Annotated in this window: 41 protein-coding genes, 1 tRNA gene and 1 pseudogene (1 of these 43 running past the window's edge); 34 read left to right on the forward strand and 9 right to left on the reverse strand. The window is 72.5% G+C overall.

Translation table 11 applies throughout. The features are described 5' to 3' along the window. Positions 1-197: 197 nt before the first annotated feature. Positions 198-926, forward strand: a complete 729-nt coding sequence (locus ACGFMP_RS17765; RefSeq protein ID WP_393673351.1) for a DegT/DnrJ/EryC1/StrS family aminotransferase — start codon at positions 198-200, stop codon at positions 924-926. Positions 927-1,018: 92 nt separating this feature from the next. Beyond that, positions 1,019-1,091, forward strand: a tRNA-Thr gene (locus ACGFMP_RS17770). A gap of 80 nt (positions 1,092-1,171) precedes the next feature. On the opposite strand, the gene ACGFMP_RS17775 is transcribed toward ACGFMP_RS17770, so the two are convergent. Next, on the reverse strand, positions 1,172-3,811 hold the full coding sequence (locus ACGFMP_RS17775; RefSeq protein ID WP_393673762.1) for a SpoIIE family protein phosphatase: 2,640 nt from the start codon (positions 3,809-3,811) through the stop codon (positions 1,172-1,174). 321 nt (positions 3,812-4,132) lie between these two features. On the opposite strand from ACGFMP_RS17775, the gene ACGFMP_RS17780 reads away from it, so the two are divergent. The 10 genes from ACGFMP_RS17780 to ACGFMP_RS17825 all read left to right on the forward strand — a co-directional run bounded on the left by ACGFMP_RS17780 (position 4,133) and on the right by ACGFMP_RS17825 (position 19,049). Then, entirely contained in the window at positions 4,133-9,517 is a 5,385-nt protein-coding gene (locus tag ACGFMP_RS17780; RefSeq protein WP_393673352.1) for a HAMP domain-containing protein, read from the forward strand. Positions 9,518-9,753: 236 nt separating this feature from the next. After that, positions 9,754-10,440: a two-component system response regulator gene (locus tag ACGFMP_RS17785; RefSeq protein ID WP_393673763.1), complete on the forward strand. Its 687-nt coding sequence runs from the start codon at positions 9,754-9,756 to the stop codon at positions 10,438-10,440. A 154-nt stretch (positions 10,441-10,594) separates the two neighbouring features. Then, positions 10,595-13,303, forward strand: a complete 2,709-nt coding sequence (locus tag ACGFMP_RS17790; protein WP_393673353.1) for a DNA translocase FtsK — start codon at positions 10,595-10,597, stop codon at positions 13,301-13,303. 193 nt (positions 13,304-13,496) lie between these two features. After that, the gene (locus tag ACGFMP_RS17795) at positions 13,497-14,297 is read left to right on the forward strand and encodes a helix-turn-helix domain-containing protein (protein ID WP_393673355.1); all 801 of its coding nucleotides are present in this window, start codon (positions 13,497-13,499) and stop codon (positions 14,295-14,297) included. 129 nt (positions 14,298-14,426) lie between these two features. After that, on the forward strand, positions 14,427-16,052 hold the full coding sequence (gene rimO / locus ACGFMP_RS17800; RefSeq protein ID WP_393673356.1) for a 30S ribosomal protein S12 methylthiotransferase RimO: 1,626 nt from the start codon (positions 14,427-14,429) through the stop codon (positions 16,050-16,052). A 116-nt stretch (positions 16,053-16,168) separates the two neighbouring features. Further along, positions 16,169-16,987 carry a CDP-diacylglycerol--glycerol-3-phosphate 3-phosphatidyltransferase gene (gene pgsA, locus ACGFMP_RS17805; protein ID WP_393673357.1) on the forward strand — a complete coding sequence of 273 codons (819 nt, stop codon included), beginning with the start codon at positions 16,169-16,171 and terminating at the stop codon, positions 16,985-16,987. Then, entirely contained in the window at positions 16,984-17,466 is a 483-nt protein-coding gene (locus ACGFMP_RS17810) for a CinA family protein (RefSeq protein ID WP_393673358.1), read from the forward strand. Before pgsA ends, ACGFMP_RS17810 begins: the two co-directional genes overlap by 4 nt. A gap of 164 nt (positions 17,467-17,630) precedes the next feature. After that, positions 17,631-18,023, forward strand: a complete 393-nt coding sequence (locus tag ACGFMP_RS17815) for a helix-turn-helix domain-containing protein (protein ID WP_393673359.1) — start codon at positions 17,631-17,633, stop codon at positions 18,021-18,023. 138 nt (positions 18,024-18,161) lie between these two features. Then, complete coding sequence (locus ACGFMP_RS17820) at positions 18,162-18,632, forward strand: Dps family protein (protein WP_393673360.1); 471 nt, start codon at positions 18,162-18,164, stop codon at positions 18,630-18,632. A 96-nt stretch (positions 18,633-18,728) separates the two neighbouring features. Beyond that, entirely contained in the window at positions 18,729-19,049 is a 321-nt protein-coding gene (locus ACGFMP_RS17825; protein ID WP_393673361.1) for a hypothetical protein, read from the forward strand. A gap of 16 nt (positions 19,050-19,065) precedes the next feature. Here the strand turns inward: ACGFMP_RS17825 and ACGFMP_RS17830 are convergent, their stop codons facing one another. Continuing rightward, a complete protein-coding gene (locus ACGFMP_RS17830; RefSeq protein ID WP_393673362.1) occupies positions 19,066-19,866 on the reverse strand; it encodes a DNA-formamidopyrimidine glycosylase family protein in 801 nt (266 codons plus the stop codon). Positions 19,867-19,995: 129 nt separating this feature from the next. Next, a complete protein-coding gene (locus tag ACGFMP_RS17835; RefSeq protein ID WP_393673363.1) occupies positions 19,996-24,651 on the reverse strand; it encodes an ATP-dependent helicase in 4,656 nt (1,551 codons plus the stop codon). A 91-nt stretch (positions 24,652-24,742) separates the two neighbouring features. Here ACGFMP_RS17835 and ACGFMP_RS17840 point away from each other — a divergent pair, with 91 nt between their 5' ends. The 7 genes and pseudogenes from ACGFMP_RS17840 to ACGFMP_RS17870 form a co-directional block, all read left to right on the forward strand. Next, a complete protein-coding gene (locus ACGFMP_RS17840) occupies positions 24,743-25,591 on the forward strand; it encodes an AraC family ligand binding domain-containing protein (protein ID WP_393673364.1) in 849 nt (282 codons plus the stop codon). Positions 25,592-25,600: 9 nt separating this feature from the next. Then, the gene (locus tag ACGFMP_RS17845; protein WP_393673365.1) at positions 25,601-26,371 is read left to right on the forward strand and encodes an AzlC family ABC transporter permease; all 771 of its coding nucleotides are present in this window, start codon (positions 25,601-25,603) and stop codon (positions 26,369-26,371) included. 8 nt (positions 26,372-26,379) lie between these two features. Then, a complete protein-coding gene (locus ACGFMP_RS17850) occupies positions 26,380-26,694 on the forward strand; it encodes an AzlD domain-containing protein (protein WP_393673764.1) in 315 nt (104 codons plus the stop codon). A gap of 42 nt (positions 26,695-26,736) precedes the next feature. Beyond that, positions 26,737-26,931 (forward strand): DUF3046 domain-containing protein, encoded by a 195-nt coding sequence (locus ACGFMP_RS17855; protein ID WP_393673366.1) that lies wholly within the window; start codon positions 26,737-26,739, stop codon positions 26,929-26,931. Positions 26,932-27,051: 120 nt separating this feature from the next. Then, positions 27,052-28,191: an AI-2E family transporter gene (locus tag ACGFMP_RS17860; protein ID WP_393673367.1), complete on the forward strand. Its 1,140-nt coding sequence runs from the start codon at positions 27,052-27,054 to the stop codon at positions 28,189-28,191. Positions 28,192-28,409: 218 nt separating this feature from the next. After that, positions 28,410-29,525, forward strand: a complete 1,116-nt coding sequence (gene recA, locus ACGFMP_RS17865; protein ID WP_393673369.1) for a recombinase RecA — start codon at positions 28,410-28,412, stop codon at positions 29,523-29,525. Beyond that, a pseudogene (locus tag ACGFMP_RS17870) lies at positions 29,416-30,003 on the forward strand (regulatory protein RecX); the annotation flags it as partial. The gene recA and the pseudogene ACGFMP_RS17870, both read left to right, overlap by 110 nt. A gap of 157 nt (positions 30,004-30,160) precedes the next feature. Here the strand turns inward: ACGFMP_RS17870 and ACGFMP_RS17875 are convergent. Then, positions 30,161-31,891, reverse strand: a complete 1,731-nt coding sequence (locus ACGFMP_RS17875) for an FAD-dependent monooxygenase (RefSeq protein WP_393673371.1) — start codon at positions 31,889-31,891, stop codon at positions 30,161-30,163. Positions 31,892-32,294: 403 nt separating this feature from the next. Between ACGFMP_RS17875 and ACGFMP_RS17880 the strand changes: the two genes are divergently transcribed. Both ACGFMP_RS17880 and ACGFMP_RS17885 read left to right on the forward strand, forming a co-directional pair. Then, positions 32,295-33,053, forward strand: coding sequence for a response regulator transcription factor (locus ACGFMP_RS17880; protein WP_393673372.1), 759 nt, complete (start codon positions 32,295-32,297; stop codon positions 33,051-33,053). A 25-nt stretch (positions 33,054-33,078) separates the two neighbouring features. Then, the gene (locus ACGFMP_RS17885; RefSeq protein ID WP_393673373.1) at positions 33,079-34,509 is read left to right on the forward strand and encodes an ATP-binding protein; all 1,431 of its coding nucleotides are present in this window, start codon (positions 33,079-33,081) and stop codon (positions 34,507-34,509) included. Between the two features lie 57 nt (positions 34,510-34,566). Here ACGFMP_RS17885 and ACGFMP_RS17890 read toward each other — a convergent pair whose 3' ends face one another. Beyond that, positions 34,567-35,583, reverse strand: a complete 1,017-nt coding sequence (locus ACGFMP_RS17890; protein ID WP_393673374.1) for a TAXI family TRAP transporter solute-binding subunit — start codon at positions 35,581-35,583, stop codon at positions 34,567-34,569. A gap of 202 nt (positions 35,584-35,785) precedes the next feature. On the opposite strand from ACGFMP_RS17890, the gene miaB reads away from it, so the two are divergent. After that, positions 35,786-37,282, forward strand: a complete 1,497-nt coding sequence (gene miaB / locus ACGFMP_RS17895; protein WP_393673375.1) for a tRNA (N6-isopentenyl adenosine(37)-C2)-methylthiotransferase MiaB — start codon at positions 35,786-35,788, stop codon at positions 37,280-37,282. A 167-nt stretch (positions 37,283-37,449) separates the two neighbouring features. After that, complete coding sequence (locus ACGFMP_RS17900; protein WP_393673376.1) at positions 37,450-38,178, forward strand: class III extradiol dioxygenase subunit B-like domain-containing protein; 729 nt, start codon at positions 37,450-37,452, stop codon at positions 38,176-38,178. Between the two features lie 172 nt (positions 38,179-38,350). Here the strand turns inward: ACGFMP_RS17900 and ACGFMP_RS17905 are convergent, their stop codons facing one another. Further along, positions 38,351-38,587, reverse strand: a complete 237-nt coding sequence (locus ACGFMP_RS17905) for an antitoxin (protein ID WP_393673377.1) — start codon at positions 38,585-38,587, stop codon at positions 38,351-38,353. 204 nt (positions 38,588-38,791) lie between these two features. Between ACGFMP_RS17905 and miaA the strand changes: the two genes are divergently transcribed. The 5 genes from miaA (at position 38,792) to hflX (ending at position 45,496) form a co-directional block, all read left to right on the forward strand. Then, the gene (gene miaA / locus ACGFMP_RS17910; protein WP_393673379.1) at positions 38,792-39,715 is read left to right on the forward strand and encodes a tRNA (adenosine(37)-N6)-dimethylallyltransferase MiaA; all 924 of its coding nucleotides are present in this window, start codon (positions 38,792-38,794) and stop codon (positions 39,713-39,715) included. A 105-nt stretch (positions 39,716-39,820) separates the two neighbouring features. After that, entirely contained in the window at positions 39,821-40,363 is a 543-nt protein-coding gene (locus tag ACGFMP_RS17915) for a hypothetical protein (protein ID WP_393673380.1), read from the forward strand. Between the two features lie 44 nt (positions 40,364-40,407). Beyond that, positions 40,408-41,316 (forward strand): diaminopimelate epimerase, encoded by a 909-nt coding sequence (gene dapF, locus ACGFMP_RS17920; RefSeq protein WP_393673381.1) that lies wholly within the window; start codon positions 40,408-40,410, stop codon positions 41,314-41,316. 195 nt (positions 41,317-41,511) lie between these two features. Next, positions 41,512-43,737: a RelA/SpoT family protein gene (locus tag ACGFMP_RS17925; RefSeq protein ID WP_393673382.1), complete on the forward strand. Its 2,226-nt coding sequence runs from the start codon at positions 41,512-41,514 to the stop codon at positions 43,735-43,737. 262 nt (positions 43,738-43,999) lie between these two features. After that, on the forward strand, positions 44,000-45,496 hold the full coding sequence (gene hflX, locus ACGFMP_RS17930; RefSeq protein ID WP_393673383.1) for a GTPase HflX: 1,497 nt from the start codon (positions 44,000-44,002) through the stop codon (positions 45,494-45,496). Between the two features lie 99 nt (positions 45,497-45,595). On the opposite strand, the gene ACGFMP_RS17935 is transcribed toward hflX, so the two are convergent. Next, positions 45,596-46,762 (reverse strand): trypsin-like serine peptidase, encoded by a 1,167-nt coding sequence (locus ACGFMP_RS17935; RefSeq protein WP_393673384.1) that lies wholly within the window; start codon positions 46,760-46,762, stop codon positions 45,596-45,598. Positions 46,763-46,986: 224 nt separating this feature from the next. Between ACGFMP_RS17935 and ACGFMP_RS17940 the strand changes: the two genes are divergently transcribed. The 5 genes from ACGFMP_RS17940 to ACGFMP_RS17960 all read left to right on the forward strand — a co-directional run bounded on the left by ACGFMP_RS17940 (position 46,987) and on the right by ACGFMP_RS17960 (position 53,574). Then, entirely contained in the window at positions 46,987-48,390 is a 1,404-nt protein-coding gene (locus ACGFMP_RS17940; protein ID WP_393673765.1) for a diaminobutyrate--2-oxoglutarate transaminase, read from the forward strand. 55 nt (positions 48,391-48,445) lie between these two features. Further along, a complete protein-coding gene (locus tag ACGFMP_RS17945; RefSeq protein WP_393673385.1) occupies positions 48,446-50,299 on the forward strand; it encodes an IucA/IucC family protein in 1,854 nt (617 codons plus the stop codon). Between the two features lie 32 nt (positions 50,300-50,331). Next, complete coding sequence (locus ACGFMP_RS17950; protein ID WP_393673386.1) at positions 50,332-51,036, forward strand: GNAT family N-acetyltransferase; 705 nt, start codon at positions 50,332-50,334, stop codon at positions 51,034-51,036. Positions 51,037-51,090: 54 nt separating this feature from the next. Next, positions 51,091-52,857 (forward strand): IucA/IucC family protein, encoded by a 1,767-nt coding sequence (locus tag ACGFMP_RS17955; RefSeq protein WP_393673387.1) that lies wholly within the window; start codon positions 51,091-51,093, stop codon positions 52,855-52,857. Positions 52,858-52,932: 75 nt separating this feature from the next. Continuing rightward, positions 52,933-53,574: an FHA domain-containing protein gene (locus ACGFMP_RS17960; protein WP_393673388.1), complete on the forward strand. Its 642-nt coding sequence runs from the start codon at positions 52,933-52,935 to the stop codon at positions 53,572-53,574. On the opposite strand, the gene ACGFMP_RS17965 is transcribed toward ACGFMP_RS17960, so the two are convergent. Then, positions 53,558-54,751, reverse strand: a complete 1,194-nt coding sequence (locus ACGFMP_RS17965; RefSeq protein ID WP_393673390.1) for a serine/threonine-protein kinase — start codon at positions 54,749-54,751, stop codon at positions 53,558-53,560. The two genes, ACGFMP_RS17960 and ACGFMP_RS17965, sit on opposite strands and share 17 nt — an antisense overlap. 265 nt (positions 54,752-55,016) lie before the next feature. On the opposite strand from ACGFMP_RS17965, the gene ACGFMP_RS17970 reads away from it, so the two are divergent. Then, entirely contained in the window at positions 55,017-56,987 is a 1,971-nt protein-coding gene (locus tag ACGFMP_RS17970; protein ID WP_393673391.1) for an ATP-dependent DNA helicase, read from the forward strand. Positions 56,988-57,090: 103 nt separating this feature from the next. Here ACGFMP_RS17970 and lexA read toward each other — a convergent pair whose 3' ends face one another. After that, positions 57,091-57,671, reverse strand: partial view of a transcriptional repressor LexA gene (gene lexA, locus ACGFMP_RS17975; RefSeq protein WP_393673392.1) — the 3' portion only. 199 nt of this gene lie beyond the right edge of the window; the window shows 581 of its 780 coding nt (coding positions 200-780); the start codon falls outside the window, past its right edge; its stop codon occupies positions 57,091-57,093.

Genomic DNA, 57,671 nt, shown 5'->3' on the forward strand with positions numbered 1-57,671 from the left:
AAGCCTTTCAGCGCCGATGGTACTGCAGGGGGGACCCTGTGGGAGAGTAGGACACCGCCGAACAATTATTGAAGAAGGCCCCGGCCCCCGAGCTTTGTCTCGGGGGCCGGGGCTTTTTTGCTGCCCGTTACCCGGTGTTCACGTCGTACAGAGACTCTGGGCGCCCCGACAGGCGGAGGTGTGGAGACGTGCAGCAGATGACGACTGCCGGACGGCGGCACAGGATCGCTTCGGACACGACGGCGTCCGCCCTGCGCGACGCGCTGGTGAAGCTGGGCATAGGGGTCGGCGACGAGGTCATCGTGCCGTCGTTCGGGCCGTGTGCGCCCGCCGACGCGGTACGACTGGCGGGGGCCGTACCGGTCTTCGCGGACATCGACCCGCGGACCTTCTGCCTCGACCCGGACGCCGTCGCGGCCGGCGTCACCTCACGCACGGCGGCCATAGTGCCGGTGCACGTGTTCGGGCACCCGGCGCCCATGGCGCGCTTCAACGAACTGGCCGAGCGCTGCGCGCTGGCCGTGGTGGAAGAAGGGGCCGAGGGCGGCCGGACGGAGGACGCGGGAGCCGTCGCCAGGCGCCGTGCCCACGCGCGCTTCCTCGACTCGGCGTTGAAGGGCGTCGTCGTGCCGTACACCGAGCCGGGGGCACACCACCTCTACCACCGCTACACCGTGCGGATACCGGGCAACGGACGGCCCGACAGGGACGCCTTCGCCGCGGCCCTCGCCGCCCGCGGTGTGCGGGCGGCGGTGAGCGTGCCCGTACCGGTGCACCGGATGCCGGCGCACCGCTCGGGGGCCGTGCTGCCGCAGACCGAGCTGGTGGCCGCGGACACCCTTTCGCTGCCGGTGCACCCGGGCATCACCCAGCGGGAGTTGACGCACATGGCGGACACCTGCAACGGGCTCGGCGGCCTGATCTGAGCCGCGGGACCGACGCCTCGCGGTCCCGCTGAGCGGCATCCGGCCGAGTTTCCCGCACGTCCGTTCATGGGCTACGATCTTCCTGTCGACGCGCCCCAATAGCTCAGTCGGTAGAGCGTCTCCATGGTAAGGAGAAGGTCTACGGTTCGATTCCGTATTGGGGCTCTGACAAGGAAAGGCCCCCCGCCTCGGCGGGGGGCCTTTCCGCGTGTGCGGGTCCGATGTGCACGGGGCTGGCGGCGGGGTCAGCTCTCGGGGAGTGCCGGGACCCGCATCGCGAGGATGGCCATGTCGTCGGACGGGGCGTCGGAGGCGAAGCGTTCGACCGCGCGCTGGATGCGGGCAGCGACCGCGCCGGCCGTCAGGCCCGTACAGGTGGCAAGGACGTCCGCGAGGCCGTCGTCGCCGAGCATCCTGCTGCCCTCCCGGCGCTCGGTGACGCCGTCGGTGACACACAGCAGGACGTCGCCGGGGTCGAGGGTGACGGACTGCTCGACGAGTTCCAGGTCGTCCATCACGCCCAGCAGCGGCTGCGGGTCCGCGGCGGGCTCCACGGTGCCGTCAGGGCGCAGCCGCAGCGGCAGCGGATGGCCTGCGCAGACCATCCGCAGCACCGCGCTGCCGTCGTGCTGCGGCCACAACTCGCCGTAGAGCAGGGTCAGGAAGCGGCTGCGGGCGCCCTCGTCGAGGATGGCTGCGTTGAGCCGCTCGAGGACCGCGGGGCCGCCGAAGCCCTCGCGGGCCAGCAGCCGCAGGGCGTGCCGGGCGAGGCCGGTCACGGCGGCGGCCTCGGGGCCCGTACCGCAGACGTCGCCGATGGCGAAGCCCCAGCAGCCGTCGCGGATCGGGAAGAGGTCGTAGAAGTCGCCGCCGACCTCGTTGCCTTCACCTGCGGCGCGGTAGACGACCTCGACCTCGACGCCGGGGACGCGTGGCAGCTCCGGCGGGAGCAGGCTGCGCTGGAGGGCCTGGCTGATCGCGGTGCGCTCGCTGTAGAGGCGGGCGTTGTCCAGGGCGAGGGCCGCGCGGCGGGACAGGTCCTCGGCCAGTTCCAGGATCTCCTGGCGGAAGCGCTCGTCGGACGGCTTGCCGAGGGTGAGCATGCCGATGACGCGGTTGCGCGCGACCAGCGGCAGGACGACCGTCTCGCCGCCCACGGCGGCCGCGGTGGCGAGGGCCACGCCGGGCGTGCTGGGCTGGCGCCCTGCGATCGTCCCCGAGCCGCTGGGGCCGACGCCGAGGCTGCGCAGGGAGGCCCGCAGGGCGCTGGAGTGGGCCGCGTCGGACGGCGCGGTCCAGGCGCGGGCTCCGGGAGTCGGGTCGGGCTCAGGGGCGCGGACCTGGGACAGCAGTGCCTTGATGCCGTCGATGCGGTCCTCGTCCTCGTGCAGGACGAAGGCGAGTTCGGGCTCCGACTGCTCGGCGATCGTGTAGACGGCGCACCAACTGGCCAGCGTGGGCACGGTCATCTGGGCCATCAGCGCCAGTGTCTGGTCGCGTTCGAGGGTGCCGGCCAGCAGGTCCGAGGCCTCGACGAGGAAGGACAGCGAGCCGCGGCGGAGCCTTTCCAGTTCGGTGAGCCGGGCGCTCTCCACGGCCAGCGCGATCCGGTCGGCGGCGAACTGGAGCCGTAGCGCCTCCTGGTTGGAGTAGCGGCCCGGTGCCTCGGCGGCGACCCCGAGGGAGCCGGTGAGGCGGCCCTCGACCTTGAGCGGCACGGTGACGACCGAGCGCATGCCGGTGCCCGACAGCAGCGGGACCGCGCCGGGGACGGCGGTCAGGTCCTCGTGCACGGCGGGCATGCGGGCGCTGCCGTACCGTCCGGTGCCGGCCTCGACGGGCACGCGGGCGAAGCGCTGGCGGGCCGACGGCAGGCCTGTGGAGGCGCGGACTTCGAGCTCGGTCTCGTCGTCGGTGGCCAGCAGCAGGTAGGCGGCGTCGCCGTCGAGCATGTCGCGGGCGCGTTCCACGGTGCGCTGGAGCAGGCTGTCGAGGTCGTCGGGCGCGGGCGAGCCGATGAAGACCTCGAAGGCGTCGACGTTCTTGCCGCGCTGGACGAGGCCGGTGTCGGAGGGCGCGTTGCCGCGGGCCGGGGTCTGCAGGACGGCGCGCTCCTCGACGCGCACCAGCAGGCAGACGGTGGAGGGCTCGCCCGAGCTGTCGCGGACCCGCAGGTGGGAGCCGTAGACGGGCAGGACCCGGCCGTCGCTGTTGCGCAGCCCGTAGGTGCCCTCCCAGCGGGACAGCCGGAGTGCCTCGGCCAGGCCGATGCCGGTGCCGGGGGTCTGCGGCCAGGCGGTGAGGTCGGCGAGGGATTTGCCGAGCACGTCGGCCGCGGGGTGGCCGAAGAGGTCGGCCGCGTCGTCGTTCCATCGGGTGATGGCGCCGCGGCTGTCGACCTGGACGACCGCGACCCTGACCCGCTCGTCGGCGACGGGCAGCTCGGCGGTGGCCAGCAGCGGTCCTGCCGAGCGGGTGCCGGCGGGGCGCTCGGGCAGGTCGAGCTGGAACCACACGTGCTTGCCCGCCGCGGTGTACTCGACGCCCCAGCGGCTGGCGAGCGCGGCGCACAGCAGCAGGCCGCGGCCGCCTTCGTGGTCGGGGTCGCGGTGCGGCCTGCCGCGGCCCTGCAGCGGCACCTCGCGCTCGGGGTAGTGGTCCGCGACCTCGACGCGTACGGCCGTCTCGTAGCGCAGGCAGCGCACGTCGGCCGCGGTGCCCGCGTGCACCACCGCGTTGGTCACCAGTTCGCTGGTCAGCACCACCGCGTCGTCCACGACGTCGGCGAAGCCCCAGCCGTGCAGGGTGTCCCGTACGAAGGCCCTGGCCACGGCGACCGACCGCCCCACCGGTTCGAAGCTGGCCGATGCCCGAGCCGTGATCACGGATCTCCTCTTGACGGATTCTGTGGTGTCCCGCAGCCGGTGCCGGGTCGCGCCACGGTCGGTCGCCCGCCCGTGCACCGTGCTTCGTACTGCCATCAGGCAAGGCTAGTGCGTTGCGACCCGGCCGTCCCGTGCGGCTGTCAAACCGGAACGTCCCGTGCCGGATGCGGTACGTGTACGCACCCGATCACGGGTCTAGCGCCAACGACCCCGCCGTGTACGGGTTACGCGGGATGTTGCCGGGCCGGTACGCGGAGGTGGAACACTGGAGTCGCCTAACTCGGGTACATGCAGGTCGATCGACCCTCCAGGAGGGACACGGTGGAGTCTGGCGCATCGGCGCGGGGCGCAGTCACGCGTACGAAGAACGGGCGTTCCCGGGCCGGCGGGACCGTAGAGGTCGATTCTGCCGCGCTCACCAAGCTGCTCGCCGCGCTCGCCGCGATGCGGGACGGCAACTTCCGCCGCCGCCTGACGGTGACCGGAGACGGGGTGATGGCGGAGGTCGCCGCCGTCTTCAACGAGGTCGCCGACCGCAATCAGCACCTCACGGGCGAGCTGGCGCGCGTGCGCCGGGTCGTCGGCCGGGAGGGCAAGCTCACCGAGCGGCTGGAGACCGGGGCCTGCGAGGGCGCCTGGGCGGCCGCGATCGAGGCGTCGAACGCGCTGGTGGACGACCTGGTGCGGCCGGTCTCCGAGGTCGGCAGGGTGCTGTCGGCGGTGGCCGAGGGCGACCTCGAGCAGCGGATGGACTTGCGCGCGCAGAATCCGGACGGCTCCGCGCACCCGTTGCGCGGCGAATTCCTCAAGGTCGGCCGTACGGTCAACGGCCTGGTCGACCAGCTGTCGGCGTTCACCGACGAGGTGACCCGGGTGGCGAGCGAGGTCGGCACCGAGGGCAAGCTCGGCGGCCAGGCGAAGGTCCGCGGCATGGCGGGGTCCTGGAAGGACCTCACGGACTCCGTCAACACCATGGCGTACCGGCTGACCGCGCAGGTCCGCGACATCGCCCTGGTGACGACCGCGGTGCTCAAGGGCGACCTGTCACGCAAGGTCACCGTGCATGTCGCGGGCGAGATGCTGGAGCTGAAGAACACCGTCAACACGATGGTGGACCAGCTCTCCTCCTTCTCCTCCGAGGTCACCCGGGTCGCCCGGGAGGTCGGTACCGAGGGCGAACTCGGCGGCCAGGCGCAGGTGCCGGGCGTCGCCGGGGTGTGGAAGGACCTCACCGACTCGGTGAACCTGATGGCCGGCAACCTGACGGCCCAGGTGCGGGACATCGCCCAGGTGACGACGGCGGTCGCGAACGGCGACCTGACGCAGAAGATCACCATCGGCGCGCGCGGCGAGGTCGCTCAGCTCGCCGAGACGATCAACGCGATGACCGAGACGCTGCGGACGTTCGCCGACGAGGTGACCCGGGTCGCGGGTGAGATCGGGGCCGAGGGCCAGCTGGGCGGTCAGGCGCAGGTGCCGGGCGCGGCCGGCACGTGGAAGGACCTCACCGACTCGGTGAACACCGCCTTCCGCAACCTCACGGCGCAGGTGCGCGACATCGCGCAGGTGACGACGGCGGTCGCGGGCGGCGACCTGTCGCAGAAGGTCACCGTGGACGTCTCCGGCGAGATGCTGGAGCTGAAGAACACCGTCAACACGATGGTCGACCAGCTGTCCGCCTTCGGCGCCGAGGTGACGCGGGTGGCCCGCGAGGTCGGCGTGGAGGGCATCCTCGGCGGCCAGTCCCAGGTGCCGGGCGCGGCGGGCACCTGGAAGGACCTCACCGACTCGGTGAACACCGCCTTCCGCAACCTGACCGGCCAGGTCCGCAACATCGCGCAGGTCACCACGGCGGTCGCCAACGGGGACCTGTCGCAGAAGGTCACGGTCGACGTCTCCGGCGAGATGCTGGAGCTGAAGAACACCGTGAACCGGATGGTCGACCAGCTCGGCTCCTTCGCCGCCCAGGTGACCCGGATGGCCACCGACGTTGGCACGGAGGGCAGGCTCGGCGGCCAGGCGCGGGTGGACGGCGTCAGCGGCACCTGGAAGGACCTCACCGACTCCGTCAACTTCATGGCGGGCAACCTGACCTCGCAGGTGCGGCAGATCGCCCAGGTGACCACCGCGGTGGCCCGCGGCGACCTGTCGCAGAAGATCGACGTGGACGCGCGCGGCGAGATCCTGGAGCTGAAGAACACCATCAACACGATGGTGGACCAGCTGTCCTCGTTCGCCGAGCAGGTGACCCGGGTGGCCCGCGAGGTGGGCACCGAGGGGCGGCTCGGCGGTCAGGCGCAGGTGCCGGGCGTCGCCGGTGTGTGGCGGGACCTCACCGACTCGGTGAACTTCATGGCCGGCAACCTGACCGGCCAGGTCCGCAACATCGCGCAGGTCGCCACCGCGGTGGCCCGCGGCGACCTGTCGCAGAAGATCGACGTGGACGCGCGCGGCGAGATCCTGGAGCTGAAGAACACCCTCAACACGATGGTGGACCAGCTCTCCTCGTTCGCCGAGCAGGTGACCAGGGTCGCGCGCGAGGTGGGCACCGAGGGCATCCTCGGCGGGCAGGCGGAGGTCAAGGGTGTCAGCGGCACCTGGAAGGACCTCACCCAGTCCGTCAACTTCATGGCCAACAACCTGACCAGCCAGGTCCGCAACATCGCCGACGTGACCAGCGCGGTCGCCCAGGGCGACCTGTCACGGAAGATCACCGTCGACGCCAAGGGCGAGATCCTGGCACTGGTCACCACGGTGAACACGATGGTGGACACGCTGTCCGCGTTCGGTGACGAGGTGACCCGGGTGGCCCGCGAGGTGGGTACCGAGGGCCAGCTCGGCGGCCAGGCGCGGGTCCGTGACGCGTCGGGCATCTGGAAGGACCTGACCGACAACGTCAACCTGATGGCGAGCAACCTGACCAGCCAGGTGCGGTCGATCTCCTCGGTGGCCACGGCCGTCGCCAACGGCGACCTGACCAAGAAGATCAACGTCGACGCGCGCGGCGAGGTCGCCCAGCTCGCCGAGACCATCAACACGATGGTGGACACGCTCTCCGCCTTCGGTGACGAGGTCACCCGGGTGGCCCGCGAGGTGGGCACCGAGGGCATCCTCGGCGGCCAGGCCAGGGTGCCGGGCGTCAGCGGCACCTGGAAGGACCTCACCGAGTCCGTCAACGGCATGGCGTCCAACCTGACGGGCCAGGTGCGGCAGATCGCCCAGGTGACCACCGCGGTGGCCCGCGGCGACCTGTCCAAGAAGATCGACGTGGACGCGCGCGGCGAGATCCTGGAGCTCAAGACCACCATCAACACCATGGTGGGGCAGCTGTCGGCCTTCGGTGACGAGGTCACCCGGGTGGCGCGCGAGGTGGGCACGGAGGGCAGGCTCGGCGGCCAGGCGCGGGTGCCGGACGTCTCCGGCATCTGGAAGGACCTGACCGAGTCCGTCAACCTGATGGCCAACAACCTGACCAGCCAGGTCCGCAACATCGCCCAGGTCGCCACCGCGGTGACCCGCGGCGACCTCAACCTGCGGATCGACGTGGACGCCGCCGGCGAGATCCTGGAGCTCCAGGACTACATCAACACCATGATCGTCCGGCTCCGGGAGACCACGCTCGCCAACAAGGAGCAGGACTGGCTCAAGGGCAACCTGGCGCGTATCTCCGGTCTCATGCAGGGCCGCAGGGACCTCGGAGACGTGGCCGCGCTGATCATGAGCGAACTGACCCCCGTGGTCTCCGCGCAGCACGGCGCCTTCTTCCTCGCCGAGGACACCACCGAGGTCGGCGAGGAGTACGAGCTGCGGCTGCGCGGCAGCTACGGCTTCTCCCGGCGCACCATGTCGACGCTCTTCCTGCCGGGCGAGGGGCTGATCGGGCAGGCGGCGGTGGAGAAGCGGTCGATCCTCATCGAGCATGTCCCGCCGGGCTATCTGAAGATCACATCGGGTCTGGGCGACTCCCCGCCGTCGCATGTGATCGTGCTGCCGGTGCTGTTCGAGGGCCGGGTGCTGGGCGTCATCGAGCTGGCGGCCTTCCAGCCGTTCACCCAGATCCAGAAGGACTTCCTCAACCAGATCACCGACATCATCGCGATCAGCGTCAACACCATCAGCGTCAACACCAAGACCGAGGGCCTGCTCAAGCAGTCGCAGGAGCTGACCGAGCAGCTGCAGGAACGGTCTGCCGAGCTGGAGAACCGGCAGCGCGCCCTCCAGCTGTCCAACGCGGAGCTGGAGGAGAAGGCCGAGCTGCTGGCCCGGCAGAACCGCGACATCGAGGTCAAGAACACCGAGATCGAGGAGGCCAGGCAGGTCCTGGAGGAGCGCGCGGAACAGCTCGCCGTCTCGATGCGCTACAAGTCGGAATTCCTCGCCAACATGTCGCACGAGCTGCGCACCCCGCTCAACTCGCTGCTGATCCTGGCCAAGCTGCTGGCCGACAACGCCGACGGCAACCTGTCGCCCAAGCAGGTCGAGTTCGCCGAGACCATCCACGGCGCCGGTTCGGACCTGCTCCAGCTGATCAACGACATCCTGGACCTGTCGAAGGTCGAGGCGGGCAAGATGGACGTCTCGCCGACGCGTATCGCGCTGGTGCAGCTGGTCGACTACGTCGAGGCCACCTTCCGGCCGCTGACCGCGGAGAAGGGCCTGGACTTCTCGGTGCGGGTCTCGCCCGAGTTGCCTGTCACCCTGCACACCGACGAGCAGCGGCTGCTGCAGGTGCTGCGCAACCTGCTGTCCAACGCGGTGAAGTTCACCGACAGCGGCTCGGTGGAGCTGGTGATCCGGCCGGCCGGCAGCGAGGTGCCGCAGTCGATCCGCGAGCAGTTGCTGGAGGCCGGCACGCTGCGCGAGCCCGACCAGCCGCTGATCGCGTTCTCGGTGACCGATACGGGCATCGGGATCGCGGCAGGCAAGATGCGGGTGATCTTCGAGGCGTTCAAGCAGGCCGACGGCACCACCAGCCGCAAGTACGGCGGCACGGGCCTGGGCCTGTCGATCAGCCGGGAGATCGCCCGCCTGCTCGGCGGTGAGATCCACGCCGACAGCCAGCCGGGCCGCGGTTCGACCTTCACCCTGTACCTGCCGCTGAGCCTCGGCGAGACCCCGCAGGCACCTGCGCAGCTGCCGGCCGGTGCGAACGACCAGGACGCCCCGGCGGCCGCGCGTACCCGCAGCCCCGGCAGCAGCCTGGCCAGGCTCCGCCGCCGCTCCGCCCAGCCGGCCCCGCTGCCGGCAGGGCACGGGCAGAACGGCTCGGCCCACCACTCGTGGCCCGAGCAGAGCCAGCAGGCCGCGGAATCCGGCTTCTCCGGTGGTTTCAGCGGCGAGAAGGTGCTGATCGTCGACGACGACATCCGCAACGTCTTCGCCCTCACCAGCGTCCTGGAGCAGCACGGCCTGACCGTGCTGTACGCCGAGAACGGCCGGGAGGGTATCGAGGTGCTCGAGCAGTACGACGACGTCGCGATCGTGCTGATGGACATCATGATGCCGGAGATGGACGGCTACGCGACGACGACGGCGATCCGCAAGATGCCGCAGTTCGCCGGGCTGCCGATCATCGCCCTGACCGCCAAGGCGATGAAGGGCGACCGGGAGAAGAGCATCGAGTCCGGAGCGTCTGACTATGTCGCCAAACCGGTGGACACCGACCACCTGCTGACGCTGATGGAAGAGTGGATGCACTCCCGCTGACGAAGAAAAAGTTGAATTTTTTCCAACTGGCATGTCTGACGGGGTGTGAGAGCGAGAAGATCAGGGAACCTTCTCGTCTCCGCCTGCGTTTTCGGTATGTGGTGAGTGACGTGGTGGTGACAGGGTGTGGCGAACGGCGGGGTGCGGCTACCATGACCGGCACAAGGACGGGCGGCGTGACGGAGTCGTCCCCGGGGGCGGCGACCGGCGTGATGCCGGGGCGAGGAGGGCGGGCCATGGTGCAGAAGGCCAAGATCCTCCTGGTCGATGACCGGCCGGAGAACCTGTTGGCGCTGGAGGCGATCCTCTCGGCGCTCGATCAGACTCTGGTCAGGGCATCGTCCGGGGAGGAAGCGCTCAAAGCGCTGCTCACCGACGATTTCGCGGTGATCCTGCTGGATGTCCAGATGCCGGGCATGGACGGGTTCGAGACCGCGGCGCACATCAAGCGGCGGGAGCGGACCCGGGACATCCCGATCATCTTCCTCACCGCGATCAACCACGGCCCGCACCACACCTTCAGGGGTTACGCGGCGGGTGCGGTCGACTACATCTCCAAGCCCTTCGACCCGTGGGTGCTGCGGGCCAAGGTGTCGGTCTTCGTCGACCTCTACATGAAGAACTGCCAGCTGCGGGAGCAGGCAGGACTGCTGCGGCTCCAGCTGGAGCAGGGCCTGCCGTCCGGCGCCGAGGCCAACGGCTCCAAGGAGCCCGCGGGCCTGCTGGCCGAGCTGTCCGCCCGGCTGGCGGCCGTCGAGGAGCAGGCCGAGGCGCTGAGCAAGCAGCTCGGCGAGTCCGCTGACGCGGCAGCCGTGGCGACCGCGGCACACCTGGAGCGCAAACTCACCGGACTGCGCAGGGCGCTGGACGCGCTGGAGCCCGGCAGCAGCGGGGGTATCGTGCGGCAGGCCACCGGGGAGTAGAGCCGCCGCGGGGGCGCGCAACGGCCCGGCTCGTGACCTGCGGGGCAACGCCGGTTGACGCCACGTCAATGCCGTGGTGGTGTCTGCCCGACACGAACGGGCGTATCCGCAAGCACGCGTGTTCCCCGATCACAAGGGCGGTAACCTCGGCACCATGGCCCCACGTACGTCCGGCACCGCCAAGAAAGCCCCGGCGAAGCCTGCGGCCAAGAAGCCCGCGGCAAAGAAGGCCGCCGCCCGACCGCCCGCCAAGAAGGCGGCAGCGGCGCCCAAACCCGCGCCGAAACCGGCTCCCTCACCGACCAGCGGCGTCTACCGGATGCTGCGGGCGATCTGGCTCGGGCTCGCGCACACCGTGGGGGCCGTCTTCCGCGGCATAGGACGCGGCGCCCGCGGCCTGGACCCCGCGCACCGCAAGGACGGCCTCGGCCTGCTGCTGCTCGGGCTGACCCTGGTGGTCGCGGCGGGCACCTGGTCCGACCTGCACGGCCCGGTCGGCGACCTGGTGGAGATGCTGGTCACCGGCGCCTTCGGACGGCTCGACCTGCTGGTGCCGCTGCTGCTCGGCGCGGTCGCCGTCCGCCTGATGCGGCACCCCGAGCAGCCGGAGGCCAACGGCCGGATCGTGATCGGCCTGTCCGCGCTGGTCATCGGCATACTGGGCCTGATCCACGTGGCCTGCGGCTCGCCGACCCGAAGCGACGGGGCGACCGCGCTGCGGGACGCCGGCGGTTTGATCGGCTGGGCCGCCGCCTCCCCGCTGCTCTACACCGTCGGCGCCGTCCTCGCCGCGGCGCTGCTGCTGCTCATCACCGTCTTCGGGCTGCTCGTGGTCACCGCCACGCCGGTCGCCGCCGTCCCGCAGCGGCTGCGGGCCGCCGGAGCCAGGCTCGGCCTGTACGCCGCGCCGCCGGACCTCGACGCGGTGTCGCTGGAGGAGTTCTTCGACGCCGACGAGCCGCAGGGCATGCCGGGCACCCTGGACGACGAGGACGACTCCCCGGTGCGCCGGCTGCCGCGGAGGTTCGGCAAGGCCCAGGACGAGCCGTACGACGTCGACAGCGACCTCGGTGCGGAGGGGGCGCAGGACGCGGACGAGCCCAAGCCGCGGCGCAGGCCCCGCCGGCGGCCCGAGGCGTTGCCCGGGACCGCGCAGGCCGCGGGCTCGGACGCGGTGGACGTGGCGGCCGCGGCCGCGGCGGCGCTGGACGGCGCCGTCCTGCACGGGCTGCATCCGTCGCCGCTGGTCGCCGACCTGACCACCGGTGTCAGGAAGCCGGTGCCCGCCGCCCGCGGGGAGGAGGACACCGGCGGTGTCCCCGACCTCACCAAGCACAGCGCGGACCCTGGCGACCCGCTGCCGCCGCGCGCGGAGCAGCTCCAGCTGTCCGGCGACATCACCTACGGGCTGCCCTCGCTCGACCTGCTGGAGCGCGGCGGCCCCGGCCGCACGCGCAGCGCCGCCAACGACGCGGTCGTCGCCTCGCTGAGCCAGGTCTTCAAGGAGTTCAAGGTCGACGCGGTCGTCACCGGCTTCACCCGCGGCCCGACCGTCACCCGCTACGAGGTGGAGCTCGGCGCGGCCGTCAAGGTGGAGCGGATCACCGCGCTCGCCAAGAACATCGCCTACTCCGTCGCCAGCCCGGACGTGCGGATCATCAGCCCGATCCCCGGCAAGTCCGCGGTCGGCATCGAGATCCCCAACAGCGACCGGGAGATGGTCAACCTCGGCGACGTGCTGCGCTCCGCGGAGGCCGCGGGCGAGGACCACCCGATGACGGTGGCACTCGGCAAGGACGTCGAGGGCGGCTACGTGATGGCCAACCTCGCCAAGATGCCGCACGTCCTGGTCGCGGGCGCCACCGGCTCCGGCAAGTCGTCCTGCATCAACTGTTTGATCACCTCGATCATGGCCCGCGCGACTCCCGACGAGGTGCGGATGGTCCTGGTCGACCCCAAGCGGGTCGAGCTGACCGCCTACGAGGGCATCCCGCACCTGATCACCCCGATCATCACCAACCCCAAGCGGGCCGCCGAGGCCCTCCAGTGGGTGGTGCGCGAGATGGACCTGCGCTACGACGACCTGGCCGCGTACGGCTTCCGGCACATCGACGACTTCAACGCGGCGGTGCGTTCCGGCAAGGCCAAGACGCCCGAGGGCAGCGAGCGCGAGCTGACGCCGTACCCGTACCTGCTGGTGATCGTCGACGAGCTGGCCGACCTGATGATGGTCGCGCCGCGCGACGTCGAGGACTCCATCGTCCGGATCACGCAGCTGGCCAGGGCCGCCGGAATCCACCTGGTGCTGGCCACGCAGCGGCCGAGCGTCGACGTGGTGACCGGCCTGATCAAGGCCAACGTGCCGTCCCGGCTGGCCTTCGCGACCTCCTCGCTCGCCGACAGCCGGGTGATCCTGGACCAGCCGGGCGCCGAGAAGCTGATCGGGAAAGGCGACGGTCTCTTCCTGCCGATGGGCGCGAACAAGCCGATCCGGATGCAGGGCGCCTATGTCACGGAGGACGAGGTCGCCAAGGTCGTCGACCACTGCAAGGCGCAGCTCACCCCGTCGTACCGCAGTGACGTCACCGTCGGCAGCGGTCCCAAGAAGGAGATCGACGAGGAGATCGGCGACGACCTCGACCTGCTGTGCCAGGCCGCCGAGCTGGTGGTCTCCACCCAGTTCGGCTCCACGTCGATGCTCCAGCGCAAGCTGCGTGTGGGATTCGCCAAGGCGGGCAGGCTGATGGACCTGATGGAGTCGCGCGGCATCGTCGGCCCCAGCGAGGGTTCGAAGGCGCGCGACGTGATGGTGAAGGCGGACGAGCTGGACGGCGTGCTGACCGAGATCCGCGGCGGTGCGTGACCCGACACGCGGTGATGGCCGAAAAAGCGGTCGGATTCTTCGGGCAACCGTTTGATCTGTTCGTACGTCAACTTCGGCAGGGAAGGCGACATCCTGATGGCGGACAAAAACCGGCCGTCCGCTTGCCCCCCTGTTTCCTACCCCCCCTAGACTGAACTCCCAGCAGGCGGCTGCACGCTCGAAAGGCGCCCTCGTGTCCCTCGGCAACACGCCCACCGAAGACCGGCCTTCGGTCGGTCATGCCCTCGCCCAGGCCCGCATCGCCGCCGGGCTCTCCATCGACGAGGTCAGTACCAGCACCCGGGTGCGCGTCCCCATCGTGCAGTCGATCGAGCAGGACGACTTCTCGCGCTGCGGCGGCGACGTCTACGCACGCGGCCACATCCGCACACTCGCCCGCGCGGTCGGCCTCGACCCCGAGCCGCTGGTCGCGCAGTACGCGTCCGAGCACGGCACGGAGGTCGTGCCCGCGCCGGTCGCGCCGGTCTACTCGGCCGAGAAGATCCGCTCCGAGCCGCGCCGGCCCAACTGGACCGCGGCCATGGTCGCGGCGATCGTCGCGGTCATCGGCTTCGTCGGCTACACCGCCTTCACCGGCGACGACGGGAACGGCGCGAAGGCCGACCCCGCGCCGCCCACCCCGAGCAGCACCAAGGCGTCCACCACCCAGACCCCCAGCCCGCACCCGCCGACCCCCGACCCGACGGGCAGCGCCATCGCGGCCGCTCCCCCCGGCAAGGTCACGGTCAAGATCAGCGCCGAGGGCGGCGTCAGCTGGGTCCAGGCCACCGACCACAACGGCAAGCGGCTCTTCCAGGGCTCGCTCAAGAAGGGCGACTCGCAGACCTTCACCGACGACAAGAAGATCAAGCTCGTCGTCGGCAATGCGGGCGCGGTGCAGATGTTCGTCAACGGCAAGGACCTCGGCCCGGCCGGCGACGACGGCCAGGTGGTCCGGCTCACCTACACGCCGGGGGACCCGACGCAGGGCTAGCACCGCAACAGCCGCGCCCCGCGCGGCCGAGGTCTTCTCAGAGGGCGCGCGCGGCGGGACCCGAGGGGGTTCCGGCCGCGCGTGGCCGAGCCGCGAGGGGCGCGACAGGGCAGCGGGTAGTCTGAGTGCATGCCCGAACCCCGTACCGTCGCCCTTGTCACGCTCGGATGCGCCCGTAACGAAGTGGACTCAGAAGAGCTCGCCGGCCGGCTGGCGGCGGACGGCTGGCAGCTGGTCGAGGACGCAGCGGACGCCGACGTGGCGGTCGTGAACACCTGCGGCTTCGTCGAGGCGGCCAAGAAGGACTCCGTGGACGCCCTCCTGGAGGCCAACGAGCTCAAGGACCACGGCCGCACCCAGGCCGTCGTCGCCGTCGGCTGCATGGCCGAGCGGTACGGCAAGGAACTGGCGGACGCGCTGCCGGAGGCCGACGGGGTGCTCGGCTTCGACGACTACACCGACATCTCCGAGCGGCTGCGGACGATCCTGGCCGGCGGCGTCCACGCCCCGCACACCCCGCGCGACCGGCGCAAGCTGCTGCCGATCAGCCCCGCGGAGCGGCAGGCGTCAACGGTGGCACTGCCGGGTCACTCGCAGGAGGGTCCCCCGAACGGGGGTATCCCCGCGGTGGACGGCGGCTCCGCGGCGGGCGGTCCTGCGGCGGAGGGCGCCTCCGCGGCGGACGACGGCAGGGCCGTGGACCTGGCCGACCTGCCGGCGGGCGTCGCACCCGCCTCAGGACCACGCGCCCCGCTGCGGCGCCGGCTGGACTCCGGCCCGGTCGCCTCGGTGAAGCTCGCCTCCGGCTGCGACCGGCGCTGCACCTTCTGCGCCATCCCCTCCTTCCGCGGCTCCTTCATCTCCCGCCGCCCCTCCGACGTCCTCGGCGAGACCCGCTGGCTCGCCACCCAGGGCGTCAAAGAGGTCATGCTGGTCAGCGAGAACAACACCTCCTACGGCAAGGACCTCGGCGACATCCGGCTGCTGGAGACGCTGCTGCCCGAGCTGGCCGCGGTGGACGGCATCGAACGGATCCGGGTCAGCTACCTGCAGCCCGCCGAGATGCGGCCCGGGCTCATCGACGTGCTGACCTCCACCCCCGGCGTGGTGCCCTACTTCGACCTGTCCTTCCAGCACTCCGCCCCCGGCGTGCTGCGGGCGATGCGCAGGTTCGGCGACACCGACCGCTTCCTCGAACTGCTCGGCGCGATCCGCGCCAAGGCTCCGGAGGCGGGCGTGCGGTCCAACTTCATCGTGGGCTTCCCCGGCGAGACCGAGGCCGACCTGGCCGAACTCGAGCGCTTCCTGAGCGCCGCCCGGCTGGACGCGATCGGGGTCTTCGGCTACTCCGACGAGGACGGCACCGAGGCTGCGGGCTACGACGGCAAGCTGGACGACGACGTGATCGCCGCCCGGCTGGCCAGGGTCTCCCGGCTCGCCGAGGAGCTGACCGCGCAGCGTGCGGAGGAGCGCCTCGGGGACACCGTGCGGGTGCTGGTCGAGGCCGTGGACGAGGAGACCGGTGAGGTGACCGGCCGGGCCGACCACCAGGCGCCGGAGACGGACGGCCAGGTCGTGCTGGTGCCGGCCGACCCGGCCTGGCAGCCGCAACCCGGGACTTTCGTCGCGGCCAAGGTGACCGGCGCGCAGGGCGTCGACCTGGTGGCCGAGCCGCTGGGCGGGGCGGCCACCGTCGGCGCCCCGGGCACCCCGGTCGCCGACTCCATGGCGGGACCGGCGGTGGTGGGCAGATGAGCGGAGCTCCCGCGCCGGCCGCATCCCCTTCGCCGTCCTCATCCTCTTCCTCTTCCTCTTCTTCCTCCTCCGCTGCCGCTGCTGCCTCGTCCGGCGCGGGATCGCCGGACGCTTCCGTGTCGGACGCACCCGCTTCAGGCGCGACGGTGGCGCCTGCCTCGCTCGTCGACCCGGTGGCCGGTGTCGATCACGCCAGCGACCCGGTGGCCGAGAAGGCGGGCCTGTGGAACATCGCCAACCTGCTGACGATGACCCGGCTGGTGCTGGTCCCCGGCTTCGTGCTGCTGCTGGTCCACGACGACGGGCACGACCCCAAATGGCGCTCCTTCGCCTGGGCCGCGTTCGCCATCGCGATGATCACCGACCTGTTCGACGGTGAGCTGGCCAGGCGCTACGGGCTGGTCACCGATTTCGGCAAGATCGCCGACCCGATCGCGGACAAGGCGATCATGGGGGCGGCCCTGGTCGGGCTGTCCGCACTGGGTGACCTGCCGTGGTGGGTCACCGCGGTGATCCTCTTCCGCGAGCTGGGCATCACGCTGCTGCGCTTCTGGGTGATCAGACACGGGGTGATCCCGGCAAGCCGGGGCGGCAAGCTCAAGACGCTCACCCAGGGCGTCGCCGTCGGCATGTACATCCTGGTGCTGACCGGGCCGCTGGCCAGCTCGCGCGCCTGGCTGATGGCACTCGCCGTGGTGCTCACCGTGGTGACCGGCCTCGACTACGTACGGCAGGCCGTCGTGCTGCGGCGGGCCGGCCTCGCCGCGGAGCGGATGGCGGCGTCGGCCGAGGCAGCCGCCGCCTCCGGTGCTTCCCGCGAGTCCGGTGCTTCCCGCGCCTCCGGTGCGGCCGCCGCCGGCGGGCCGCATGCCGGCGGCGCGGGCGGGACCGACCCGGACGGGCCGGGGCAGGGCGGGCCGGGGCAGGGCGGATGACGCCCGGCGCCGCCGAGGCGCTGCGGCTGCTGGAGCAGCAGGGCGGGACCCTCGCCGTCGCGGAATCGCTCACCGGCGGCCTGGTGGCCGCGGAGCTCACCGCGGTGCCCGGCGCGTCCCGGACCTTCCGCGGCTCGGTCACGGCCTATGCCACCGCGCTCAAGCAGGAGCTGCTGGGGGTGGACGGGGCGCTGCTTGCCGCGAGAGGCGCAGTGGACGCCGAAGTGGCGCTCGCGATGGCCGAGGGCGTCCGCGGCAGGCTCGGCGCGGACTGGGGGGCGGCCACCACCGGCGTTGCCGGCCCCGACCCGCAGGACGGCCGACCGGTGGGCACCGTCTTCGTGGCGGTGGCGGGTCCCGGCGGGCTCGCCGAGGTCAGCGCGCTGCGGCTGGCGGGGGACCGCGAGTCGATCCGCCGGGCGTCGGTGGCGGCCGTGCTCGATCTGCTGGTCGAACAGCTGCGGAAGGCCTGCGAATAACCGGCCCGGCGTGCGTTCAGTGCCCGGAGACAGGGAAGAACACGGGGGGACGGGATGTTTGCAGCCCTGAGTGAACACGTCTTTGCTCCCCGCACGGCCGGTGTCCGAGGCGGTACGGTGGGGCGAGAAGGATGCGGTACCGCGATCCGAGGAGGGAGCCACCGATGATTCTGCTCCGTCGCCTGCTGGGTGACGTGCTGCGTCGGCAGCGCCAGCGCCAGGGCCGCACCCTGCGCGAGGTCTCCTCGTCCGCCCGGGTCTCGCTCGGCTACCTGTCGGAGGTCGAGAGGGGGCAGAAGGAGGCGTCCTCCGAACTGCTCTCCGCGATCTGCGATGCCCTGGACGTACCGATGTCCGAGGTGATGCGTGAGGTCAGCGACGATCTGTCGCTCGCCGAGCTGGCACAGTCCGCGGCGTCCGAGGCCACCACAGCGCCGATGCGGCCACTGCTCGGCACTGTCACATCGGTCACATCCGTCACGTCCACCCCGGACGAACGGATCACCATCAAGGCACCGAAGAAGTCCGCAGAAGCCGTGGACGTCGTCGCCGCCTGATTGCGCCCCGTGTTCGCGCGCGGCGGTGGATCTGCCTTTGCCGTGTTCAGAGCGGCGGGGCAGGGTAGGCGGTGAAGGTCGGCAACGGTCCTCAAGGACCGTGTCGGATCCGAACGCGTCGATCCGCTGGGAGAACGCATGAGTGTCGTGAAAAGCCCTCTGTCAGAACAGGACGGCAAGACTGTCGGTGACGCCCTGCAAGGCGCGCTCGTCGACCTTCTCGACCTGTCGCTGCTTGCCAAGCAGGTGCACTGGAATGTGGTGGGACCGCGGTTCAGGTCCATCCACCTCCAGCTCGACGAGGTCGTCAGCAGTGCCAGGACGCACTCCGACACCGTGGCGGAGCGCGCCTCGGCGATCGGCGTGAGCCCCGACGGCCGCGCCGGGACGGTCGCCAAGACCAGCGGCATCGACACGGTGACCGACGGCTGGGTCAAGGACTCCGAAGTCGTCGAGATCATGGTCGCCGCGCTCAGCGCCGTCATCACCCGGATGCGGGAACGCATCGAAGCGACGGACAAGCCGGACCCCGTCACCCAGGACATCCTGATCGGCCTCACCGCAGATCTCGAGAAGTTCCACTGGATGTTCCAGGCCGAGAACTCCTGACCGTCCGCCCGTTCGCTCCGGTAAGGAAACACGGGCATCACGGGGGCCGCCGTCGCGCGGCCCCCGCCGCGAACTCGGGGTTTCAAGGAGGCGGCCATGCGTGCGCTCCAGGACATCCCGGCAGTTCCTTCCCTCACGACCGGCCTCCCGGCTCCCGGGCGCCGGCTGCACCCCGGAGCAGGGCCGCGCTCCCGGTCCGCGCGCCGGCTGCGCTGCGTGATCGGCGTGATAGGCGGTGTCCTCTGGTGGGGGGCAGTGCTGCGGCTTGCGATACGGCCCGAGGCGGCCGGCCCGTGGCGCAGCGCGGTGGCCGCGGGCGGTTGGAGCCTCGGCCTGATACCCCTGCACGCGGTGCCCGCACGGATCCGCCGACCCCGAACGGCCCTGGCCGACGAAGGCGACGCCCCGGCCGTCTGACGACCCCGGGCCCCACCTACCGGGTGGGGACAGGCCCGCGCTGGCAACGTGGACACCAGTACGCCACCCTCCGCTGATCCACCGGACCGTGCTCGCCGACCTTCACCTGGGTGCCGCAGCGCAGGCAGGGCCGGTGCGCCCTGTCGTACACCCAGTGCGTACGGCCGCGCCGCGTGTCCCCGGTCGTCACATGGCCAGGGCGCGCCTTGTTCGCCTCGAGCAGCCGCTTGGCCAGCAGCACCATCTTCTCCGGCGCCGTCACCTCGCCGTACGGCGTCCACGGGGTCACCCCGCGCAGGAAGCACAGCTCGGCGACGTAGACATTGCCGATACCCGCGAGATTGCGCTGGTCGAGCAGGGCCTCGCCCACCGGCCGCTCCGGTCCTGCCGCCAGCCGTCGCAGCGCGGCCGCGGGATCCCAGTCCGGCCCGAGCAGGTCAGGCCCGAGATGGCCGACCACCGTCGACTCCTCGCCGGTGGGCAGCAGCGCGAGCACCGGCAGGCGGTAGCCGACGGCGATCCTCGACTCGTTCTCCAGCACCGCCCGCACCTGGTGCTCGGGGCCGCCCCGCCACCGCTCGCCGGGCGCGTAGAGGTGCCAGGAACCGTCCATCCGCAGATGCGAGTGCAGCGTCCAGTCGCCCTCCAGCCGCGTCATCAGGTGCTTCCCGCGCGACACGACCTCCAGTACCTGCCGCCCCGCGAGCTCCACCGTGGCCAGTTGCGGCACCCGCAGATCCGCCCGCACCAGCGGCCGCCCCGCCAACGCCGAATCCAACCGCTGAGCGGTCAGCCAGATCGTGTCTCCTTCAGGCACCCCTCCATCATCCCCTGCCGCCGCCGTGCCGCCCTGCTGCCCGCTGCCGTGCCCCGTGCTGCCGTGCTGCCCGCTGCCGTGCCGCCCCGCCGCCGGGCTCCGCTGACCCGGGGGGCGGACGCCGGAGGGTCAGGCGCCGTCGCGGAGCCGCAGCCCGCGTGGCGTGGCGTGGAAGCCGGCCGCTTCCAGGGCCCGGCCCAGGGGCGACGTCAGGGCGGACTCGCCGTTGGCCCGCTCGACGGTGAGCTTGCCGAGGGCACCCTCCCGTACCGCCAGCGCCAGCGCGTCCGCCGCGGCCTGCGTGCGTATCTCGTCCATGGGCCAGCCCAGCAGCGTCTTGCCGCCGCGCTCCACGTAGAGAGCGAGCTCGCCGTCGGTGAGCACGACCAGGGCGCCCGCCTTGCGACCCGGCCGGTGCCCGACGCCCGCCGGCTGCTCGGGCCACGGCAGGGCGGCGCCGTACGGATTGGCCGGGTCCGCCGCGGCGAGCACCACCGTCCTGGCGCGGCCGGCCTGCTCCTCCTCCCGTTCCCTGGCCGTGCTCAGCGCACGCAGCCGGTCCACCGCCCCGTCCATCGCGAACTGCGCCGCACCCAGCCCTTCGACCACGTAGCCGCGCCGTGCCTGGCCGGTCTCCTCGAACGCCGCCAGCACGCGATACGCCGCGGAGAAGCCGCCTTCGACGCCTTCCGCCGCCACCGCGCCCCGGGTCACCACCCCGTGCCGGTCGAGCAGGCAGTGGGTGAGGGCATGTGCCCGCAGCGTCGGGTCCTGTTCGGCCACCGGGACCAGCGACCAGCGTCCCGCGGTGGTCGGCGGACCGCTGCGCGAAGCCGTGGCGCGTGGCGCGGCCCGGCTCGCGAGCGAGCTGTACCGGCCCCGCGGTACCGACCTCGCCGCCCGGTGCGCCGTCGCCCCCGCGGTGCGGCCGGAGCCGAGCAGCGCACGCAGCGGCGCGATCGTGTCGTTGGTGAGCCGACCCGACCAGGCGAGGTCCCACACGGCCTCGGCGAGCTGCGGCTCCGTGACCTCGATGCCACCCGCACGCACCTGGTCGGCGATCTGCCGGAAGAACAGGCCGTATCCGCCGGACAGCGCCGTCAGCACGGCCTGGTGGAGCGGGTCGAGCTCCAGCGGCTGCGGTGCCGGGAGCAGCAGCGGTGCGGTGTCGGCGAGGTAGAGGGAGATCCAGCCGTCCTTGCCAGGCAGCGAGCCGGCCCCCGCCCACAGGATCTCGCCGGAGGCCGTCAGCTCGTCCAGCATCGCCGGGGTGTACCCGGTGACCCGGGACGGCAGCACCAGCTTCTCCAGAGCCGACGCGGGCACCGAAGCGCCCTGCAGCTGCTCGACCGCCCGTGCCAGGCCGTCCATTCCGCGCAGGCTGTGCGTGCCGACGTGCTGCCACTGCGGCAGGAAGACCCCCAGGGTGGCCGGGGGCACCGGCTCCACCTCGTGCCTGAGCGCGGCAAGGGACCTGCGCCGCAACCGGCGCAGCACCGTCGCGTCGCACCACTCCTGGCCGGCGCCGCCAGGCCTGAACTCGCCCTGCACCACCCGGCCGGACGCGCTGAGCCGGTGCAGCACACCGTCAGCCACCGCCGCTCCGAGCCCGAACCGGTCCGCCGCCTCACCGGTCGTGAACGGGCCGTGGGTGCGGGCATAGCGGGCCACCAGATCCCCCAGCGGATCCTTCACCGGCTCGGTGAACGCCACCGGCACCCCCACCGGCAGAGCCGTGCCCAGCGCGTCCCGCAGACGCCCCGCGTCCTCGACCGCCGCCCAGTGCTCGGCGCCGGCGATCCGCACCCGGATGGCCCGCCGGGCCGACTCGAGCTCCGCCGCCCATGCGGATTCCGCACCCCTGGCGGACAACTCCGCCTCGGTCAGCGGGCCGAGCAGCCGCAGCAGGTCCGCGACGGCCTCGGCGCTCCTGGCCCTGCGGTCCTCGGTCAGCCACTGCAATTCGCCGTCCAGCTCCGCCAGCACATCGGCGTCCAGAAGCTCGCGCAGCTCGGCCTGCCCCAGGAGTTCGGCCAGCAGCCGCGAGTCCAGCGACAGCGCGGCCGCCCGCCGCTCGGCCAGTGGTGAGTCGCCCTCGTAGAGGAACTGCGCGACATAGCCGAACAGCAGCGACCTGGCGAAGGGCGACGGCTCATTCGTGTTCACCTCGACCAGGCGGACCCTGCGTGCCTCGATGTCGCCCATGAGCTCCACCAGGCCCGGCACGTCGAACACGTCCTGGAGGCACTCGCGCACCGCTTCGAGCACGATCGGGAACGATCCGTACTCGGAGGCGACCTCCAGCAACTGCGAGGCCCGCTGCCGCTGCTGCCACAGCGGGGTGCGCTTCCCCGGGCTGCGGCGCGGCAGCAGCAGCGCGCGGGCGGCACACTCCCTGAACCGCGAGGCGAAGAGAGCGGAGCCGCCCACCTGGTCGGTGACCAGGTGCTCGACCTCGCTCTTGTCGAAGGCGACATCGGCGGCCCCCACCGGCGACTGCTCCGGGTCGTACTCCGCCCCGTGCTGTACGGGGGCGACGTCCAGCAGGTCAAGGCCCATCAGATCGGCGTCGGGCAGGCGCAGCACGATGCCGTCGTCGGCGTGCATCGCCTGCGCGTCCAGCCCGTACTTCTCCTGGAGCCGGGCGCCGAGCGCCAGCGCCCAGGGCGCGTGCACCTGCGCGCCGAACGGCGAGTGGATGATCACCCGCCAGTCGCCCAACTCGTCGCGGAACCGCTCGACCACGATCGTGCGGTCGTCCGGGATGTGGCCGCAGGCCTGCCGCTGCTCGGTGAGGTAGGCCAGTACGTTGTCCGCCGCCCAGGTGTCGAGCCCCGCCGCCGACAGCCGCTCCCTGGCCGGCCCTTCGGCGAGCGCGCCGACCTCCCGCAGCCAGGCCCCGAGCGCCCGGCCCAGCTCCAGCGGGCGGCCGAGCTGGTCGCCCTTCCAGAAGGGCAGCCGCCCTGGAACGCCCGGCGCGGGCGACACCAGCACCCGGTCCCTGGTGATGTCCTCGATCCGCCAGGAGGTGGTGCCCAGGGTGAAGACGTCGCCGACCCTGGACTCGTAGACCATCTCCTCGTCCAGCTCGCCGACCCGGCCTCCGCCCTTCTTCGGGTCGGACCCTGCGAGGAACACCCCGAAGAGCCCGCGGTCCGGGATGGTGCCGCCGGAGGTGACCGCGAGCCGCTGCGCTCCCGGCCGCCCGGTCACCGTGTTCGCCACCCGGTCCCACACGAGACGCGGGCGCAGCTCTGCGAAGGCGTCGGACGGATAGCGCCCGGCGAGCATGTCGAGCACCGCCGTGTACGCCGAGTGCGGCAGGGACGCGAAGGGCGCGGCGCGCCGCACCACGCTCAGCAACTCGTCGACGTCCCAGCTGCCCAGCGCGGTCATCGCGACGATCTGCTGGGCCAGCACGTCCAGCGGGTTGGCGGGCACCCGCAGCGACTCGATCGCCCCCGCCCGCATGCGCTCGGTGACCACCGCCGACTGCACGAGGTCACCGCGGTATTTGGGGAAGACCACCCCGGTGGAGACCGCGCCGACCTGGTGGCCCGCCCGGCCGACCCGCTGGAGCCCGGAGGCGACCGAGGGGGGCGACTCCACCTGCACGACCAGGTCGACGGCGCCCATGTCGATACCCAGCTCCAGGCTCGAGGTGGCGACGACGGCAGGCAGCCGGCCGGCTTTCAGATCCTCCTCGACCAGCGCCCGCTGCTCTTTGGACACCGAGCCGTGGTGTGCGCGGGCCAGGACCGGCGGGGCTCCGCGGGCCGCTCCCGATTGCGCCATGACCTGGGCGGGGGAGTGGGCCTCTGGCATCGGCTCGCCCTCGGCCCGCTCCTGGCCGATCTCGTTGAGCCGGTTGCACAGCCGCTCGGCCAGTCTGCGCGAATTGGCGAAGACGATCGTGGACCGGTGCGACTGCACCAGATCGGCGATCCGCTCCTCGACATGCGGCCAGATGGAGGGCCGCTCGGCAGCGCCGGCGGCCGGACCGCTGTGCTCGGCCTGGTCGGCGACCGGCGAGCCGCCCAGCTCTGCCAGATCCTCCACCGGCACCACCACGGACAGCTCGAACGCCTTCTGCGACGGCGGCTGGACCACGGCCACCCTGCGCTGCGGGGAGAGATAGCGGGCGATCTCGTCCACGGGGCGCACCGTGGCCGACAGCCCGATCCTGCGGGCGGGCCGGTCCAGCAGGTGGTCGAGGCGCTCGAGCGACAGGGCGAGATGGGCGCCGCGCTTGGTGCCGGCCACCGCGTGCACCTCGTCGAGGATCACGGTCTCCACCCCGCTCAGCGCCTCCCGGGCGGCGGAGGTGAGCATGAGGAACAGCGACTCCGGTGTGGTGATCAGGATGTCGGGCGGCCGGGTGACCAGCGCCCGCCGCTCCGCGGGCGGGGTGTCCCCCGAGCGGATCCCGACCCGCACCTCGGGCTCGGGCAGCCCGAGGCGCACCGACTCCTGGCGCAGACCCGCGAGCGGGCTGCGCAGATTGCGCTCCACATCCACCGCCAGGGCCTTCAGCGGTGACACGTACAGCACCCGGCAGCGCTTGCGCGCCTCGGCCGGCGGCGGGGTGGCGGCCAGCCGGTCGAGCGCGGCCAGGAAGGCGGCGAGGGTCTTGCCGGAACCGGTGGGTGCGACGACCAGCACGTCGGAATCCTCGGCGATGGCCGTCCACGCCCCGGCCTGGGCGGGGGTGGGCTCGCTGAACGCCCCCGTGAACCACGCGCGGGTGGCGGGGGAGAAAGCGTCGAGGCTGCTGCGACTGGGCATGCCACCATCCTGCCTCGCCGCACCGACACCGCGCCGAGCCGGAATCGGCACCTGTGGAAAACTCCTGGCGCGGTCACGCCACAATGGGCCCATGACGCCGGGTGAGCAGGCCAGACACTGGGAGCACCCGGCGCTGCCGGGGGTGGACCTGCTCCGGGCGCGCTACATCCGGCACACCTTTCCCCGGCATGCCCACGACGGCTACGTGATCGCCGCGGTCACCGCGGGAGTGGAGGGCATCGGCCTCCCGGAGGGGGCCGAGCGGGCCGGTGCGGGTGCCGTCGTACTGATCAACCCCGACACCCCCCACTCTGCTTACGCGGGGGAGGAGGAGGGCTGGGCCTACCGTGTCCTCTACCCCGCCCGGGAGGTCGTCGCCGCGGTGGCGGTCGACCTCTCCGCTCCGCGCGGCACCCCCGCCTTCACCGCCACCGTCCTGCACGACCCCGCCACGGCCCGGATGATCGCCGACGTCCACGCGGCCGCGGAGGGCGACAACGCGCTGGCGGCCGACATCTGCCTGCGGCTTCTGCTGGCCCGGCTGCTCACCCGGCACGGTGCGGGGCCCGCCACCCCCCGCGGCCGACCCGGAGGCCAGGCCGTCGCCGCCCGAGCCCGCGAGCTGCTGACGGCCAGGCTCGCGGATCCGCCGGGCCTGGAGGAGCTCGCCACCGCATTCGGCACCAGCCCCTTCGCCCTGCTGCGGGCGTTCAAGTCCGCCTACGGGCTGCCCCCGCACGCCTGGCTGACCGGCGAGCGCGTCAAGGCCGCCCGCCGGCTGCTGGACGCGGGCGTCGCACCCGCGGCCGCCGCGACCGCCGTCGGCTTCACCGACCAGCCGCACCTCAACCGCCACTTCACCCGGATCATAGGAGTCCCGCCGGGTGCCTACCAGCGCGAGCGCAAGAACGTACAAGACCCGCCGCGGGGCGCTTCCTAACCTGGGCGGATGACCGCACCACCGATACCCGACCGGGCCGACCAGCCGCCTTCGCCACCCGCCTCCCGCTCACGCGTGGTCCGAGATGCCCTCGGCGTCGGCGTGGCCGTGGGCCTTTCCGGCTTCGCCTTCGGTGTGACCTCCGCAGGCGCCGGGCTCTCGGTGCCCCAGAGCTGTGTGCTGTCCCTGCTGGTCTTCACCGGCGCCTCGCAGTTCGCCCTGGTCGGGGCGCTCGGGGCGGGCGGCAATCCCTTCGCGGCGGCCGCCGGAGCCTTCTTCCTCGGCGCACGCAATGCCTTCTACGGGCTGCGGCTGTCCCAACTGCTGCGGCTGCCCGCGTCGCTGCGCCCGCTGGCCGCGCAGTGGGTCATCGACGAGACCTCCGCGGTGGCGCTGGCACAGCGGGACCGGGCGAGCGCCAGGCTCGGCTTCACCGTGACCGGCGCCAGCCTGTACGCGCTGTGGAATCTCACCACCCTGGCCGGAGCGCTGGGCGCATCCGCGCTCGGCGACCCCGCCGCCTGGGGCCTGGACGCGGCTGGTCCCGCGGTCTTCCTCGCCCTGCTGGCCCCCATGGTCAAGGGCCGCACGGAACGCGCGGTGGCGGCACTGGCCGTCCTCCTCGCCCTGGCCGGGCTGTCCCTGCTGCCTGCCGGGGTGCCGGTTCTCGTCGCCGCCCTGGCCGCGCCACTGGTGCTGGCAGGCAGCCGGCGTGCCCGCGGCGACGGCGGAGCGGCCACCGCTCCTGCCGGGACGGTGCGGGACGAGGTGCGGCCATGAGCACAGACGTGAGCGTCTGGACGGCCATCGGCGTGACGGCGGCTGGCTGCTACGCCGTGAAACTGCTGGGGCTCTCGGTGCCGGCAGGGCTGCTGGAAAGGCCGCTGGTCAAGCGGCTCGCGGCACTGGTGCCCATCGCGCTGCTCGCCGCCCTGACCGCGCTCCAGACCTTCGGCACCGACCGGCTGCGGCTCGCCGTCGACGCCCGGGCCGCGGGGCTCGCGGCCGCATGGGCCGCGGTGCTGCTGCGGGCGCCCTTCCTGGTGGTGATCGCGGCGGCGGTGCTCGTCACCGCGGGTGTACGCGCCCTGTCCGGCACCTGACGGCGGGCGGATCCGTCCGGCGGGCGAGCGATACTGGCAGCCATGCGGTTGACGATTTTCTGGGAACGAATGCGCGCCCACTTCGGGGACGCCTACGCCGACTCCTTCGCACGTGACCATGTGATGGCGGAACTGGGCGGGCGTACGGTCCACCAGGCGCTGGACGACGGCTGGGAGGTCAAGGACGTCTGGCGTGCGGTGTGTGCCGCGATGGACGTGCCCGCGGCGCGGCGCTGACACGACGCCGGACGGGCCTGCCGCGCCCGTCCGGCCACACCGCGGGCCGCACCAGCGCATCCGCTGCGCCGAATGAGTCGATATCAGGACTTTCCCTCCGCCCGAGGCGACACTTGGCGCGTGGCAGGAACCGGCGACACACCCGATCCGGCCACGCCTCCTGCCCCGCCGCCCGGCGGACCCGGTTCGCACGACACGCCGCGTGCATCCCGCGCCGGCATGCCGCGCTGGCTGCCGCGGGCGCTGGTCCTCGCGCTCGTCCTCATCGCCTGCTACCAGTTCGCGCACTGGGCCTTCGACCGGCTCATCGGACTGCTCGTCAACGTGCTGATCTCCTTCTTCTGCGCCGTGGCGATCGAGCCCGCGGTGGCCTGGATGGCGACCCGCGGGGTGCGCCGCGGCGTGGCCACCGGCCTGGTCATCTTCCTGGTGCTGGCCGCGGCGGCGGGTTTCGTCCTGGCGCTCGGCTCGCTGCTGGTCGATCAGATCGGCACCATCGTGCGCAATCTGCCGCAGTACGTGAACGACATCGTCATGTGGATCAACAGGACCTTCGGCTCCCACCTCGATGCCGACAGGCTCAAGGACAACGTCCTGCACTCCGACTGGGTGCGCACCTACCTCGCGAACGGTGCGAGCAGCGTGTGGGGGCTGTCGGCCACCGTCATCGGCACCGTCTTCCAGCTCTTCACCGTGCTGCTGTTCACCTTCTACTTCGCCGCCGACGGCCCGCGGCTTCGCCGCTCGCTGTGCTCCGTACTGCCGCCCGCCCGCCAGTCCGAGGTGCTGCGGGCCTGGGAGATCGCGGTCGCCAAGACCGGCGGCTACCTCTACTCCCGCGCGCTGATGGCCCTGATCTCCGGGGTCGCGCACTACGTCCTGCTCCAGGCGCTCGGAGTGCCCTACGCGCCCGCGCTCGCGGTCTGGGTCGGGCTGGTCTCGCAGTTCATCCCGACCGTCGGCACCTATCTGGCGGGCGCCCTGCCGGTCCTGATCGCCTTCGCCGAGGACCCGTGGGACGCGTTGTGGGTGCTGATCTTCGTCGTGGTCTACCAGCAGTTCGAGAACTACCTGCTCCAGCCGCGGATCACCGCGCGCACCGTGGACATCCACCCCGCGGTCGCCTTCGGCTCCGTCGTCGCGGGGACGGCTCTGCTCGGGGCGGTCGGTGCCCTCATCGCCATCCCCGCGACCGCCACTTTGCAGGGCTTCTTCGCCGCCTACGTACGGCGCTACGAGGTGGACGACCCCCGCGCCTGACTGCCCGGCGGTTCGCTTGACACGGAATTCGAACATCCATTCTCATGGAGGAGCCGACCGGATTTCCTCCGGTTCGGCGGCACCGATTCGGGCCGGAACCACCGGCCGGAACCGCCCGAGTTATCCACAGGCCGGAGCGACGTCCGGGCGCATTGTCAGTGGCAGGCGCTAGCGTCGTGGACGTGAAGCGATCGAACCAGACATCCCGGGTGGAACCCATGGCAGGAAACGACCGCGACAAGGCGCTTGACGCCGCGCTCGCACAGATTGAACGGCAGTTCGGCAAAGGCGCTGTCATGCGCCTCGGCGACCGGCCGAATGAGCCCATCGAGGTCATCTCCACCGGGTCGACCGCCCTGGACGTGGCCCTCGGCGTCGGCGGACTGCCGCGCGGCCGGGTGGTGGAGGTGTACGGCCCCGAGTCCTCGGGCAAGACCACGCTGACCCTGCACGCGGTGGCCAACGCGCAGAAGGCCGGCGGCACGGTGGCGTTCGTGGACGCCGAGCACGCACTCGACCCCGACTACGCCAAGGCCCTCGGCGTCGACACCGACAACCTCCTGCTGTCCCAGCCGGACACCGGTGAGCAGGCGCTCGAGATCGTGGACATGCTGGTCCGCTCGGGCGCCATCGACCTCATCGTGATCGACTCCGTGGCAGCCCTCGTGCCGCGGGCCGAGATCGAGGGTGAGATGGGCGACTCGCACGTGGGCCTCCAGGCCCGGCTGATGAGCCAGGCGCTCCGCAAGATCACCAGCGCGCTCAACCAGTCGAAGACCACCGCGATCTTCATCAACCAGCTCCGCGAGAAGATCGGTGTGATGTTCGGCTCGCCCGAGACCACCACCGGTGGCCGCGCACTGAAGTTCTACGCCTCCGTCCGGCTCGACATCCGCCGGATCGAGACGCTCAAGGACGGTACCGACGCGGTCGGCAACCGCACCCGCGTCAAGGTCGTCAAGAACAAGGTCGCGCCGCCCTTCAAGCAGGCCGAGTTCGACATCCTCTACGGCCAGGGCATCAGCCGTGAGGGCGGCCTGATCGACATGGGTGTCGAGCACGGCTTCGTCCGCAAGTCCGGCGCCTGGTACACGTACGAGGGCGACCAGCTCGGCCAGGGCAAGGAGAACGTCCGCAACTTCCTCAAGGACAACCCGGACCTGGCGGACGAGATCGAGAAGCGGATCAAGGAGAAGCTGGGCGTCGGCGTCCCCAAGGTCGAGGCACCGGCAGTCCAGCCGGGGGACGACGCGGCAGGTGCCGCGGTGGTGCCGCCCAAGGCCGAGGTCCCGGCGCCGAAGAAGGCGGCCAAGGCCACCGCTGCCAAGGCGTGACGCCGTGGCACGCAGGTCCCAGGAGCGCGGCGGCTCTTCCGAGTCGAGGGCCTCGCAAGAGCCGCCGCTCGATCCCGAGGAGCAGGCGCGGGCGCTGTGCCTGCGCCTGCTCACCGGGACCCCTCGCACCCGTCGGCAGCTCGCCGACGCCATGCGCAAGCGGGAGATCCCCGATGAGATCGCGGAACACGTCCTGGAGCGCTTCCAGGACGTGGGGCTGATCGACGACCAGGCGTTCGCCAACGCCTGGGTGGAGTCGCGGCACCGCGGTCGCGGGCTGGCGCGCCGGGCCCTCGCCCGGGAGTTGCGCCATCGCGGGGTGGAAGCCGAGCTGGTGACCGAGGCGGTCGGCCTGCTCGATCCCGAGCAGGAGGAGGAGACCGCGCGGGCCTTGGTGCAGCGACGACTGCCGGGCACCCGCGGTCTGGACCGCGACCGCCGGATCCGGCGTCTTGCCGGGATGCTCGCCCGCAAGGGCTACGGCGAGGGCCTGGCACTCAAAGTGGTGCGCGACGCCCTCGCACAGGAGGGCGACGCGGACGGGGAGTCGTGGCACGACGCAGCGGAGGTGGACCAATGGGAATAGCCGAGCGGCCGGGCGGGCAGGCGTAGCGCCGGCCCGCACCGTACGCCGCCTACCGAGTACGCCCGCTGACGTGGGCGCCCGCCGCGCCGCTTCCCGGCACTCCGCGTGTGGCGGCATGCCGATCGTCCTCGCCGGCGCCATCGCCGTCCTGGCCGTCGTCCTCCTGGCCGTCGGTCGTGTGCGGCGGACCGCCACGGGCCAGGTCCGCGTAGGAGTACAGCTCCGCGGGGCGGCAGCCGACCATGGCTGTCACCAGATGCCCGTCCGGCCGGACCAGCAGCACGGTGTGCGCCGTCGCGCCCGGGTAGGTCTCGGCCACCAGGAGTTCCGCCGGCGTGGGCAGCGCGGCGACCGCGGACGCCAGCCGGGGCATCAGCCCGGCCGTCAGCCAGTGCCGGCTCTCCCACACCCCGGTGCCGGGTGCGATCAGGACCACGACCAGCCCCTGCCCCAGCCGGTCGTACAGCCGGCCGACCGTGCCGTCGAGCGCCGTCACCTGCACATCCCCGACCCGCCCGCCGGGCGGGGTGTCGCAGTCCGCGACCAGCGGCGACGCCCCGGACCTTCCCCCGCCCGACCGCGGCGCGGGCAGTGCCAGCGGCGACCGTCCGTAGACCAGGGAGGCCGCCGCCGCCCCGCGCCCGAGGTGGCTGTCGGTCAGCATCTCCGCCTGCCCGCGTGCCGACCCCGACAGCACCGACTGCCGTACGGTCTGCCAGGTACCACTCGCCCGGAGCATCGGAAGCACCTGGTCGGTGGCCCGCAGCCGGGCGCCGACCGCCCCGCGCCGCTCGGCCTCATAGCTGTCGAGCAGCAGCTTGGACGCACCGTCGTGCCATGCCAGGGCGAGTTTCCAGGACAGGTTCTCGGCGTCCCGCAGCCCCTCCTCGACGCTCTGCGCCCCGAGCGCGCCCATCAGGTGTGCGGCGTCCCCTGCCAGGAAAGCCCGGCCGGACCGCCACCGCCTGGCCAGCCGCTGATGCACCGAGTAGTCGGCGGAGCCCACGACCTCATAGGGGACGACGCTGCCGCACCAGGTGGCGAGCGTGCCGCGCAGCCGCTCCACCAGGGCGTCGGGAGCCAGCCCGCGGGCTTGCAGCGGCAGCAGCCAGTCCAGCCGCCACAGCCCGTCGGGCAGCGGCCGCGCCGTCACCTCCTGCCCGGCGGGCGCCCCCGGCGGGTCCCGGTGCAGCAGGGCCACACCCGGCTCGGGGAGTTCGGCTCGCACCACCGCGACCGCGTGCCGGTCCACCGCGGTGCGGCCAGGGAAGCGGACGCCCAGCAGCTTGCGGACCGTCGACCGCGGGCCGTCGCACCCCACCAGGTAGCTGCCCCGCCACCAGGTCTCGTGCGACCCGCTGGTGTGGACCGTGACCCCGCGCCCGTCCTGCTCCAGAGCGTCGACCCGGCAGCCCGCCACGATCCGGACGGAGCCGCAGCCGAGCAGTGCCTGCCGCAGGGCGTTCACGAGCCGGTGCTGTGCGATTTGCACCGGTGCCTCGTCCGCCGCGAAGTCGACCCTCGCCACCTCGGCCCGCCTGCGTACGGTGCGCCAGCCGGTCCAGGCGGCGCCCTCGCCGCGGACGGCGGGGCAGCCCAGCCGCTCGACCAGCGCGACTGCCGCGGGACCGAGGACGGCGGTGCGCGAGCGCCGCAGCCCCTCGGCGTCGGCGATCACCTCCGCCTCGTCCAGCAGGATGACGGGGACGTCGCGGCGGGCCAGCGCGAGGGCGAGGGTCAGGCCCACAGGGCCAGCCCCCGCGACGATCACCGGGTCCATGGAGCAGCCCCCGGAAGAAGTGCGGTCACAAAGCGTATGCAACCCACTGCGCCTGCCCACGTCAAGCGACAGTCGCACGTCGGCGCGGTGCGGCGACCGCATTCGGGGGCACGCGGTATGCATTGCCGGGCGCCCGTGACGCGTACCGGCTCGGTAACGGTCGGCACCGTGAGCCGGTACCCCCTTGACGCACCCCCGGCCGATCGGCGTGGATTCGGTCACACAGACCGGGCACGGTCCGCCGGCCGTCCGGATGGACCGGTTCCCGGTGCACCTGCGGCCACCGGTGGTGGGCAGGTCCGTGGAACGAGGCGTCCACAGACCGATCGGACCGGGCCCGACATGGGCAGGAACGTGGGCAGGGACAAGGCCGGACCGGCAGGACACGAGGAGGAGACCACGGATGCGGCTGCTGCTGGTGGAGGACGACGACCGGGTTGCCGCGGCCGTCTCCGCGCTCCTCGGCAAGCACGGGTTCGACGTCAGGCACGCCCGCAGCGGCGAGGAGGCGATGCAGGCGATGCTGCCCGACGGCGGCCCCGCCTTCGACTGCGTCCTGCTCGACCTCGGCCTGCCGGACCAGGACGGTTTCGAGGTGTGCAGCCGGATCAGGCGCAGGACGGCCACACCGGTGATCATGGTCACCGCGCGCGCCGACGTCAGGTCCCGGATCCACGGTCTGAACCTCGGCGCCGACGACTACATCGTGAAGCCGTACGACACCGGTGAACTGCTCGCCCGTATCCATGCCGTCAGCCGCCGCCCGCCGCTCAAGCCGGCCGGCCTCACGGCGCCCGAGCCGGTGTCAGGCGGGGCACAGCAGCCCGGGGCGCAGACGGCCGAGACGGCCGCCGCGCAGCGCACCCGGCTGCTGCTCGGCCCCGTCGCCGTCGAACTCCCCGCCCGCCGGGTCACCGTGGACGGCGACCCGATCGTGCTGACCCGGAAGGAGTTCGACCTGCTGGCGCTGCTCGCCGGGCGGCCAGGAGTGGTCTTCCGCCGCGAGCAGATCATCAGCGAGGTGTGGCGGACCGCGTGGGAGGGCACGGGCCGCACTCTCGAGGTCCACGTCGCGTCGCTGCGCTCCAAGCTGCGCACCCCGGCCATGATCGAGACGGTGCGCGGCGTCGGCTACCGGCTCGTCGTGCCGCCGGCCGGCTGACCGCAGGCAGGACAGGTCCCGTACCGTGCGCTCCCGACTGCTTCCGCTGCTGATCGTGCTGATGGCGGGTGTCCTGCTGGCCCTCGGCATCCCGCTCGCCGCGAGCCAGGCCGCCGCGCAGCAGCAGCGGGTCGTCGTCGACCGGATCGACGACACCACACGCTTCGCCGCGCTCGCGCAGTTCGTCACCGCACGCGACGAGCAGAAGTCCATGGTGGACAGCGTCGACGGCGAGCGGCTGCACACCCTGCGCACCGAGCTCGCCCGCTATCAGCAGCTCTACGGCATCAGCGCCGGCGTCTTCTACCGCGACAGCGGAGCCATGGCCGTGGCTCCGAGGAGTTGGCGGCTGCCCGCGCAGGGCGAGCTCTACGACGCCTACGAGTCGGCGCTGCTCGGCAGGCGCGCCCACGACCCGGCCCAGGTGTGGCCCTGGCAGCACCGCAGGCTGGCGATCGCATCGCCGATCGTGCGGGACGGAGATGTCGTGGCGGTCGTCGTCACCGACTCGCCGACCGGCGCCCTGCGCTCGCGCATCCTGCACGGCTGGATGCTGCTGGCCGCCGGTGAACTCGCCGCCATGGTCATCGCCGTGCTGTGCGCGGTCAGGCTGACCGGCTGGGTGCTGCTGCCGGTCGCCACCCTCGACCGGGTCACCCACGACATCGCAACCGGCCGGATGAAGTCCAGGGTCGGGGCCGCCGGCGGCCCGCCGGAGCTGCGGCGCCTGATCAGGTCGTTCAACGAGATGGCGGACAACGTCGAGGCCGTGCTCGACCAGCAGCGATCATTCGTCGCCGACGCCTCCCACCAGCTGCGCAACCCGTTGTCGGCGCTGCTGCTGCGGATCGAGCTGCTCGGCCTCGAACTGCCCGAGGGCCACACCGAGGCCGAGTCGGTCAAGGAGGAGGGGCACCGGCTGGCACAGGTGCTCGACGACCTGCTGGGCCTGGCGGTCGCCGAGAGGTCCGGGAGCCATCTGGTGGCCACGGACATCGTGGCCATGGCCCGCACGCGCACATCCGCCTGGCAGGCGGTCGCCGACCGGGCGGGCGTCGTCATGGACTTCGTCGCGCCGCGGGACGGCACCGCGGTGACCGGGTGGGCGGACCCCGTCGCCCTGTCCAGCGCGCTGGACGCGGTGCTGGACAATGCCATCAAGTTCACACCCGCAGGTGCTGCCGTCACGGTCACGGTGGCGGCGGACGGCGACAGCGCCGCGATCGTCGTTGCCGACAGTGGCCCCGGGCTCGCGGACGACGAGCTGCCCAGGGTGGGCGACCGGTTCTGGCGCAGCGCACGGCATCAGAACGTGCAGGGCTCGGGATTGGGGCTGTCCATCGCCAGGGCGCTGCTCACCCACGGCGGGGGCGCCATCGGGTACGCGCACGGCGATCCGACCGGCCTTGAGGTCACCCTCTCCGTGCCGCGCACGGCACCTGCGGTGGTGACGTAGCCGCTGCTGCGGGTCGGCAAGGTCACGCCTGGCCGGACGGGACTGGCCGGACCCGCCCTACGGCTTGACCGAGCGGTAGTAGCGTTCCGCGCCCGAGTGCAGTGGCAAGGGGTCGGTGAAGACCGCGGTGCGCAGGTCGACCAGTTGGGCCGCGTGCACGACCGTGCCGATCGCGTCCCTGCTGTCGATCACCGCCCGGGTCAGCCGCTCCACCAGTCCTGCGTCGGCGCGGTCCGTCGTGATCAGCAGATTGGCCACCGCGACGGTGGGCACCGCCTTGCCGCCCTGAGCCGCCGGGTAGGCGTCGGCCGGCATGATCGCCTGCCGGTAGTACGCCATCTCGGAGCCCATCGCGTGCAGCGGTGCCACCAGGTCGCCGAGTTGGACCAGTTTGATCCTGGCCACCGGGGTGGCCATCGCGGCCACCGCGGCGGTCGGCAGGCCACCCGACCAGAAGAAGGCGTCGAGCCGGCCGTCGAGCAGCATCGCGGGCGCCTGGTCGATGCCCACCGGCTCGGCTTTCAGGTCCGTGTTCATGTCCATGCCCGCCGCGGCGAACAGCCTGCGGGTGATGAGGTTGACGCCCGAATCCGCCTGTCCCACCCCGACCGTCATATGGCGCAGGTCCCGGATCGAGCGGACGGACGAGTCACGCGGTACGACCAGCTGCATGTAGTCGTCGTAGAGCCGTGCGACCGCCCGCAGCCTCGACTTGCCAGGACCGTCGTAACTCGCCACCGCGTCGGCCGCCGCGATCGTGAAGTCGGACCGCCCCGACGCGACCCGCTTGATGTTGTCGACGGACCCCTCGGTGTGCTCCAGCGTGACCTTGACCCCTGGCAGCGCCGTCTGCAGGTCGCCCTGGAGCAGCATTCCGTACTTCTCGTAGACCCCGTTGGCCACGCCCGTCGCGAAGGAGAGCGGGGCGCGCGGATAGCCGGGGCCGCCGGACGGCAGCAGCCACCACAGGAGCAGTGCCAGTGCGGAAGCGGCGGCCAGCACGCCTTGCAGCACCCGCCGGCGCCGGGCGCGGCGGTCCTGCGGCCACAGCGCACCGGTGCGGGGGAGGTCCATGCCCCGCGATCCTGCCAGGCCGCGATCACAGGGGGAAGGGGCGGCGGTCGGGGGGCGGGTCCCGCAGGTGTGCGCGGCGGTCGCGGACGGGCGCAGGCGCCGGGCGAAGGCACGGCAATCGCCACGCCTTTCGCCGGTCGCGCACGGCAGACCCGAGGCGGCGGCGAGGCGGCCCGGGAACCACGTACTCTGGTGGATTGTTATGAGCGCGCGTACTTACGAGGTCCGCACCTACGGGTGCCAGATGAACGTCCACGACTCCGAGCGGCTGTCCGGCCTGCTGGAGGGCGCCGGCTATGTGCGGGCTCCGGAGGGCTCCGACGGGGCGGACGTCGTCGTCTTCAACACCTGTGCGGTGCGGGAGAACGCCGACAACAGGCTCTACGGCAACCTCGGCCAGCTGGTGCCGAAGAAGGCGGCTCGGCCCGGCATGCAGATCGCCGTGGGCGGCTGCCTGGCGCAGAAGGACCGCGACACGATCGTGAAGCGCGCGCCTTGGGTCGACGTCGTGTTCGGCACGCACAACATCGGGCAGCTTCCCGTCCTGCTCGAACGGGCCAGGATCGCGGAAGAGGCCCAGGTCGAGATAGTCGAGTCGCTGGAGACCTTTCCCTCGACGCTGCCGTCCCGGCGCGAGTCGGCCTACGCGGCGTGGGTCGCGATCTCCGTGGGCTGCAACAACACCTGCACCTTCTGCATCGTGCCCGCGCTGCGCGGCAAGGAGAAGGACCGGCGGCCGGGCGATGTGCTCGCCGAGGTCGAGGCGCTCGTCGCCGAGGGCGTCATCGAGGTCACGCTGCTCGGCCAGAACGTCAACGCCTACGGGTCCGACATCGGCGACCGCGAGGCGTTCGGCAAGCTGCTGCGCGCCACCGGCGGTGTCGAGGGCCTGGAGCGGATCCGCTTCACCTCCCCGCACCCGCGGGACTTCACCGACGACGTGATCGCGGCGATGGCCGAGACCCCGACCGTGATGCACCAGCTGCACATGCCGCTCCAGTCGGGTTCCGACCGGGTGCTCAAGGCGATGCGGCGGTCGTACCGGCAGGACCGCTACCTCGGCATCATCGAGAAGGTCCGCGCCGCGATGCCGGACGCCGCCATCACCACCGACATCATCGTGGGCTTCCCCGGCGAGACCGAGGAGGACTTCGAGCAGACCCTGCACGTGGTGCGCGAGGCGCGCTTCGCGCAGGCCTTCACCTTCCAGTACAGCAAGCGGCCCGGCACCCCCGCCGCTGACATGGACGGCCAGATCCCCAAGGCCGTCGTCCAGGAGCGCTACGAGCGGCTGGTCGCCCTCCAGGAGGAGATCTCCTGGGAGCAGAACAAGACGCAGGTCGGCAGGACCCTCGAGGTGCTGGTCGCCGAGGGCGAGGGCCGCAAGGACGACGCCACCCGCCGGCTGTCGGGCCGCGCGCCCGACAACCGCCTGGTGCACTTCGAGCGCCCCGAGGGGCAGCGGGCCAGGCCGGGTGACATGGTGACCGTCGAGATCACCTACGCCGCTCCGCACCACCTGCTCGCCGAGCGGCCCGCGCTGTCGGTGCGCCGCACCCGGGCCGGGGACGCGTGGGAGCGGCGGACCGCCGCCCCGGCGCCGCAGCCGGCCGGTGTGATGCTCGGGCTGCCCACGATCGGGGCACCCGCTCCCGCGCCCGCCGAGGCGAACACCGTCGGCGGCTGCGTGCTCGACTGACCGACCTCGGGACGCCTGCCGGTCCCACCGCCCCGGGGGCCGCCGGTGCGGAGCGTCGCCGGAGGGAAGCGCCGCCGATGCGGAGGGGCGGCGCGCAAGGCGGTGTGACGCCGGAGGGAAGCGCGCGGCCCGGCTCGCCGTCCGCCACCGGCGGTAGGGTGTCGATCATGCTGGTCGCCGCTGCCGTCTGCCCCTGCCCACCGCTGCTGGTTCCCGAGGTGGCGGTAGGAGCCGCGCCGGAGCTGGACGCCCTGCGGGACGCCTGCGGGGACGCCCTCGGCCTGCTGGCCGCCTCCCGGCCCGACGTGCTGGTCGCAGTGGGCCCCGCCGACCTGCCGGGCCGCGGCGCCTTCCCCGGCGGTGCCCGCGGCTCCTTCCGACCGTTCGGCGTCGCGCTCGATGTGCGGCTCGGCCACGCGCCGGAGCCGCACGGTGCCGGCACCGCGACCGACGACGTACGGGCGCTGCCGCCTTCGCTCGCGGTCGCCGCCTGGCTGCTGCGCGGCTGGGACGCCGCACCGGTGGAGGGCCTGGGGGTCGGGGAGCCGCTTGCCCCGGAACGCTGCGCCGCCGCCGGACGGGAAGTCGCCGCGTCCGCGGAACGCGTCGCCCTGCTGGTGATGGGGGACGGCAGCGCGTGCCGCACGGTCAAGGCACCCGGTTACCTGGACGAGCGGGCCGACGCCTTCGACGCGGGCGTCGCCGCCGCGCTCGCCGACGCCGACACCGAGGCACTGGCCGCGCTCGACCCGGAACTGGCACAGCAGTTGCGCGCGGCCGGCCGGGCGCCCTGGCAGTTGCTGGCAGGAGCCGCGCAGGGCTCGGGCCTCGGCGGGGAGCTGCTGTACGAGGCGGCGCCCTACGGGGTCGGGTATTTCGTGGCCGGCTGGACGTAGCCAGGGGACGAGGCGCCGAGCGCGCCCGGCGGCTGGACGTGGCCGGCGGCGAGGCGCCGAGCGCGCTCGCCCATGGACAGGCCGCGGAAGGTGGAATCCCGCGGCCGTCCGGTATCACTCGCCGTACCGCAGCCTGCGAGAGGCAGCGACGGCTTCTGCGGGGGCGCAGGCGTCAGGCCTGCCCGCCGCTGTCCTGGCGGCCCTTGTCGCCGAGATTGCCCATGGCGTCCCTCGTCTTGTCCGCACCCGTGTCGATCCGGTCGGTGTGCTTGCCGCCGGTCCGCGAATCGGCTGTCTGGCTTGCCTTGTCGATACCCGAGTCGACCTTGTCGGGGTGCTGCTGGGCGGCGTCGCCGGCCTTGCTCTTCGCCAGGCCGAGCTTGTCCTTGAGCGTGTCCATGAAGCTCATCTGGCACCTTCCCTCGAAGATGGCGCATCCAGGGCGGCGGCCTTCGCCGTTCTGCGACGAGCTGGGCGCAAAACACCACAAGCATCGCAAAATGCCCCTCACCTGAGACGATACTCGCGCCACCGGGAATGCGCGCCGCCGGCCGTGGCCCGGCTGTGCTCCGACAGTGCGAGCCGGGCGCCCGATCTTTGGGAGACTGGCACCGTGAAGAACCGTGTGATCACCGTCGTCGGTCCCACCGCGGCCGGAAAGTCGGACCTCGGTGTCGCCCTTGCCCGCACGCTGGGCGGCGAGGTGATCAACGCCGACTCCATGCAGCTCTACCGCGGCATGGACATCGGCACCGCGAAGCTCCCGGCGGACGAGCGGCAGGGAGTGCCGCACCACCTGCTGGACATCTGGGACGTGACGCAGGCCGCCAACGTCGCCGACTACCAGCGGCTGGCCCGCGACCGGATCGCCTCCCTGCACGCGGAGGGCCGCGTCCCGGTGCTGGTCGGCGGCTCGGGCCTGTACGTCCGCGCCGCGATCGACCCGCTGGAATTCCCCGGCACCGACGCCGCCGTACGCGCCCGGCTCGAGGCCGAGCTCGACATGCGCGGCCCCGGCGCCCTGCACGCCAGGCTGGCCGCCGTCGACCCAGCCGCCGCCCACGCGATCCTGCCGAGCAACGGACGCCGGATCGTCCGGGCCCTGGAGGTCGTCGAGATCACCGGCCGCCCCTTCACCGCCAACCTGCCGCAGACCGAGACGCAGGAGTCCGTCTACGACACCGTGCAGATCGGCCTCGATGTTCCCCGGCCGCTGCTCGACGAGCGCATCGCGCTGCGGGTCGACCGCATGTGGGCGGCCGGCCTGGTGGCGGAGGTGCGCGAGCTGGAAGCCGTGGGACTGCGGGAGGGCCGCACCGCCTCCCGCGCTCTCGGCTACCAGCAGGTGCTGGCCGCACTCGCCGGAGAATGCACCGAGGACCAGGCGCGCGCGGACACCGTGCGGGCCACGAAACGTTTCGCGCGGCGACAGGATTCGTGGTTCAGACGCGACGGGCGTGTGCACTGGCTCACTGCCCAGGACCCGGAACTCACCGACCGCGCCCTGACGTTGCTCGAAGGAGCGGTCACAGCCTGATCACGTGATGGCATCGGGACGCTCAGGCGTCCGGAAGCAGCCCTTCGGCCGTGCCATCATCGAGCATCCAGCTACGGTGTCGAGGACTTGGGAGGGCGCGTGGCGATGGCAGCCGGCCCACGCGACACCCCTCAGGGGCGCGAACCAGCAGCGGGCTCCTGGGAGTCCCATGCGTCACAGGGGGCAAACGGCGTCCCTGGCGATGGTGGGGAACACCTCGACGAGCTGGCGCAGTTGGAGTCGCTCGACGCCCTCGGTGACCCGCTCGACCCGCTGGGTTCGATCGACGCCGTCCTGCCGCTCGACGGTGGGCAGTCCTTCCGCGAGCTGCGACCGCAGCGCCGGCTGCGGATCTGGCAGCTCGCCCCGATCATCGCGCTCGCGGTGGGCGGGTCCCTCATGTTCGCCTTTCCTCTCGCCTTCGAGTCCGGCGACGCCGGTCCCGTCGTCGCGATGCTCGGCCTGCTGCTGTGCTGCTGCTCGGCCGGCTGGGGTCTGATGGCCGCCCGCCGGGTCGGGTACACCTGGCCGGGGTTGCCCGCCCGAGGCTCCGGCGCACGCGTCGACTGGCGGTTCGTCGCCGGCTACGCCGCCCTGATCGCGGTGCTCGCCGCTCTGGCCGTCTGGAGGGTCGCCCGGCTGCGCTGACGCCCCGCGCCGCCTGCGACTGTCCTCCCGCGTACGATCGACATGTGACTGACGCGCGCCACGGCACCCTCCCTTCGGCCTTCCTCAAGGGCCACGGGACCGAGAACGACTTCGTGATCGTCCCCGACCCGGACGGCCTGCTCGACCTGTCCGCCGAGCAGGTGGCCCGGCTGTGCGACCGCCGCGCCGGGATCGGCGGCGACGGCCTGCTGCGTGTCGTACGGTCCGCCGCCCACCCCGAGGCGGCAGACCTCGCCGACCGGGCCGAGTGGTTCATGGACTACCGCAACAGCGACGGCAGCATCGCCGAGATGTGCGGCAACGGCGTCCGCGTCTTCGCCCGCTACCTCCAGCGGGCCGGGCTCGCCGACGCCGGAGACCTGGCCATCGCCACGCGTGCGGGAGTGCGCGAGGTGCACATCGCCAAGGACGGCGACGACGGTACCCCCGGTGCGATCACCGCGGGCATGGGCCGCGCGGTCCTCCCCGGCGGAGCGGTGACGGTCACCGTCGACGGCCGCAGCCGGCCCGCGCTGCACGTCAGCATGGGCAACCCGCACGCCGTCGTCTTCGTCGACGACCTCGACGATGCCGGTGACCTCTTCCGCGCCCCCGCCGTGGAGCCGGCCGAGGCCTACCCCGCCGGTACGAACGTCGAATTCGTCGTGGACCGCGGACCACGCCACGTGGCGATGCGCGTCCACGAGCGCGGGTCGGGGGAGACCAGGTCCTGCGGCACCGGCGCCTGCGCCGTCATGGTCGCCGCCGCCCGCCGCGACGGCCTGGACCCCGCGAAGACCGGCAGCCCCGTCACCTACACGGTCGACGTCCCCGGCGGCCGGCTGGTGATCACCGAGAACGTCGACGGCCGGATCGAGATGACCGGCCCCGCGGTGATCGTCGCCGAAGGAGTCCTCGAACCCGTTCTGTCCGCGCCCCACCTGGCCGGCTGATCGCCCTGGACCGGACTGCCGTGCGGCTCATTCCGCCAGGAATCCCCGTACACCGTCCCTCTAACGGGTGATGGGGATCACTCTCGGCGAGAGCGTGACGGCCGCACGTGGTGGGCTCGATAGCATCAATCACCGGCGCGGCCCCGCGGGTCGTGCGAGGGCTTCCGCAGCCGGTTCATGCTGCCGGAGGTGCCGATGAGCGCAGACAACGCGGTGGACGCCGAGCGCGCCGACGAGGCCCGTCGACGCGGCCTGCGACGCATCGATCTGCGCCGGCTCGGCCGGGCCGCGCTGCTCGGCCCTGGCACCAGGGACCGGCTGCCCGGCGCCATCGAGCACCTCATCAAGGTCCACCGCGCCCGGCATCCGCGCGCGGGTTCCGAAGCCGTCGAGACGCTGCGCCGCGCGTATGTGCTCGCCGAGTCCTCGCACCGGGGCCAGACCCGCAAGAGCGGTGAGCCCTTCATCACCCATCCGCTCGCCGTCACCCTCATCCTGGCGGAACTCGGGGCCGAGACGACCACGTTGACCGCATCGCTGCTCCACGACACCGTCGAGGACACCGATGTGACGCTGGATCAGGTGCGGGAGGAATTCGGTGCCGAAGTGACCCATCTCGTCGATGGCGTCACCAAGCTGGAGAAGGTCGACCACGGTGCCGCCGCCGAGCCCGAGACCTTCCGCAAGATGCTGGTCGCCACCGGCAGCGACGTCCGGGTGATGTCGATCAAGCTCGCCGACCGGCTGCACAACGTCCGCACCCTCGGGGTGATGCGGCCCGACAAGCAGGCCAGGATCGCCAAGGTCACCCGCGACGTGCTCATCCCGCTCGCCGAGCGGCTCGGCGTGCAGGCGCTCAAGACCGAGCTCGAGGACCGGGTCTTCGCGATCCTCCACCCCGCCGAATACGCCCGCACCCAGGCCATGATCGCCGCCAACGCGCAGCGGCCCGACCTGCTGGCCACGATCGCCGAGGACCTGCGCAAGGTGCTGCGCGACGCGGACATCGCGGCCGAGGTCGCCATCAGGCCGCGGCACGCGGTCTCCGTCCACCGGCTGCTGCTCAAGCGCGGTGGCGCGGAACTCGGCGGCGGTGACTTCGGGCGCCTGCTCGTCCTGGTCGGGGAGGACGCCGACTGCTATGCGGTGCTCGGCGAGCTGCACACCTGCTTCACCCCGGTGATCGCCGAGTTCAAGGACTTCATCGCCGCTCCGAAATTCAACCTCTACCGGTCGCTGCACACCGCCATCGCCGACGACCAGGGCCGGATCGCCGAGGTCCTGGTCCGCACCCGCCAGATGCACCGGGTCGCGGAGGCCGGGGTGATCGCCCTCGGCGACCCGCGCGCCGCGGCCGAGCAGCTGGAGTCCGCCGGCCGCACGCCACCGCTCGTCACGGGTGGTGCCGGTGCCGCGGGCGGCGCGGGACGCACCGCGCCGGGGACCGCGGCCGCCGAGGTCTGGGGGAAGGTCGACCCGACCCAGCCTGGCTGGCTCGCCCGACTTCTCGAATGGCAGCGCGAGGCGCCCGATCCCGACACCTTCTGGACCGCGCTGCGCGACGACCTCGCACAGGACCGCGAGATCACCGTCTTCACCGCGGAGGGCGGCGACGCCTCCGGCACGATCCGGCTGCCCGCAGGCGCCAGCTGCGTCGATGCCGCCTATGCCGTGCACGGCGAGGGCGGCCGCCGATGTATCGGCGTGCGGGTCAACGGCCGACTGGCTCCGCTGGGCACCCGGCTGCGCGACGGTGACAGCCTGCAGCTCCTGCTGGACGACGCGGCCGCCTCCCGCCCGGCCGCCGACTGGCTCGAGCACGCCACCACACCGGCGGCCCGGATCGCGATCACCCGCTGGCTGGCGCTGCACCCGGCGCCCGCCGACGACGACCAGCCCGCCCCCGCACCCGCCGTACGTCCCGCCAGGGCCGCGGGCAGCGCCCCCGCGGCCCAGCCGGTGGCGGTCACCGACCTCCCCGGGGCCGCGGTGCGGCTCGCCCGCTGCTGCACGCCCGTCCCGCCCGACGCGGTGACGGGCTTCGTCATCCGCGGCGGCGCAGTGACCGTCCACCGGGTCGAGTGCCCCACCACCGGAAGGATGGCCACGGCCGGGCGGGCACCCGTACCGGTCAGGTGGCGGGACGGCATGCCCGCGGGCGGCTACCGTGCCACGGTGCTCGCCGAGGCGCTGAGCCGCCCACGGCTGCTCGCCGACCTCACCGAGGTGATCGCCACCGAGGGGGTCGGCATCGTCTCGGCCGCGGTGGAGCCGCCGCAGGAGCACCGGGTGCGGCACACCTACACCGTGGAGCTGCCCGACCCCCGGGCTCTCACCGGGCTGATGCGCGCCATGCGGGCGGTACCCGGCGTCTACGACGTCTACCGCGCCAAGCCCGCTGTCACCGTGAGCCGTGGCTGACCTCTTCACTGCCGTCCCGGTCGTGCTCACGCGCACCCACCTCCCGAGTCCTCCACCGGCTCGCCTTGTCGAGCGCGAATGGTTACTCTGAGTGAACGGGCGGCCGCGGTGGCCCGTTCCCGGGCGGCGTCACCCGTACGGGTGGTCCTCACGCTGCGCGCATCCGCCGGGAAACCCGCGTGACCGCGGGGGTCCGGCGTGCGACCATCGTATTGACGGCACGAACGGGTGCCGGACACTGACCGTACGACCTAAGGATCCGATGACCTCCTCCTCTTCTTCCTCTTCGAACGACCGCCAGCGCCTCCCCGAGAGCCTTCGGGCCGACGCCCTGATGGAAGAGGACGTCGCCTGGAGCACGCAGATCGACGGAGACCGGGACGGCGATCAGCTCGACCGCTCCGAGCGGGCCTCGCTCCGCCGGGTCGTGGGACTGTCCACAGAGCTCGAGGACGTCACCGAGGTCGAGTACCGGCAGCTGCGCCTGGAGCGCGTGGTGCTCGTCGGCGTCTGGACCTCGGGCACCGTGGACGACGCCGAGAATTCGCTGGCGGAACTCGCCGCGCTCGCCGAGACCGCGGGCGCCATGGTCCTCGACGGCGTGATCCAGCGCCGCGACAAGCCGGACCCGGCCACGTACATCGGCTCGGGCAAGGCCCAGGAGCTGCGGGACATCGTGCTGGAAAGCGGCGCCGACACCGTCGTCTGCGACGGTGAGCTGAGCCCCGGCCAGCTCATCCATCTCGAAGACGTGGTCAAGGTCAAGGTCGTCGACCGCACCGCGCTGATCCTGGACATCTTCGCCCAGCACGCCAAGTCCCGTGAGGGCAAGGCGCAGGTCTCGCTCGCCCAGATGCAGTACATGCTGCCGAGGCTGCGAGGCTGGGGCCAGTCGCTGTCCCGGCAGATGGGTGGTGGCGGCTCCGGCTCGTCCGGCGGCGGCATGGCCACCCGCGGTCCCGGTGAGACCAAGATCGAGACCGACCGCCGGCGCATCCGCGAGAAGATGGCCAAGATGCGCCGGGAGATCGCGGAGATGAAGACCAGCCGCGACCTCAAGCGCCAGGAACGCAAGCGCCACAAGGTCCCGTCGGTGGCCATCGCCGGCTACACCAACGCGGGCAAGTCCTCGCTGCTCAACCGGCTCACCGGTGCGGGTGTCCTGGTGGAGAATTCACTGTTCGCCACCCTGGACCCGACCGTACGCAGGGCGGAGACGCCCAGCGGGCGGCTCTACACCCTCGCCGACACCGTCGGGTTCGTCCGGCACCTGCCGCACCACCTGGTGGAGGCCTTCCGTTCCACGATGGAGGAGGTCGCGGACGCCGACCTGATCCTGCACGTGGTCGACGGCTCGCACCCGGTGCCCGAGGAGCAGCTGGCCGCGGTCCGCGAGGTGTTCCGCGACGTCGGCGCGCTCGATGTGCCCGAGATCGTCGTGATCAACAAGGCGGACGCAGCCGACCCGCTGGTGCTCCAGCGCCTGCTGCGCAACGAGAAGCACGCCATCGCCGTGTCGGCACGCACCGGCAAGGGCATGGACGAGCTGCTCGAGATGATCGACAGCGAACTGCCGCGCCCTGACGTGGAGGTGGAGGCCCTGGTGCCCTACACCCACGGCGGCCTGGTCTCCCGGGTGCACGCAGGCGGCGAGGTGCTCTCCGAGGAGCACACCGGCGACGGCACTCTGCTCAAGGTGAGGGTGCACGAGGAGCTGGCGGCGGAATTGGCGCCGTTCACCCTCGCCACGCACCGCTGACCGACCCGGTCGCGGGCCGGGCACACCGCCCGGTGCCCCGGCCGGCTGCACCGCATGGGTGAGGCCCCGTCTCCAGGAGACGGGGCCTCACCCATGTCCTCAGCTGAATTTGCTGCTGACGGCGTCGAAGACCTTCTTGGCGTCCGCGCCGAGCCGCGGGCCGGCCAGCCAGGTGGCGGTCACCGGGCCGATCGAGGTGTTGCTGACCAGCGCGGTGCTCCCGTCCGGCCGCTTGGCGAACCATCCCCCGCCGGAGGAGCCCGCCGTCATGGTGCAGCCGATGCGGTATTCGGTGGGCTGCCGAGCGTCGAGCGAGAGCCGCCCCGGCTTGCCTGCGCAGTCGAACATCCGCTGCCCGTCGTAGGGCGGCGCCGCCGGATACCCCCAGGCGTCCAGGCTGCCGACCTGCGCTGTCGACGGGGCGTCGAACCACACCGGCATGGCCGAGCCCACCGTCTCCTCCAGCGACCTGCCGCCCTTCTCCGGCACCACGTGCAGCACGGCGAAGTCGTAGGGCGAGCCGCTGCCGCCCGACTCGGCCCCGGTGTCGATCCACTGCTGCGAGGTGCTGGCCCCGTCGGCCCAGAAGACCCCGTAAGGCGCCAGCACGTCGCGCTTGGCGCCCTTGAGCGCCGCGGCGCTCTTGCCCGTGTCGTTGTATGCGGGCACGAACGCGATGTTGCGGTACCAGCCGCCGTCCGCTCCCGCGTGCACGCAGTGGCCGGCCGTCCAGACCAGGTTGGACTTGCCCGGGTGCGCCGGGTCCTGGACCACGGTCGCCGAGCAGACCATCGAGCCCTTGGGGCTGTCGAAGAACAGCTTCCCGACGTCAGGTGCGCTCTGGTGGTAGGGAGTGGCCACCTGGCGCGCCGTCACGGGTGCGGGGGCGCGGTCGGTCTGGCCCTGGTCGGACGGTACGTCGACGGGGACGTTCTTGTCCTGCGGGTCGGCGGCCTGCATCCGGTCGTCGTTCCACAGGCCCTCGATCACCGGGTTGACGAAATCGGCTGCCTTGCGCAGCCATTGGGACTTGTCCCAGTTCTTCCAGGCCCCGCGCTTGTACGCCTCTTCCCACTTCTTCAGGTCGGTGACGCTGGTCGGCAGCGACGTCGGAAGGGAAAGGTCGAGCTTCGGCTTCTTCGCCGTGGTCTGCGCCGACGTGGGCTTGGCGTCGTTCCCGTCATCCGACGACTGGCACGCGCTTGCCGTGGCCACCAGGACCACGGCCGCTGCAGCCGCCATCAGCGACCGACGTATCGAAGACATGAACGTGAGCCCCCTGCGAAGTCTGCGCCCCGGACGAGCAGTTGCGTGTCCGGCACGGACGGCGCATGGTCACGCCGTCGGTGTGAGGGACGGTCACCGCCCGTTCACCGGTTCCTTCGCGAAACTTCTGTGCGCGGCCCGTGATCGGTCCGTCACCGCGTCGTTAGTACGGGCGGGGGACGCATCGACGACAGGCGACTCGGAGGAGACAGCACGTGGCGGCCATTTCGAGCGCGCCGGAACATCTCGCGGCGCCGGTCGGCGACCGCGACGAGCCCACGGCGGGGGAGGGGATCCTGCGCAGACAGGCGCAGCGCGAGTCCGCCGCCCGCACCTACGCGCGCTCGCTGCCCGTGGTGCCGGTGAGGGCCCGGGGGATGACCGTCGAGGGCGCCGACGGCCGCCGCTACCTGGACTGCCTGTCAGGGGCGGGGACCCTCGCGCTCGGCCACAACCACCCCGTCGTCCTGGAGGCGATCAGGGGCGTCCTCGACTCCGGCGCGCCGCTGCACGTGCTGGATCTGGCGACGCCGGTGAAGGACGCGTTCACAACGGCCCTTTTCGAGACGCTGCCGTCGGCGCTCGCCGAGCACGGCCGGATCCAGTTCTGCGGTCCCGCGGGCACCGACGCGGTCGAGGCGGCCATCAAGCTCACCAGGACCGCGACCGGGCGCGGCGGGCTGCTGGCCTTCTCCGGCGCCTATCACGGCATGACGGCGGCGGCACTCGCCGCGACGGGCGACACGGCGGCCCGCGCGGCCCTGCACGGGGCCGAAGCCCAGGTCACCCGGTTGCCGTTCCCGTACGACTACCGCTGCCCCTTCGGCATCGGCGGCGAGCGCGGCGCGGAATTGGCCGCGCGCTGGACCGCGCACCTGCTGGACGACCCCAAGGGCGGCGTGCAGCCGCCCGCGGGGATGCTCCTCGAAGCGGTACAGGGCGAAGGGGGCGTGATCCCGGCGCCCGACGGCTGGCTGCGGCGGATGCGGACCATCACCGCCGACCGCGACATCCCACTGATCGTGGACGAGGTGCAGACCGGGGTCGGCAGGACCGGCACCTTCTGGGCCGTCGAGCGGAGCGGCATCGTGCCGGACGTCATGGTGCTGTCCAAGGCCATCGGCGGCAGCCTCCCGCTGGCCGTCATCGTCTACCGCGAGGAGCTGGACGGCTGGCTGCCCGGTGCCCACGCGGGGACCTTCCGCGGTAATCAGCTCGCCATGGCCGCGGGCGCCGCGACCCTGCGCTTCGTCCGCGGGAACGCCCTGCACGAGCGCGCGGAGACCATCGGCTCCCGCATGCTCGGCCTGCTGCGCGGACTGGCCGCGCACCATCCCTGCATCGGGGACGTACGCGGCCGCGGTCTGATGATCGGCGTGGAGATGGTCGACGCCGGTGCGGAGGCGGACGACCACGGCGCGCTGCCCGCCGCACCGCACCTGGCCGCGCGCGTCCAGCGCGAGGCCCTGCACCGGGGCCTGATCGTCGAACTCGGCGGCAGGTACGGCAGCGTCGTCAGGCTGCTGCCGCCGCTGACCATCACCGACGAGCAGGCCGAGGCCGTACTCGAACGCCTCGCCGCAGCCATCGAAGCCGCCGACGCCGCCGCACCGGGCGCCGCCGCATGACGCCCGCACCCGACATCCTCCGCAGCCCCGCGGCAATGATCAGTGGAGCCCATGTATGACCGCCCCCGTAGAAGCCGCCGTGGCCCCGGCCACGGAACCCACCGGTGTGCCGCTCCAGCGCCCGCACTCCCCGCAGGACGCCGGAGCACAGCTCCACGAGGCCCCCCTCGGCATCGGTCCCGATCCGCTGCACCACCCGGACGCCCATCTCGTCGCCGACGCGGCGGCCACCGACAACCTGCTGCGGTGCTGGGTACGGGAGAGGGGGCTGCCGCGGCCCGCCGACGCCGTGCTGCGGATCGCCCTGCCTGCCAGCGGGCTGGAGGCCAGGGCGGCCGTCCGCCACTGGTCGCCCACCGGCCACCACCGCTTCGGGCCGGCCCGTCCCACGGCCGGCGGGCCCGCCCTGACCGCGGTCGAGCTGTCCGCGCTGCTGGCCAGGGAAGGCGGCGGCGAGGCAGCCGAGGCCGCCGACCTGGTGGCCAGGGTGGCCGACTCGGTACGCCGCACCGCAGCGTTCGTCACAGAACGCCGCACGCGGCCTGGCCCCGCGGACGCCGAACTGCCCTTCCTCGACTCCGAGCAGTCCCTGATCTTCGGGCACCCGATGCACCCGGCGCCGAAGAGCCGCGAAGGGCTCAGCGAGAACGAGAACGCGGCGTACTCCCCGGAGACGCGCGGCTCCTTCCCGCTGCACTGGCTCGCCGTCGACGCGGGCCTGCTCGCCACCGACTCCGCCTGGACCGAAGGGGGCCGCCCGATCGACGCGGTCGACCTGATCGGCTCCCTCGCCGGCCACGGCCCGACCAGGCCGGACGGCACCGCGCTGCTCCCGCTGCACCCCTGGCAGGCCCGCGACATCCACCACCGGCCCGGTGTGCGCGCCCTGTTCGAGGCGGGGCTGCTGCACGACCTCGGCCCGCACGGCGAGGCGTGGCACCCCACCTCCTCGGTGCGCACCGTCTACCGGGCCGACGCCCCTGCCATGCTGAAGCTGTCGCTCGGCATCCGCATCACCAACTCCCGCCGGGAGAACCTCCGCAAGGAACTGCTGCGCGGCACCGAGGTCCACCGGCTGCTGCGCAGCGGTCTCGCAGCCGAGTGGCATGCCTCCCACCCCGGCTTCGACATCGTGCGCGACCCCGCCTGGCTCGCCGTCGACACCGAGGACGGCGACCCGGTCGCGGGCCTCGACGTCGTGATCCGGCACAGCCCCTTCGGAGCGGGCGACCGGGCGCACTGCATCGCCGGGCTGGCCTCGCCGCGCCCCTGGCCGGCCGACGGATCGGCGCCCCTGATGCGGTCAAGGCTCGCCGTGCTCGTCGCCAGGCTCGCGGAGCGGACAGGGCGGTCGGGCCCGGCCGTCGCGACCGAGTGGTTCCTGCGCTACCTCGACGCCGTGGTCCGGCCGCTGCTCTGGCTGGACGGCGAGGCCGGCATCGCGTTGGAGGCACACCAGCAGAACACCCTCGTCCTGCTCGACGAGGACGGCTGGCCCTGCGGCGGCCGCTACCGGGACAACCAGGGCTACTACTACCGCGCCTCGCACCGCGCGGACCTGGAACGGCGGCTGCCGGGCATCGGAGTCGCGAGCGACACCTTCGTCGCTGACGAGATCGCGGACGAGCGCTTCGCGTACTACGTCGGCATCAACAACGTCCTCGGCCTGATCGGCGCCCTCGGGTCGCAGCAACTCGCCGACGAGCGGGTGCTGCTCGCCGCCTTCCGCCGGCTCCTGACCAGGGAGGCGCAGGTCGGCAGCAGCAGCCTGCCGGGACTCCTGCTGCACAGCGCACAGCTGCGCTGCAAGGCCAACCTGCTGACCCGGCTGCACGGTATGGACGAACTCGTCGGCCCGGTCGACAGCCAGTCGGTCTACATCACCATGCCCAACCCGCTGGCCGTCTGACAGGCGCCGCGCGCGGGAGAGGAGCAGCCACCTTGCCATCCGCCGACCCCGGCACAGAGGACACCCTCGATCTGACCCTGCCACCCGAATTCCTCGCGCTCTTCGCCGCTCCCGGCGCGCCACCCGGCCGGGCCGCCGCCAGGCCCGACCCGGCGGGTGCAAGAACGGGCCTGGTCGGAGACATCGCGCGGTGGGCCGCCGCCGACACGCCGGCGGGACGCTTCCGCCTCGTACCGGCCGACGCCGTACGCGACCTCGCGATGATCAGCGGTTGGATGAACGATCCGGCGGTCGCGGAATTCTGGGAGCTCGCAGGGGACCCGGTGGTGACCAGGCGGCACCTGGACGCCCAACTCGGCGGCGACGGCCGCAGCATCCCCTGCCTGGGCCTGCTCGACGGCACCCCGATGAGCTACTGGGAGGTCTACCGCGCCGACCTCGACCCGCTGGCCAGGCACTACCCCGCCAGGCCGCAGGACATCGGCGTCCACCTGCTCATCGGCGACGCCGCGGACCGCGGCAGGGGGCTCGGCGGCACCCTGATCAGGGCGGTGGCCGACCTGATCCTGGACCACAGGACCGGTTGCGGGCGCGTGATCTCGGAACCCGACCTGCGCAACACCCCTTCCGTGGCAGCCTTTCTCGCAGCCGGCTTCCGGCTGTCCGCCGAGGCCGACGTCCCCGGCAAGCGCGCGGCCCTCATGGTCCGCGACCGCAGCCTGCGCCACCTGATCTGATCGGCCCCCCGGTCCCCCCACCCGCCTGCACCCCCGGTCCCGCAGGAGTCCACCGTGATCGCCACCTCACCTTCCTCCGACGACGCCGCCGCCTGGCAGCGCGCGGCCCGGCGCCTGCTGGCGAAGCTGCTCGCCGAACTCGCCTACGAGGAGGTGATCGTCCCGGAGCCGGAACCCGCGGCCGGCCCGGCGGCCTACCGGCTGCGGCTCAGCGACACCCTGACCTACCGCTTCCACGCCCGCAGGGGCGCGTACGGCAGCTGGCGGGTCGACCCCGCGAGCATCGGCCCCGACGGCGATCCGCTGCACTTCGTCAGCCAGGCCCACGACCGCGTGCTCGGCCTGAGCGGGGACACCACAGGGCACCTCATCCGCGAGCTGCTCGCCACCCTGCGTGCCGACATGCGCCTCGACGCCGGCGCGCTGAGCGCCGCGGAACTCGCCGACCTGGACTACGCGGAGCTCGAAGGGCACCAGACGGGACACCCCTGGCTGGTCGCCAACAAGGGGCGTATCGGATTCTCCGACGCCGACGCCGCCCGCTGGGCCCCCGAGGCCCGCAGGCAGCACCGGCTGCCGTGGATCGCCGTGCACAGGGAACTCGCCCGATACCGCGCCGTCGACACGCTGGCCACCCCCGACCTGCTCTACGCGGACGAGCTTTCGTCCGCCACTCTCGACGCCTTCCACCACACCATCGCCGACCGGGACCGCGACCCGGCCGACTACCTGCTGCTGCCCGTGCACCCCTGGCAGTGGGAGCACGTGGTCCTGCCGCTCTTCGCGCCCGCCGTCGCCGACTCGACCATCATCGCCCTCGGCACCGACAACGACCTCAGACTGCCCCAGCAGTCCGTCAGGACCTTTCTCAACACCAGCCACCCGCTGCGCCGCACGGTCAAGCTGCCGCTGTCGGTGCTCAACACCCTGGTGTGGCGGGGCCTGCCCACGGAACGCACCCTGGCCGCCCCCGCCGTCACCGCGTGGGTGCAGCGGCTGCGTACCGCAGATCCGTTTCTGCGCGACGAGACCAGGGTGGTCCTGCTGGGCGAGGTCGCCTCGGTGACCGTGGCGCACCCGCAGTACGACCGGCTGCCGACCGTCCCGTACCAATACCGCGAGCTGCTGGGGTGCATCTGGCGCGAGCCGCTGGCCGCACACCTCGAACCGGGGGAGCGCGCCAGGACGCTGGCATCGCTGCTGCACACCGACCCGCAAGGCCGCTCCTTCACCGCAGAGCTCGTCGCGCGCTCAGGCGTCGCCCCCGCCACCTGGCTGCGGCACCTCTTCGGGGCGCTGCTGCCGCCGCTGCTGCACTTCCTCTACCGCTACGGCACGGTCTTCTCGCCGCACGGTGAGAACGCCATCGTCGTCTTCGACGAGCACGACCTCCCGGTGCGGCTCGCGATCAAGGACTTCGTCGACGACGTCAACGTCAGCGCCGTGGCGCTGCCCGAGCACGACACGATGCCCGACGACGTCAGGGCGGTCCTGCTGACCGAGGAGCCGGCCTTCCTCACCCAGTTCATCCACTCGGGGCTCTTCGTCGGGGTGCTGCGGTACCTGGCGCCCCTGTGCGAGGACCAGCTGGGGGTGCCCGAGGCCGACTTCTGGGGCCTGGTGCGGGGCGAGATCCTGCGCCACCAGGAACGTTTCGCCGACCTCAAGGAACGATTCGCCTGCTTCGACCTGCTCACGCCGCGCATCGCCCGGCTGTGCCTCAACCGCAACCGCCTGCACCTCGACGGATACCGCGACCGGCCCGAGCGGCCGCACGCCGCGGTCCACGGGACCGTGCCCAACCCGTTGCACACGGGCTGACCTCGGCCGCGCCCTGCCACCGGCGCCAGCCGCTACGATCGCGGCACCGGTCGTACCGCGGAAGGACGGGGGCGGATGCGCGAGGAACAGGGCGTCGGATCCTGCCCGGAATGCGGCACTCCCGGCTCCTTCACCGGCCAGCTGGTCTGCCAGGGGTGCTACGTGCCGTTCGCCCTGATGGCCGCGGTGCACGCGGCGGCGGAGCCCCCGCCCTTCCTGACCGCCCCGACGGTACGGCTGGCCCGGCCCGGCGCGCCACGCCCCGCGGCGGCAGGACCCGACACGCCGGAAGCCGCCCCGCCGCGGGCGGAGCCTCCGCGCGCCGCGGCCGAAGCGGAGTACACCCGGCTCACCAACCTCGTCCCGGGCGCCAGGCCCGGATCGGAGCGGACCCGCAGGGAGGCGTCCGTGCACGCCCTGCGGCTGTGCTTCCCCGGCGGCGACGTGGTCGAGGTGGCGGCGGGATTCTCGATCCGGCTCGGCCGCGACCCCCAGCTGTGCCCCGCAGTGGTCTTCCTCGCCGACCGCGACAACCTCTCGCGCATCCACGCCAGAGTGGGCCTCGAAACCGACGGCACGGCATGGATCACCGACGAGGACTCCACCAACGGCACCTATGTGGGCGGCTACCGGCTGGCGACGAACCAGAGGGCGCCCCTGCGGCCCGGGGACACCTTCAGGCTCGCAGCCGACGTCCACGTCAGCGTGCTGCCCTGACCGACGCGTAGGCGGCGGTGCACCGGGCGAGCGGATGGTCGGCGCCGAGCGCCTCGGCGGCACTCGCGGCCAGCTCCTCCAGCTGCCTGCGGGTCGCCTCGATGCCGTTCAGGCCCTCGAGCGCCCTCGCCCTGCCGAAGAGCGCGGCAAAGGAGGCGGGTTCGCTGTCCGCGCCCTGGCGCAGGATCTGCTGCCTCGCCTGCCAGTAACGGTCGTCGGCCTCGTGGAAGCGGCCGGCGGCGAGCAGCCCCTCGCCCTCCTCGACCAGAGTCCACACCAGGTGCCGGGTGCCGCGGTCCAGGGTGGTCGGGGTCCGCGGCAGCGCCGCGGGCCGCATCATCCCGCGCAGCCGCTCCGCCACCTCGGCGGCGCTCGCCGGGCGGTCCCGCGGAGCCTTGGCGAGCAACTGGTGCACCAGCCCCGCCAGCTCAGGGGTCACCTCGGGGCGCCGCTCGTCGATCCGCTCCGGCTGCCCGTGCACATGGAGATAGGCGTAGCCGATGTGATTCCCCGCGGTGAAGGGCGGTACCCCCGCGAGCATGGCGTAGAGGACGCAGCCGAGTGAATACAGGTCGGACCGCGCGGTGACCTCCCCGCCCTGTGCCTGCTCCGGCGTGAAATACGGCGGCGAGCCCAGCAGCGCCCGCGGCTCCGTGAAGCGGGTCACGTCCGGGTCCTGCGGGACGACCAGTCCGAAGTCGCAGATCTTGACGACGCCGTCAGGGAGCAGCATCAGATTCTCGGGCTTGATGTCGCGGTGCACCAGTCCGCGCTCATGCGCGTGCTGGAGTCCTGCGCAGACCTGCGCGCCGTACGCCAGCACGTCCGGCACCGGCAGCCCGCCGCGATCCAGCAGGACATTGCGGAAATCGGTGCCCGGCAGGAGTTCCATGACGATGAACTGCCGGCCCTCGTGCTCGCCGGCGTCGTGGATGGTCGCCACGTTGGGGTGGCTCAGGGCCGCGGCGGCGACCGCCTCCCGGCGGAAGCGCCCCTGGTGCTCCCTGCGTTCGACGTCGGCCCACTCGGGGCGCAGCGTCAGCACCTTCACGGCGACCCTGCGGCCAAGCCCCTGGTCGACCGCCGTGTAGACCTGCCCGAAGCCGCCGCCGCCCAGCAGCGCCTCCAGCCGGTATCGGCCGCTCAGGACCGATCCGGCACCGACATCCCTCGTCACGGCAACCCCGTTCGTTCGACCTCGTGCAGCGGCAGCCGGATCATGGGGCTCCCGCAGCCGCGCCGCCCTCCGGCGCTGCGACCGTACCGCCCGCCGGGCCGCCCCGGCCCGCGGCCGAAAGAACCGGGTCGGTCGGGGGCCGCGGCGGCGACCGGAAGGCGTGCGACCGGAAGGCGGCGCCTTTCGACGGGACCGGTCCGCGGGATGACCGGCAATGGCGCAGCCGGACGGCGTTGTCGGTGGGTGCCCGTAGGCTTGCCTCCCTATGACTGACACGCCCCCACCCGCGCTCACCGACCTCCTGCACGCCGCCGTCACCGCCGTCGGAGGCGTGGAGCGGGCCGGGCAGGTCACCATGGCCGAGGCCGTCGCCGCCGCCGTGGACGACAAGTCCCATCTGCTCGTCCAGGCGGGCACCGGCACCGGTAAATCCCTCGGGTACCTGGTGCCCGCGCTCGCCCACGGGGAGCGGGTGGTGGTGGCCACCGCCACCCTCGCGCTCCAGCGCCAGCTGGTCGAGCGCGACCTGCCCCGCACCGTCACCGCGCTGCGGCCGCTGCTGCGCCGCGAGCCGCAGTTCGCCATGCTCAAGGGCCGCTCGAACTACCTGTGCCTGCACCGCCTGCACGAGGGCGCGCCCCAGGACGACGAGGAAGGCCTCTTCGATCCGTTCGAGGCGGCGACGCCGACCAGCAAGCTCGGCCAGGACCTGCTGCGGATGCGGGACTGGGCCGACGAGACGGAGACAGGCGACCGTGACGGACTCACCCCCGGCGTGTCGGACCGGGCGTGGGGCCAGGTCTCGGTCAGCTCGCGCGAATGCCTGGGCGCCACCAAGTGCGCCTACGGCGCTGAGTGCTTCGCCGAGGCCGCACGCGAGCGCGCAAAGCTGGCCGACGTGGTGGTCACCAACCACGCGCTGCTCGCGATCGACGCGATCGAGGGCACCCCTGTGCTGCCCGGCCACGAGGTGCTGATCATCGACGAGGGGCACGAGCTGGTCTCCCGGGTCACCGGGGTCGCCACCGGCGAGCTGAGCGCGGGCAGCGTGAACCGCGCCGTCAAGCGGGCCGCCCGGCTGGTCAACGAGAAGGCCGCGGACGCCCTGCTGAGCGCCGCCGAGGGCTTCGAGCGGGTCATGGAGCTGGCGCTGCCGGGCCGGCTGGAGGAGATCCCCGAGGACCTGGCCTACGTCCTGGCCGCACTGCGGGACGCCTGCCGCCAGGTGATCACCGCGCTGGGCGACACCCGTGACAAATCGGTGCAGGACGAGGACGCGGTGCGCAAGCAGGCCCGTGCCGCGGTCGAGCACGTGCACGAGGTGAGCGAGAGGCTGGTCTCCGCCTCGGAGTACGACGTGGTCTGGTGCGAGCGCCACGACCGCTTCGGCGCCTCACTGCGGGTCGCCCCTCTCAACGTGTCGGGTCTGCTGCGCGAGAAGCTCTTCACCGAGCGGTCCGTCGTCCTGACCTCCGCCACGCTCAAGCTCGGCGGCGACTTCAACGGCGTGGCGGCCTCCCTCGGGCTGGCCGCGGAGGGCACCGGCGGCGAGGAGGCGGCGCCCTGGAAGGGCATCGACGTCGGCTCGCCCTTCGACTATCGCAAGCAGGGCATCCTCTACGTGGCCCGGCATCTGTCCCCGCCCGGCAGGGACGCGGGACGCGAGGACATGCTGGACGAACTCGCCGAGCTGATCGAGGCGGCCGGCGGTCGCACGCTCGGCCTGTTCTCCTCGATGCGCGGTGCCCAGGCGGCCGCGGAGGCGATGCGCGGGCGGCTGGACCACCCGGTGCTGCTCCAGGGCGAGGAGACGCTGGGCGAGCTGATCCGCACCTTCTCGCAGGACGCCAGGACGTGCTTGTTCGGCACGCTCTCGCTGTGGCAGGGCGTCGATGTGCCCGGTGTGAACTGCCAGTTGGTGGTGATGGACCGGATTCCCTTCCCGCGGCCGGACGACCCGCTGATGAGCGCCCGGCAGAAGTCGGTCGAGGAGCACGGCGGCAACGGTTTCATGGCCGTGGCGGCCACGCACGCCGCGCTGCTGATGGCACAGGGCGCGGGCCGGTTGATCAGGGCGTCGGGCGACCGCGGCGTGGTCGCCGTGCTCGACCCGAGGCTGGCGACGGCCCGCTACGGCGGCTTCCTGCGGTCCTCGATGCCCGACCTCTGGTACACCACCGACCGCAATCAGGTGCGGCGCTCGCTGGCCTCCATCGACGCGGCCGCGAAGGTCTGAGCGGCGGGCGGCCGCGTCCGGGAGACGCGGCTGCGATCGGCGTCGCGACGAGTCCGCCCCGGAACCGCCGTACGGTTTCCGGGGCGCTCGGACGACCCGCGCGTCAGACCCTGCGCAGTACCGCGACGACCTTGCCGAGGATGGTGGCCTCGTCGCCGGGGATGGGCTGGTAGGCGGCATTGTGCGGCAGCAGCCACACATGCCCGTTGTCCCGCTTGAAGCGCTTCACGGTGGCCTCGCCGTCGAGCATGGCGGCGACGATGTCCCCGTTCTCCGCGACCGGCTGGCGGCGGACGGTGACCCAGTCGCCGTCGCAGATGGCGGCCTCGATCATCGAGTCGCCGACCACTTTCAGCACGAACAGTTCGCCGTCACCGACGAGTTGACGGGGCAGCGGAAAGACGTCCTCGACCGATTCCTCGGCCAGAATCGGTCCACCTGCCGCAATCCGTCCGACGAGCGGAACATAGGAGGCGGAGGGTTTGCCGGAGGTGTCGGTCGGCTGGGGGTGCCCGGCGTCGGAGGCCCGGACTTCATAGGCACGCGGCCGGTGCGGGTCGCGGCGCAGGAAACCCTTGCGTTCGAGCGCCATCAGCTGATGGGCGACCGAGGACGTACTCGACAGCCCGACGGCCTGGCCGATTTCACGCATGGACGGGGGGTATCCGCGGCGCTGGACCGAAT

This window comes from Streptomyces sp. NPDC049040, assembly GCF_043197715.1.
Lineage (GTDB): Bacteria > Actinomycetota > Actinomycetes > Streptomycetales > Streptomycetaceae > Actinacidiphila.

What these genes read in the sequence shown, in the direction of transcription:
- ACGFMP_RS17915 (WP_393673380.1), top strand. Translation starts at nt 39,821, where the DNA reads ATGGCAGCCGGCCCACGCGACACCCCTCAGGGGCGCGAACCAGCAGCG.
- ACGFMP_RS17825 (WP_393673361.1), top strand. Translation starts at nt 18,729, where the DNA reads ATGCGTGCGCTCCAGGACATCCCGGCAGTTCCTTCCCTCACGACCGGC.
- ACGFMP_RS17810 (WP_393673358.1), top strand. Translation starts at nt 16,984, where the DNA reads ATGACGCCCGGCGCCGCCGAGGCGCTGCGGCTGCTGGAGCAGCAGGGC.
- rimO (WP_393673356.1), top strand. Translation starts at nt 14,427, where the DNA reads ATGCCCGAACCCCGTACCGTCGCCCTTGTCACGCTCGGATGCGCCCGT.
- ACGFMP_RS17945 (WP_393673385.1), top strand. Translation starts at nt 48,446, where the DNA reads ATGACCGCCCCCGTAGAAGCCGCCGTGGCCCCGGCCACGGAACCCACC.
- recA (WP_393673369.1), top strand. Translation starts at nt 28,410, where the DNA reads ATGGCAGGAAACGACCGCGACAAGGCGCTTGACGCCGCGCTCGCACAG.
- ACGFMP_RS17845 (WP_393673365.1), top strand. Translation starts at nt 25,601, where the DNA reads ATGACCGCACCACCGATACCCGACCGGGCCGACCAGCCGCCTTCGCCA.
- ACGFMP_RS17840 (WP_393673364.1), top strand. Translation starts at nt 24,743, where the DNA reads ATGACGCCGGGTGAGCAGGCCAGACACTGGGAGCACCCGGCGCTGCCG.
- miaB (WP_393673375.1), top strand. Translation starts at nt 35,786, where the DNA reads ATGAGCGCGCGTACTTACGAGGTCCGCACCTACGGGTGCCAGATGAAC.
- ACGFMP_RS17890 (WP_393673374.1), bottom strand. Translation starts at nt 35,583, where the DNA reads ATGGACCTCCCCCGCACCGGTGCGCTGTGGCCGCAGGACCGCCGCGCC.
- ACGFMP_RS17815 (WP_393673359.1), top strand. Translation starts at nt 17,631, where the DNA reads ATGATTCTGCTCCGTCGCCTGCTGGGTGACGTGCTGCGTCGGCAGCGC.
- ACGFMP_RS17960 (WP_393673388.1), top strand. Translation starts at nt 52,933, where the DNA reads ATGCGCGAGGAACAGGGCGTCGGATCCTGCCCGGAATGCGGCACTCCC.
- ACGFMP_RS17790 (WP_393673353.1), top strand. Translation starts at nt 10,595, where the DNA reads ATGGCCCCACGTACGTCCGGCACCGCCAAGAAAGCCCCGGCGAAGCCT.
- ACGFMP_RS17835 (WP_393673363.1), bottom strand. Translation starts at nt 24,651, where the DNA reads ATGCCCAGTCGCAGCAGCCTCGACGCTTTCTCCCCCGCCACCCGCGCG.
- ACGFMP_RS17900 (WP_393673376.1), top strand. Translation starts at nt 37,450, where the DNA reads ATGCTGGTCGCCGCTGCCGTCTGCCCCTGCCCACCGCTGCTGGTTCCC.
- ACGFMP_RS17855 (WP_393673366.1), top strand. Translation starts at nt 26,737, where the DNA reads ATGCGGTTGACGATTTTCTGGGAACGAATGCGCGCCCACTTCGGGGAC.
- ACGFMP_RS17905 (WP_393673377.1), bottom strand. Translation starts at nt 38,587, where the DNA reads ATGAGCTTCATGGACACGCTCAAGGACAAGCTCGGCCTGGCGAAGAGC.
- ACGFMP_RS17875 (WP_393673371.1), bottom strand. Translation starts at nt 31,891, where the DNA reads ATGGACCCGGTGATCGTCGCGGGGGCTGGCCCTGTGGGCCTGACCCTC.
- hflX (WP_393673383.1), top strand. Translation starts at nt 44,000, where the DNA reads ATGACCTCCTCCTCTTCTTCCTCTTCGAACGACCGCCAGCGCCTCCCC.
- ACGFMP_RS17925 (WP_393673382.1), top strand. Translation starts at nt 41,512, where the DNA reads ATGAGCGCAGACAACGCGGTGGACGCCGAGCGCGCCGACGAGGCCCGT.
- ACGFMP_RS17880 (WP_393673372.1), top strand. Translation starts at nt 32,295, where the DNA reads ATGCGGCTGCTGCTGGTGGAGGACGACGACCGGGTTGCCGCGGCCGTC.
- ACGFMP_RS17820 (WP_393673360.1), top strand. Translation starts at nt 18,162, where the DNA reads ATGAGTGTCGTGAAAAGCCCTCTGTCAGAACAGGACGGCAAGACTGTC.
- ACGFMP_RS17935 (WP_393673384.1), bottom strand. Translation starts at nt 46,762, where the DNA reads ATGTCTTCGATACGTCGGTCGCTGATGGCGGCTGCAGCGGCCGTGGTC.
- ACGFMP_RS17765 (WP_393673351.1), top strand. Translation starts at nt 198, where the DNA reads ATGACGACTGCCGGACGGCGGCACAGGATCGCTTCGGACACGACGGCG.
- ACGFMP_RS17785 (WP_393673763.1), top strand. Translation starts at nt 9,754, where the DNA reads ATGGTGCAGAAGGCCAAGATCCTCCTGGTCGATGACCGGCCGGAGAAC.
- ACGFMP_RS17970 (WP_393673391.1), top strand. Translation starts at nt 55,017, where the DNA reads ATGACTGACACGCCCCCACCCGCGCTCACCGACCTCCTGCACGCCGCC.